The organism is Anabaena sp. EIM26 (assembly GCF_057568715.1).
This window is the reverse complement of sequence record NZ_CM172472.1, coordinates 2,931,886-2,989,556: the sequence shown is the minus strand read 5'-3', so window position 1 is coordinate 2,989,556 and position 57,671 is coordinate 2,931,886. Positions and strand designations below refer to the sequence as shown.

At 39.0% G+C, this 57,671-nt stretch carries 53 protein-coding genes and 1 pseudogene (1 of these 54 running past the window's edge); 21 read left to right on the top strand and 33 right to left on the bottom strand.

What is annotated here, in order from left to right; all coding sequences use genetic code 11:
- Nucleotides 1–2,487: the 3' portion of a diguanylate cyclase domain-containing protein gene (locus AC012T_RS13120; RefSeq protein WP_487066370.1), read on the top strand. It extends 2,301 nt beyond the left edge of the window; only the last 2,487 of its 4,788 coding nucleotides appear in the window; its start codon lies off the left edge, out of view; it ends in the stop codon at nt 2,485–2,487.
- A gap of 126 nt (nt 2,488–2,613) precedes the next feature.
- On the opposite strand, the gene AC012T_RS13115 is transcribed toward AC012T_RS13120, so the two are convergent.
- The 6 genes from AC012T_RS13115 to AC012T_RS13090 form a co-directional block, all read right to left on the bottom strand.
- Complete coding sequence (locus AC012T_RS13115) at nt 2,614–5,445, bottom strand: pentapeptide repeat-containing protein (RefSeq protein WP_487066368.1); 2,832 nt, start codon at nt 5,443–5,445, stop codon at nt 2,614–2,616.
- A gap of 108 nt (nt 5,446–5,553) precedes the next feature.
- Nucleotides 5,554–6,198: an HAD-IA family hydrolase gene (locus AC012T_RS13110; protein ID WP_487066366.1), complete on the bottom strand. Its 645-nt coding sequence runs from the start codon at nt 6,196–6,198 to the stop codon at nt 5,554–5,556.
- Between the two features lie 204 nt (nt 6,199–6,402).
- Nucleotides 6,403–7,596 (bottom strand): NAD(P)/FAD-dependent oxidoreductase, encoded by a 1,194-nt coding sequence (locus AC012T_RS13105; protein WP_487066364.1) that lies wholly within the window; start codon nt 7,594–7,596, stop codon nt 6,403–6,405.
- Between the two features lie 41 nt (nt 7,597–7,637).
- Nucleotides 7,638–8,210, bottom strand: a complete 573-nt coding sequence (locus tag AC012T_RS13100; RefSeq protein WP_487066362.1) for a GNAT family N-acetyltransferase — start codon at nt 8,208–8,210, stop codon at nt 7,638–7,640.
- Nucleotides 8,211–8,435: 225 nt separating this feature from the next.
- On the bottom strand, nt 8,436–8,681 hold the full coding sequence (locus AC012T_RS13095) for a ChaB family protein (RefSeq protein ID WP_487066360.1): 246 nt from the start codon (nt 8,679–8,681) through the stop codon (nt 8,436–8,438).
- Nucleotides 8,682–8,920: 239 nt separating this feature from the next.
- The gene (locus AC012T_RS13090; RefSeq protein WP_487066358.1) at nt 8,921–10,552 is read right to left on the bottom strand and encodes a DUF655 domain-containing protein; all 1,632 of its coding nucleotides are present in this window, start codon (nt 10,550–10,552) and stop codon (nt 8,921–8,923) included.
- Nucleotides 10,553–10,811: 259 nt separating this feature from the next.
- Between AC012T_RS13090 and AC012T_RS13085 the strand changes: the two genes are divergently transcribed.
- Nucleotides 10,812–11,996, top strand: coding sequence for a cysteine desulfurase family protein (locus AC012T_RS13085; RefSeq protein ID WP_487066356.1), 1,185 nt, complete (start codon nt 10,812–10,814; stop codon nt 11,994–11,996).
- Nucleotides 11,997–12,070: 74 nt separating this feature from the next.
- Here the strand turns inward: AC012T_RS13085 and AC012T_RS13080 are convergent, their stop codons facing one another.
- The 3 genes from AC012T_RS13080 to AC012T_RS13070 form a co-directional block, all read right to left on the bottom strand.
- Complete coding sequence (locus AC012T_RS13080; protein ID WP_487066354.1) at nt 12,071–12,310, bottom strand: hypothetical protein; 240 nt, start codon at nt 12,308–12,310, stop codon at nt 12,071–12,073.
- A 219-nt stretch (nt 12,311–12,529) separates the two neighbouring features.
- Nucleotides 12,530–13,039, bottom strand: coding sequence for a phosphate-starvation-inducible PsiE family protein (locus tag AC012T_RS13075; protein WP_487066352.1), 510 nt, complete (start codon nt 13,037–13,039; stop codon nt 12,530–12,532).
- An 87-nt stretch (nt 13,040–13,126) separates the two neighbouring features.
- Complete coding sequence (locus tag AC012T_RS13070; protein WP_487066350.1) at nt 13,127–14,089, bottom strand: tetratricopeptide repeat protein; 963 nt, start codon at nt 14,087–14,089, stop codon at nt 13,127–13,129.
- A gap of 263 nt (nt 14,090–14,352) precedes the next feature.
- On the opposite strand from AC012T_RS13070, the gene AC012T_RS13065 reads away from it, so the two are divergent.
- The gene (locus AC012T_RS13065; RefSeq protein WP_487066348.1) at nt 14,353–16,395 is read left to right on the top strand and encodes an elongation factor G; all 2,043 of its coding nucleotides are present in this window, start codon (nt 14,353–14,355) and stop codon (nt 16,393–16,395) included.
- 111 nt (nt 16,396–16,506) lie between these two features.
- On the opposite strand, the gene AC012T_RS13060 is transcribed toward AC012T_RS13065, so the two are convergent.
- On the bottom strand, nt 16,507–16,695 hold the full coding sequence (locus tag AC012T_RS13060) for a DUF29 family protein (RefSeq protein WP_487066346.1): 189 nt from the start codon (nt 16,693–16,695) through the stop codon (nt 16,507–16,509).
- A 536-nt stretch (nt 16,696–17,231) separates the two neighbouring features.
- Here AC012T_RS13060 and AC012T_RS13055 point away from each other — a divergent pair.
- Entirely contained in the window at nt 17,232–18,128 is an 897-nt protein-coding gene (locus tag AC012T_RS13055) for a prohibitin family protein (protein ID WP_487066344.1), read from the top strand.
- A 423-nt stretch (nt 18,129–18,551) separates the two neighbouring features.
- Nucleotides 18,552–18,743 (top strand): DDE transposase family protein, encoded by a 192-nt coding sequence (locus AC012T_RS13050; protein ID WP_487066342.1) that lies wholly within the window; start codon nt 18,552–18,554, stop codon nt 18,741–18,743.
- Between the two features lie 33 nt (nt 18,744–18,776).
- On the opposite strand, the gene ctpC is transcribed toward AC012T_RS13050, so the two are convergent.
- The 3 genes from ctpC to AC012T_RS13035 all read right to left on the bottom strand — a co-directional run bounded on the left by ctpC (nt 18,777) and on the right by AC012T_RS13035 (nt 21,966).
- Complete coding sequence (gene ctpC, locus AC012T_RS13045) at nt 18,777–20,060, bottom strand: carboxyl-terminal processing protease CtpC (protein WP_487066575.1); 1,284 nt, start codon at nt 20,058–20,060, stop codon at nt 18,777–18,779.
- A 137-nt stretch (nt 20,061–20,197) separates the two neighbouring features.
- Nucleotides 20,198–21,424, bottom strand: coding sequence for a (E)-4-hydroxy-3-methylbut-2-enyl-diphosphate synthase (ispG, locus tag AC012T_RS13040; RefSeq protein WP_487066340.1), 1,227 nt, complete (start codon nt 21,422–21,424; stop codon nt 20,198–20,200).
- A 134-nt stretch (nt 21,425–21,558) separates the two neighbouring features.
- Complete coding sequence (locus tag AC012T_RS13035; protein WP_487066338.1) at nt 21,559–21,966, bottom strand: hypothetical protein; 408 nt, start codon at nt 21,964–21,966, stop codon at nt 21,559–21,561.
- Between the two features lie 208 nt (nt 21,967–22,174).
- Here AC012T_RS13035 and AC012T_RS13030 point away from each other — a divergent pair, with 208 nt between their 5' ends.
- A complete protein-coding gene (locus AC012T_RS13030) occupies nt 22,175–22,465 on the top strand; it encodes a type II toxin-antitoxin system TacA family antitoxin (RefSeq protein ID WP_487066336.1) in 291 nt (96 codons plus the stop codon).
- On the top strand, nt 22,452–22,946 hold the full coding sequence (locus tag AC012T_RS13025; protein WP_487066334.1) for a GNAT family N-acetyltransferase: 495 nt from the start codon (nt 22,452–22,454) through the stop codon (nt 22,944–22,946). Before AC012T_RS13030 ends, AC012T_RS13025 begins: the two co-directional genes overlap by 14 nt.
- A 179-nt stretch (nt 22,947–23,125) precedes the next feature.
- On the opposite strand, the gene AC012T_RS13020 is transcribed toward AC012T_RS13025, so the two are convergent.
- The gene (locus AC012T_RS13020) at nt 23,126–23,536 is read right to left on the bottom strand and encodes a hypothetical protein (RefSeq protein WP_487066332.1); all 411 of its coding nucleotides are present in this window, start codon (nt 23,534–23,536) and stop codon (nt 23,126–23,128) included.
- Nucleotides 23,536–24,714, bottom strand: a complete 1,179-nt coding sequence (locus AC012T_RS13015) for a tetratricopeptide repeat protein (RefSeq protein WP_487066573.1) — start codon at nt 24,712–24,714, stop codon at nt 23,536–23,538. Before AC012T_RS13015 ends, AC012T_RS13020 begins: the two co-directional genes overlap by 1 nt.
- 244 nt (nt 24,715–24,958) lie before the next feature.
- Between AC012T_RS13015 and AC012T_RS13010 the strand changes: the two genes are divergently transcribed.
- Entirely contained in the window at nt 24,959–25,984 is a 1,026-nt protein-coding gene (locus AC012T_RS13010) for a cysteine hydrolase family protein (RefSeq protein WP_487066330.1), read from the top strand.
- A 96-nt stretch (nt 25,985–26,080) separates the two neighbouring features.
- On the opposite strand, the gene AC012T_RS13005 is transcribed toward AC012T_RS13010, so the two are convergent.
- Complete coding sequence (locus tag AC012T_RS13005; protein ID WP_487066328.1) at nt 26,081–26,962, bottom strand: LysM peptidoglycan-binding domain-containing M23 family metallopeptidase; 882 nt, start codon at nt 26,960–26,962, stop codon at nt 26,081–26,083.
- Nucleotides 26,963–27,164: 202 nt separating this feature from the next.
- Between AC012T_RS13005 and AC012T_RS13000 the strand changes: the two genes are divergently transcribed.
- On the top strand, nt 27,165–28,370 hold the full coding sequence (locus AC012T_RS13000; protein WP_487066326.1) for an HhoA/HhoB/HtrA family serine endopeptidase: 1,206 nt from the start codon (nt 27,165–27,167) through the stop codon (nt 28,368–28,370).
- 40 nt (nt 28,371–28,410) lie between these two features.
- Here AC012T_RS13000 and AC012T_RS12995 read toward each other — a convergent pair whose 3' ends face one another.
- Nucleotides 28,411–28,755, bottom strand: a complete 345-nt coding sequence (locus AC012T_RS12995) for a DUF760 domain-containing protein (RefSeq protein WP_015214169.1) — start codon at nt 28,753–28,755, stop codon at nt 28,411–28,413.
- Between AC012T_RS12995 and AC012T_RS12990 the strand changes: the two genes are divergently transcribed.
- Nucleotides 28,755–28,910: a hypothetical protein gene (locus tag AC012T_RS12990; protein ID WP_487066324.1), complete on the top strand. Its 156-nt coding sequence runs from the start codon at nt 28,755–28,757 to the stop codon at nt 28,908–28,910. The two genes, AC012T_RS12995 and AC012T_RS12990, sit on opposite strands and share 1 nt — an antisense overlap.
- A 95-nt stretch (nt 28,911–29,005) precedes the next feature.
- Here the strand turns inward: AC012T_RS12990 and scpB are convergent, their stop codons facing one another.
- Both scpB and ispD read right to left on the bottom strand, forming a co-directional pair.
- A complete protein-coding gene (gene scpB / locus AC012T_RS12985) occupies nt 29,006–29,551 on the bottom strand; it encodes an SMC-Scp complex subunit ScpB (RefSeq protein WP_487066322.1) in 546 nt (181 codons plus the stop codon).
- Between the two features lie 120 nt (nt 29,552–29,671).
- Nucleotides 29,672–30,349: a 2-C-methyl-D-erythritol 4-phosphate cytidylyltransferase gene (gene ispD / locus AC012T_RS12980; protein WP_487066320.1), complete on the bottom strand. Its 678-nt coding sequence runs from the start codon at nt 30,347–30,349 to the stop codon at nt 29,672–29,674.
- A 139-nt stretch (nt 30,350–30,488) separates the two neighbouring features.
- Here ispD and AC012T_RS12975 point away from each other — a divergent pair, with 139 nt between their 5' ends.
- Nucleotides 30,489–31,433 (top strand): glycosyltransferase family 9 protein, encoded by a 945-nt coding sequence (locus tag AC012T_RS12975; protein WP_487066318.1) that lies wholly within the window; start codon nt 30,489–30,491, stop codon nt 31,431–31,433.
- A 50-nt stretch (nt 31,434–31,483) separates the two neighbouring features.
- Here the strand turns inward: AC012T_RS12975 and AC012T_RS12970 are convergent, their stop codons facing one another.
- A complete protein-coding gene (locus tag AC012T_RS12970; protein ID WP_487066316.1) occupies nt 31,484–31,972 on the bottom strand; it encodes a CRR6 family NdhI maturation factor in 489 nt (162 codons plus the stop codon).
- Between the two features lie 487 nt (nt 31,973–32,459).
- Here AC012T_RS12970 and AC012T_RS12965 point away from each other — a divergent pair, with 487 nt between their 5' ends.
- The 4 genes from AC012T_RS12965 to AC012T_RS12950 all read left to right on the top strand — a co-directional run bounded on the left by AC012T_RS12965 (nt 32,460) and on the right by AC012T_RS12950 (nt 36,236).
- Nucleotides 32,460–32,924 (top strand): Fur family transcriptional regulator, encoded by a 465-nt coding sequence (locus AC012T_RS12965; protein ID WP_487066314.1) that lies wholly within the window; start codon nt 32,460–32,462, stop codon nt 32,922–32,924.
- 168 nt (nt 32,925–33,092) lie between these two features.
- The gene (locus tag AC012T_RS12960) at nt 33,093–34,847 is read left to right on the top strand and encodes a DUF3685 domain-containing protein (RefSeq protein ID WP_487066312.1); all 1,755 of its coding nucleotides are present in this window, start codon (nt 33,093–33,095) and stop codon (nt 34,845–34,847) included.
- 2 nt (nt 34,848–34,849) lie between these two features.
- On the top strand, nt 34,850–35,572 hold the full coding sequence (locus tag AC012T_RS12955; RefSeq protein ID WP_487066310.1) for a diacylglycerol/polyprenol kinase family protein: 723 nt from the start codon (nt 34,850–34,852) through the stop codon (nt 35,570–35,572).
- 61 nt (nt 35,573–35,633) lie between these two features.
- Nucleotides 35,634–36,236 (top strand): GNAT family N-acetyltransferase, encoded by a 603-nt coding sequence (locus AC012T_RS12950; protein ID WP_487066308.1) that lies wholly within the window; start codon nt 35,634–35,636, stop codon nt 36,234–36,236.
- Between the two features lie 167 nt (nt 36,237–36,403).
- Here the strand turns inward: AC012T_RS12950 and AC012T_RS12945 are convergent, their stop codons facing one another.
- The 3 genes from AC012T_RS12945 to AC012T_RS12935 all read right to left on the bottom strand — a co-directional run bounded on the left by AC012T_RS12945 (nt 36,404) and on the right by AC012T_RS12935 (nt 39,362).
- Nucleotides 36,404–37,903 carry a dihydrolipoyl dehydrogenase family protein gene (locus AC012T_RS12945; RefSeq protein ID WP_487066306.1) on the bottom strand — a complete coding sequence of 500 codons (1,500 nt, stop codon included), beginning with the start codon at nt 37,901–37,903 and terminating at the stop codon, nt 36,404–36,406.
- 68 nt (nt 37,904–37,971) lie between these two features.
- The gene (gene cobD, locus AC012T_RS12940) at nt 37,972–39,051 is read right to left on the bottom strand and encodes a threonine-phosphate decarboxylase CobD (RefSeq protein ID WP_487066304.1); all 1,080 of its coding nucleotides are present in this window, start codon (nt 39,049–39,051) and stop codon (nt 37,972–37,974) included.
- A gap of 26 nt (nt 39,052–39,077) precedes the next feature.
- Entirely contained in the window at nt 39,078–39,362 is a 285-nt protein-coding gene (locus AC012T_RS12935; RefSeq protein ID WP_015214180.1) for an HU family DNA-binding protein, read from the bottom strand.
- Nucleotides 39,363–39,743: 381 nt separating this feature from the next.
- Here AC012T_RS12935 and AC012T_RS12930 point away from each other — a divergent pair, with 381 nt between their 5' ends.
- Entirely contained in the window at nt 39,744–40,151 is a 408-nt protein-coding gene (locus tag AC012T_RS12930) for a XisH family protein (protein ID WP_487066302.1), read from the top strand.
- Nucleotides 40,142–40,474 (top strand): element excision factor XisI family protein, encoded by a 333-nt coding sequence (locus AC012T_RS12925; RefSeq protein ID WP_487066300.1) that lies wholly within the window; start codon nt 40,142–40,144, stop codon nt 40,472–40,474. Before AC012T_RS12930 ends, AC012T_RS12925 begins: the two co-directional genes overlap by 10 nt.
- Nucleotides 40,475–40,494: 20 nt before the next feature.
- Here the strand turns inward: AC012T_RS12925 and AC012T_RS12920 are convergent, their stop codons facing one another.
- From AC012T_RS12920 to pilM, 6 genes and pseudogenes are all read right to left on the bottom strand, one after another.
- The gene (locus tag AC012T_RS12920; protein WP_487066298.1) at nt 40,495–40,746 is read right to left on the bottom strand and encodes a CopG family antitoxin; all 252 of its coding nucleotides are present in this window, start codon (nt 40,744–40,746) and stop codon (nt 40,495–40,497) included.
- Nucleotides 40,712–41,026: a BrnT family toxin gene (locus AC012T_RS12915; RefSeq protein WP_487066296.1), complete on the bottom strand. Its 315-nt coding sequence runs from the start codon at nt 41,024–41,026 to the stop codon at nt 40,712–40,714. Before AC012T_RS12915 ends, AC012T_RS12920 begins: the two co-directional genes overlap by 35 nt.
- A gap of 158 nt (nt 41,027–41,184) precedes the next feature.
- Nucleotides 41,185–43,661 (bottom strand): annotated as a pseudogene (locus tag AC012T_RS12910) (AMIN domain-containing protein).
- 123 nt (nt 43,662–43,784) lie between these two features.
- Nucleotides 43,785–44,558, bottom strand: coding sequence for a pilus assembly protein PilO (locus AC012T_RS12905; protein ID WP_487066294.1), 774 nt, complete (start codon nt 44,556–44,558; stop codon nt 43,785–43,787).
- On the bottom strand, nt 44,555–45,331 hold the full coding sequence (locus tag AC012T_RS12900; protein WP_487066292.1) for a PilN domain-containing protein: 777 nt from the start codon (nt 45,329–45,331) through the stop codon (nt 44,555–44,557). The genes AC012T_RS12905 and AC012T_RS12900 overlap by 4 nt, the downstream gene beginning before the upstream one ends.
- A 4-nt stretch (nt 45,332–45,335) precedes the next feature.
- Entirely contained in the window at nt 45,336–46,451 is a 1,116-nt protein-coding gene (pilM, locus tag AC012T_RS12895) for a type IV pilus assembly protein PilM (RefSeq protein WP_438890026.1), read from the bottom strand.
- A 140-nt stretch (nt 46,452–46,591) separates the two neighbouring features.
- Here pilM and AC012T_RS12890 point away from each other — a divergent pair, with 140 nt between their 5' ends.
- A complete protein-coding gene (locus AC012T_RS12890) occupies nt 46,592–47,890 on the top strand; it encodes an ABC transporter substrate-binding protein (protein ID WP_487066290.1) in 1,299 nt (432 codons plus the stop codon).
- A gap of 187 nt (nt 47,891–48,077) precedes the next feature.
- Here AC012T_RS12890 and AC012T_RS12885 read toward each other — a convergent pair whose 3' ends face one another.
- The 3 genes from AC012T_RS12885 to AC012T_RS12875 all read right to left on the bottom strand — a co-directional run bounded on the left by AC012T_RS12885 (nt 48,078) and on the right by AC012T_RS12875 (nt 50,364).
- The gene (locus tag AC012T_RS12885; protein ID WP_487066288.1) at nt 48,078–49,394 is read right to left on the bottom strand and encodes a bifunctional folylpolyglutamate synthase/dihydrofolate synthase; all 1,317 of its coding nucleotides are present in this window, start codon (nt 49,392–49,394) and stop codon (nt 48,078–48,080) included.
- Between the two features lie 82 nt (nt 49,395–49,476).
- Complete coding sequence (locus tag AC012T_RS12880; protein ID WP_015214189.1) at nt 49,477–49,602, bottom strand: photosystem II protein Y; 126 nt, start codon at nt 49,600–49,602, stop codon at nt 49,477–49,479.
- Nucleotides 49,603–49,842: 240 nt separating this feature from the next.
- Entirely contained in the window at nt 49,843–50,364 is a 522-nt protein-coding gene (locus AC012T_RS12875) for a gamma carbonic anhydrase family protein (RefSeq protein WP_015214190.1), read from the bottom strand.
- Nucleotides 50,365–50,693: 329 nt separating this feature from the next.
- On the opposite strand from AC012T_RS12875, the gene AC012T_RS12870 reads away from it, so the two are divergent.
- The 3 genes from AC012T_RS12870 (at nt 50,694) to AC012T_RS12860 (ending at nt 54,828) form a co-directional block, all read left to right on the top strand.
- A complete protein-coding gene (locus AC012T_RS12870; RefSeq protein ID WP_015214191.1) occupies nt 50,694–51,206 on the top strand; it encodes a TIGR02652 family protein in 513 nt (170 codons plus the stop codon).
- Nucleotides 51,207–51,384: 178 nt separating this feature from the next.
- The gene (locus AC012T_RS12865; RefSeq protein ID WP_438890030.1) at nt 51,385–51,813 is read left to right on the top strand and encodes a VOC family protein; all 429 of its coding nucleotides are present in this window, start codon (nt 51,385–51,387) and stop codon (nt 51,811–51,813) included.
- A 213-nt stretch (nt 51,814–52,026) separates the two neighbouring features.
- Nucleotides 52,027–54,828, top strand: a complete 2,802-nt coding sequence (locus AC012T_RS12860) for a M16 family metallopeptidase (RefSeq protein WP_487066285.1) — start codon at nt 52,027–52,029, stop codon at nt 54,826–54,828.
- 379 nt (nt 54,829–55,207) lie between these two features.
- Here the strand turns inward: AC012T_RS12860 and AC012T_RS12855 are convergent, their stop codons facing one another.
- Nucleotides 55,208–56,524: an alkaline phosphatase PhoX gene (locus AC012T_RS12855; protein ID WP_487066283.1), complete on the bottom strand. Its 1,317-nt coding sequence runs from the start codon at nt 56,522–56,524 to the stop codon at nt 55,208–55,210.
- Nucleotides 56,525–57,671 lie beyond the last annotated feature (1,147 nt).

Genomic DNA, 57,671 nt, shown 5'->3' with positions numbered 1-57,671 from the left:
ACTGGTTATTCTTCTTTAAGTTTGCTGATGTATTTCCCACTCACTAGCTTAAAGATAGATCAATCATTCATCCGCAATTTAACTAAAAATTCCAGCAATGCGGCAATTATCACATCTGTGATTTCTCTGGGACATGGACTCAATTTAACCTTAGTAGCTGAGGGTGTAGAAACTTTAGAAGAATTAGAATTTCTCAGATTAGCTAACTGTGATACTGTCCAAGGCTATTTTTTAAGTAAACCCTTGAGTGGGAAAGCTGCGACCAAATTCCTGCTAGAAAAATTATCCCCAGCAGACCCACCGCATATTCTTCAGCCTAGTATTGAATCTATTCAACCTTGCCCTTTACCGGCCAGGGAATCGCAACGATTAGCCGCACTGAGGAAGTATCAAATTATTGATACACCTCCCGATGAAGCCTTGGATGATCTGACCCGTTTAGCGGCGCGGTTATGTCAAACACCTATTGCCTTTATCAGCTTGATAGATGCAGAGCGACAATGGTATAAATCCAAGATAGGGTTAAGTATTACCGAAACTCCCAGAGCGATCGCTTTCTGCTCCCACACTATCTGCCAAAATGATTTATTAATCGTCCCAGATACATTAGCTGATAGTCGGTTTGCCACTAATCCTCTAGTAACATCCCATCCGAAATTGCGATTTTATGCTGGTGCTTCCCTAATGACAGATGAGGGTTTGGCATTAGGAACTATCTGCGTTGCCGATTACGTACCCAGAGAGTTAAGTCCAGACCAACTAGAAATATTGAAAATTCTCGCAGGTCAGGTGTTAACTACACTAGAATTACGCCGTAACCAGATATCGCAACGACTTTTAAAAAAGAAACTACACCGCGCTCATGCCTTGGAAGAGTTACAACAACAACTCGAAAAAACCATCACAGCCTATAAAGACACAGAAAAATCATTAGTTGAACAAGTCAACTTGGCTCAGTTAGCATCTCATATCGCTAGTCTTCTCTGTCAGCAGGAAAAGTTACCTGTGGTACTGCAAAAATGTACAGAAGCCTTGGCTAAACATTTGCATATTGCCTTTGTTGGCATCTGGACGCTTAATCAAACTAGCGAAAACATGGATTTACAAGCGGTATTTGCAGAGCGTGTACCTTGTACTCTATCCTCCGGAGGCATTGCTACTACGCCCATTCCAGACATCGCTATCAGCGCATTTAAAGTTGATTGGATTACTCAAAACTGTCAGCCATTCCAGACGAATGCAGTCAGTAAAGAACTTGATTTAAGTGATCAAGAATGGGCAAAGCAAGAACAATTACAGGTTTTCGTTGGCTACCCATTGGTAATAGAACATTCGGTAGTCGGAGTGATGACACTATTTACCCGTCAACCACTAACTCAAGGTACTTTGACTCAATTAGCTGTTATTGCTGAGGATATTGCCCGTTGTGTAGGACAAAAACAAACAGAAGATTTACTGCGGTTGCAAAATCAACGGGAAAAATTGGTGGCGAAGATCACTCAACGTATCTTGCAATCCTTGGATCTTGATGAAATCATGGATACCACTGTGCAGGAAGTACGGCAATTTCTGCAAACAGACCGAGTAATTGTTTACCGCTTTAAGTCAAATTGGACTGGTGTAGTCGCAATGGAATCCGTCGCTAATGGCTTTAACCCCATTCTCAAAACAGTGATTGATGAACCATGTTTTAAAGATATCTATGTTCCCCAATACCGTGAGGGAAGAGTGCGAGCTATTGAAGATATCTATACTGCGGGGATTAGTCAGTGTCACTTAGATTTACTCGTTGGGTGTCAAGTCCGAGCTAATTTAGTAGTACCGATTATTCAAGGAGAAGAATTGTGGGGTTTACTAATTGCCCATCAATGTAGTGGGCCGCGCCATTGGCGACAATTGGAAATTAGTCTGTTGAGTCAATTAGCAACTCAAGTAGCGATCGCTATTAAACAATCTGAATTATATCAACAAGTACAACGTCAAGCCAGAGTAGACGGCTTAACCCAAATTGCCAACCGTCGTCGATTTGACGAATACTGGACTCAAATGTGGGAAAAGATGTCACAGACACAAACACCGTTATCAATTATTTTGTGCGATATCGACTTTTTCAAGCTTTACAATGATACCTATGGCCATCCCGCTGGGGATGATTGTTTGCGCCAAGTAGCGGCTGCTATCAGCAAAGCCGGAAATCGGCCAGATGATTTAGTAGCTCGTTATGGCGGTGAAGAATTTGTAATTGTACTACCAAACACCTCTGCACAAGGGGCTGTGCAAGTAGCAGAACGCATTCGCGCCGCAGTAAAAGCATTAAAAATTATCCACGCAAAGTCTGCTGTTAGCGATTACGTCACTCTCAGTATGGGGGTTACTAGTATCATTCCTAATCAGATGACTTCCCCTGTGGCTATAATTGCAGAGGTAGATCAGGCACTTTATCAAGCTAAAATGGAAGGACGCGATCGCTTACGAACCAGTATTTAGTTTTATTCGTAATTACTCATACCAATCCTGTGTGAAGTTGCTCCAAATAAATACCGTAGAGACGTTCCATGGAACGTCTCTACATCCGTGAATAAAGCGCATCCTCATAAAGAAATGGTATCAGCACTAAAATATCTTCAACTGCTGCTTTAACTCTACTGGCAGATTTTTCGCTATTTCTAAACCTTCCACATTTTTCCAACTTGTCTTTTCATCCCAACAAATATCACCTAATAAGCCATTACTCAACTTAGCACCACTGAAATTAGCATCTTCCAGATTAGTACCTCTGAGATTAGCACCACTCAGATCTGCAAGGCTCAAGTCTGCGTAATTGAGGTCAGCACTACTCAAATCAGCACCAGTTAAATTAGCACGAATAAAGTTTGCTTCATGCAAATTTGCATGGGTAAATAATGCTTCACTGAAATTAGCACTAATCATGTATGCACCACTACAGTTAGTCCGGCTGAAATTAGCACAATTGAGGTTAGCACGACTGAGGTCTGCATGAGAAAGATTAGCACCACTGAAGTCAACCTCAGAAAGGTCAGCACCCCTCAAATTAGTACCACTCAGAAATGACCCAACTATTTGATTAAAATTCTCCCCTGACAAGCAATTACTGTAGTTAATAATATCCCGTAATTGGGTAGTATCAACATCATTCTGCGGTTGACCAGATGGATAAAAAATAATGTCTTCCTTGAGTACATCATGCTCTTGAGCATAGCGGTGTAACTCCAACAAAAAAATCATCAAATTCAAACCAGTATAGACATCTACCTGATTTTGGTCTAAGTGATGAATTCCATACCTTTGTAATTGTTGCAGTTTGATTTGAGGTAAGTTATTTTCTGAATCATTGATGAATTGCTTTTGACACCAGTTATTATAAAAATTCTCTAAACGTTTAAACAGCATCACCCAATCAAAATTGGGAACTTCTATCAGCAATTGCACCAAAAATTCAATAATTTCATTTGTGATTTTACCAAAACCTAGCAAATCATAAATTTGCCAATTCATCTCGTTTTCACTAACAACAGGTTCCTGATTATCTTCTATTTTCTGCGTCCAAGCTACCAGTATCTCTTTGAACCTTTCCGCAAACAGAAAATCTCTAAAACTGCCATGAAAAAATTCAAACCGACTATCATTTGCAAAAACACCACAAGCAACTAAACTTGTTTTCAGGAATTGACGATCCTGTTGGGCAATTAGATCTTGAGTTTTTTGATCCTCTTGTAAATAGGTTTCTAACATTAACATTGAGGTAAAATTACCTCCTGACTGCACAACACAATTTGCCGCTGCTGTGAGAATAGCTTTAAAAGCTATGGCTTTTTGCGAATTTAAATCATCACGATGTAAATATGGAGTAATCAACCAATTAATAGCTTCATGATAAATAAAAGTTTTAGCTGTTTTTTGTTTTGCTCGCTCTAATTGATCAACAGTTAACTGAGCATCTCTATACATCGCTGCTAATAAATGCAGTAAAAGCGGTTCATGGGCTAATGTTTGTAATGAAGATGGGAGTTTTTTGGGTTGTAAAAATTGCTGAAAATCTGTATTTTTACCTTGATTTACTGGTAATGCTGCCCATTTTTGTAGCCATTTCTCTTGTAGGGTTTCATTCAAAGCAATTATTTCTACCTGCTCTAAATTTTCAGGTAGCTGAGAAATAGCTTTTAAAGCATTATTGTGACTAGTAATTAACACCCGATGACCCATTAAAGCACTACTTTGACATTTCTGCTGAAATGCGCCAAGTTGTTGCATGAATTGTGATAAATTGATTTGAGTGACTATATCAGAATTTAACTCATCTAAGCCATCTAGAATAAAGAAAAAGCGGTGATTTTTATTCTGTAACCAATTATTAGCTTGACTAACATTCAATGGCAAAGCTGATTTCAAGGTATCCTCTAATTCCATAGAAATGGAATTAATATTTTTTAAATCAATCAAGATTGGTGTCCAAAGAGGATGAAGATGTGTTTTTACCCAATTGGCAAATATTCGAGCGAATATACTTTTGCCTCTTCCTGTTTGTCCTTGAATTAAAATTAATTGTGCTGCTTTATTGGGATTGAGAAGCATTCCTTTAGTCCATGTTTCTAAATCAAAAATGTCAGAACTTATATTTTGAGATTTAGCCTGGAGAGGAATATAAATATCTTGAATAGAGTAGCCTTGTTGAAAAACTGTTTCTAAAGATGGGGAGGTAATATATTTATCTAAATATTCATCAATACTGTGAATATTTGCTTGTGATTGCTGCCAATAGATCAAATCTATGGGAATTATATTTTCAATTACATCACCTAAATTAATCAAAGCTTGAATTATGTAACGCTGAGTATTAACAGCAATTCTCTTGGTCAAAAGATTAGCTAAATACTTGGTAACATCTGGTGTTATTAATCGTGCTGATAATATTTGATTGAATGCTGTTGCTAATTGGGACTCATGAAAACATAAAATTGTATCTGTAGCAATTTGAGTATCTAATTGAATATGATGAATATTTTGGATCTTTTTACTAACTTCTAACAAATTATCAGTATTAGTATCCCCAGTTATTGCCGGATATAAAGATAAAATTTCTTTGGTACTTTCTAAATAAGCTGCTTGACTGACTATAGATACACAGTCTTCTAAAGTAAGATTTCCTGGAGATATGTCACCGTAAAATTTCAGTAAAGCAATACCCAAAGACAGAAAAGAAAATTCCGAATCTATGATTTGTGCTAAAGGTAAATCAAGCACATCTAATAATGAAGATGAATTTTGCAGTACAGATTTTAAGGTTTCTAAACTAGCACCTTGCCTTTGCATGGTTTGTGTTGCTTCTATAACTGCTAGACCAGTTTTTATTGTTGTATTGAGATTTTCTTCTACCGAAAAAGATTGCTGAAACTGATGCCAAATTTGTGATAGTTTTTTTTTCATGAGTATTATTTGGGATTTTGCAGCTTGAATTTTTAACTTAGTTTGGAAAAAGTAGGGGCTGATTGCAATACGCCCCTAATTTATCGTATCCGACAAAGATTCCAGAATTTAATGGCGGTTAATCCAAATACCTCTCATACCAGCGCTTCTAGCACCATGATAGTCATCTATAATACTATCGCCAATGTGCCATGCCTCCTCTGGGGAACAGTTATGGTTTTGCAAGGCGATATCAAAAATTTGCGGGTCTGGTTTAGCTGTACGGACTTGGGTAGAAATGGTAATAGATTGGAAATAGTCTTTTAGTCCCAAGCTTTGCAATACAGAGTACAGACGGGAATCGAAATTAGACAACACACCCAATTCAACTCCTAACCGTCGCCAGTTTACTAAAGCTAGAGGCACATCTGGATAAACAAACCAAGGTTCAGCAGTACCAAAGTGGATATAGAGTTCGCTAAAAAAAGCTGAAAAATCGGTAAATTCTTGGAGAACACCTGCACCTTCAAAGGTATTGAGGGCAATTACCCGCCACCAATCAAATTCTCGTTGGGGAATATCTTTAATATCTGTATCGAGAAATATGGGTGGTGGTGAGGCTTTGAAGCTTTTAAAAAATTGTTTATTCAAGGTTTCGGGGGAAACCACAACGCCAAAGTCTTGGGCTATTTGACTATAAATTATGCCTACACTGCCTTTGACACCAAAGAGTGTACCTACAGCATCTAAAAAAATAACTTTCGGTTTTTTCATAATTCCTAATGCCATTTACCCCTACACCAGCGTCATACAGGAATTTTACCTTTGAGAAGGTGTGATTTTTGGTCAAAACAGATTTGTTATTATTTTTAGTTTGCCATTGTCAGGTAATTTGATTCCAGAGTTTTGATGATTTTGGGCATGAGGAATTAGGAAACAGATAACAAAATCACAGTCTATCTGTCATCTGTTACCTTTTTACTGAGAAAGAGTTTCGATAATTGGACGCATTAGCCAGTTTAAGCCAACTTTGAGTTGATGATCTAAAGTTGGTAAACGATATAGATAAGCTAGACGACGGGCTACGTATGCGAGAGAACCATCTAGTTTAATACCTAGACCGGTGAGGGTGGCGTTGTCTATTCCTAATGCCATCATTTCTCCTAACTGTTGATAGCGGAAGGGAAGTAAAGGGCGATTTGTTAAGGATGCCCAGATGTTCCAAGCGGTATAATCAGCTTGTTGGAAGGCAACTTGCGCGGTTGCGGGGACTTGCTTTCCTTCGGCATCAATACAGTCTGCTAAGTCTCCTAAGGCGAAAATTTCTGGATGTTCTAGGGCTTGTAGGGTTGGGGTGGTGGTGATTTGTCCACGCTGGTTTTGCTTGAGGGGCAGGGTTTTTACGACTGGGGCGGATCTTGTACCTACTGTCCAAATTACCAAATCTACGGGAATTTCGTCTATTTGATTTTTATACTCTAGGGAGATGGTTTTTTCTCCAATTGATACTACTTTGGTTTCTAAATCTATGAAGATGCTTCTGGCTTCTAGGGCTTTTTTGGCGGCTTCGCGGTTAAATTCTGGGGAAGTTCGCAAAATTTGATCGCTGATTTCAATGAGGCGAAAACGTCCTTTTTTTCCAATTCTATCTGCGAGTTTACAAGCTAATTCTACGCCACTGTAACCAGCACCGACTATGGCAACACGAATTTTGTCGGTATCTAATTCTTCTAAGATTCTGAGGTTTTCTTCTAGGTGATAAGCATCTGTGATGGTGCGGAAGGGGTAAGCGTGGGTTGCTGCACCGGGAACTAGGTCTAGGGGGGTTTCGCCACCTAATGCTAGGACTAAGCGGTCATAGGAAATTCCTGGGCTATCTTGTAACTGTACCCTTTGTTTGTCGATGTCAATTTCGGAAACGGTTGCTTGATGAAAACGTACACCTGTGTTTTGTAAAAGTTCTTGGTATGGTGGGGCAATTTCCCAAGTTTGTAGTTCGCCGGTGAGGAGTTCGTAAAGGAAGGGGGAGAAGAGAAAGCGATCGCTCTGATCGACTAAAATAATCTCAGGTTTGGGTGTAGACTCCCACGGTAACTGGCTTAAACGCAGGGCGGTGTACAGTCCACCAAAGCCACCACCTAGTATACAAATTCTTGTAGTTGGTTCATTCATGGTTTTTATAAGCAGCTAAATCCCAGCAAGGCATTATAGTATTAGTGTAATGATTTATTGCGGTCTATTGCCATCAGCCAGCAATCCTGATATTTACCTTCATGCAAATCATGACCGGGTAATAGCTTAATCTTCACAAACCCACATTTTTCATAGCAGCGAATAGCACGGGGATTTTTGACGTTGGGATCAATGACAATTTTAACAGCTTCTAGTTCATTAAAAATATAGTCTCTCGCAGCTGAAAGCACTTTTGTCCCAATTCCCTGATTCCAATATTTAGTTTCACCTATAAATAAGTCAATTCCATACACCTGATTTGTATCTTCCAGAGAATACATTTGTTTAATGTGTTCTGGTAGATTATTAAGTGAATAATATTGTAAATAGCCAATGTCTATATTTTGATAAGAAAAAATACAGGGAATTAGAGGGTCTTTCCCCAAAATCCTTGGTTTATAAATGGCTATAACTTTTTCTAAAAAATAAGGATAATCTCGTCCCCCATAAAATTTTAATACTTCTTCATCTGTACGCCATTTTTCTATTAACAGATAGTCTTGTTTCTCATCTCGCATGGGACGAATTTGAATTTCGTCTTCGATCATCAGCATATTCAATATTTCTATAGAAAAAACGGTCTACGTAAATTATAAACCGTCGGCAATAAAATATTGATTTAAAAAAGTAAGAATTCAGGAGTCAGGAGTCAGGAGTCAGGAGAAAGAAGGAAGAAGAATATTTTTCTATTCCCTGTTCCCTCTCTCAACGCGTGAATTTAATTTTGTCTGACTACTTATATCAAACATTATGTATCCTGAATCTTTACTAAAAAACGATTAATTACCTCCAGACATTACTGCTTTATGATGTATGGCAGGATCTTCTGGTTTTCTATGCCAGTTACCTTCTCTGTCTGGTTCATATTCATTATGAACACTATTCCAAGCTACTTCTAAAGCACCGTCTTCACTCATGCCATTACTTTGAGAAGCATTGAAAGCAGCTACAAAAATCTGTTGTGCGTGTTCTGGTAGTCGTGATTGGATGTCTTGAGGTAATTCATCTATTTTGTTATAAGGCATAAACCTAACTCCGATGTTCTAAGTTGGGCTTATGTTAGTAATTTAGTGATGATTTTGCCTCATTCTAGAAGTAGATATTTATATTGTTAAACCCAGTTGCTGGTAGTGCTTAATTGCTGAAATTCCTGATGAATCTCTATTTTTTCCTGTCAATCTTTCTTGAACTAGAAACTTGGATGACTATACTTTAGATAGAGTTTTATGAGTAATACACAGAGTCTGTGGAATTAAAAATTAGATTACCAAGTTACACGTTCTTGCCATTTTTCTAAGGTTTTAGCACTAATGCCGGGTATTTTTTCTAAATCTTGTAAGGATGTAAATTTTTGTTTTTGACGGGCAATAATGATCCTTTGGGCTAATTTCTTACCTACTCCTGGCAGGGTTTCTAATTCTTGCTGGGTTGCTGTGTTGAGATTGACTGTTGTAGTTCCTAAGTTTTCCAGAGATGAAGGAGTTTGAATTTGAGGACAATTTTTTACTTGTGCATCAATTTTAGCTTGAATATTTGGTGGTAAACCTGGTTTAACTTTGGTGTAAAGACGGTCAAATTCACGTTGATAATGCTCTGCAACTGTGGGATTTTCAATTACTACTAAAGTTTCATCATTACCATTATTAGCAGCTTCTGACCAATTGTGTGAACCTGTAATTACGGTTTTGTTATCAATTACGGCAAATTTATGATGTAATAAATCGCCTTTGGCTAAAATTGGCACTCCAACTGTAGAAATAGAATTTTTCCAAGGACGGTTATCAAGTTCATATTTACAGTTATCACTTAAAGATAAACCCATCATATCTAAAGCTTCACTATAGGGACGATAGGCAAATTGGGGTTCAATTAAAGCACGAATTTCTACATTTTCTGCATGGCGCTTTTCTAGGATATTGGCAAGTTTTTGATCAGAAAATACAAATAATGCCATGTCAACAGATTTTGTGGCTGTATCTAATGTTTTAGCAATCAACCCATTGCTAGTGTTACTCCAAATTTCCCTTGAGGATGTAGGGGAAAAATGTACGGTAATTTTAGTATTAGTTAAAGTAATTTCTTTGGGTAAACGGACAAGCTTTTTAACTCCAAATTTACTATCTGGTTTTCCTCCTACCCCATCACCCCACATGATGTTAAACTCTTGGGTAAATAAGGTTGCTAATTCAGGACTATCAATTTTTAATAAATTATTGGTATTACCTAAACTAGTAAAATTTGTTAAATCCCCAGAAGTATCGCTAAAGGTAAAATTAGCTGAAGTAATCACGACAAAGCGATTATCGACAATTACAAATTTATGATGCATTAAACTGCTGCCATTAGAACCATCAGCGGTATCATCTATCCAAGGAATTTGAGCATTTTGGATAATTGCTAAGGCATCACGTTGATTAATTTCTGCTGGTGTGATTTGATGATCTTGGTTGATATCAACAAATTTACTAAATTCGTTATATCGTTCTTGTTGCCTTTTATCTAGTTTCTGTACTTCATTTGCTGTTAAACTACTCCAAGGACGAGAATAGTTATTTTCTAAAATTATCCTCACTTTCACTCCAGCTTTTTGTTTTTCTGCTAGTGCTTGGGCAATTTTAGGTAAACGCAATTCTTGTACTGCTACATCTATTGTAGATTTTGCTTGGGATATAACATCTACAATCTGTTTTTCTAAATCATCACCTAAGCGGGTTTGTTGTCGATAGGTTTCTCGATATTGGGAGGATTGAGAATGATTGAAGTAAACTTGAATTAAGGGATCTTGGGGTAATGGTGCTAAAAGCTGATTTGAGGACTGGACTTTTTGACAACCAATGAGGGTAAATAGTAATAAAAAGATATAAGATAAATATCTTGGGTGAGGGAAAATAGACACGGTAATCTGCTAAAAGTGAATTGAGGTTTAATGTATTTATTATTCACCAAAAGGTGTATGTCAAAGGTAATAATTCAGGAGTCAGGATTGATGTCTGGTTCTGAATAGAGATTTTGTAAATTATTGATCTGCAATCTGCTGTGTGTAGAAACCTGACTGCATCAAAAAAGCCAAAATTCTCTATACACATAAAAATACTCGCACTTGACAATTTCGGCAATATTTTACCAGTGTGTTATCTTATTCAACTATTGATTTTATGCAAATATATTTAGATTACAGTGCTACTACCCCTACTCGTCCAGAAGCGATCGCTAAAATGCAAGCAGTCTTAACTCAAGAATGGGGTAATCCTTCTAGTTTACACGAATGGGGCAACCGTGCAGCTTTGGTTGTGGAAACAGCGAGAATGCAAGTTGCAGGTTTAATTAACGCTGTCCCCGAATCAATTATTTTCACTTCTGGGGGAACAGAAGCAGACAACTTAGCAATTATGGGTATTGTGCGGAATTATGCGGTTCCCCAACATATAATTATTTCTAGCGTGGAACATTCGGCTATTTCTGAAACGGTACCAATGCTAAAAATGTGGGGTTGGAAAGTTACCCACTTGGGGGTAGATAGCAAAGGAAGAGTTAACCCCGAAGATTTAAAAGCAGCTTTGCGACGGAACACCGTTTTGGTATCTGTGATTTATGGACAAAGCGAAGTGGGGACTGTTCAACCTATTGAGGAATTGGGGAAAATCACCAAATTACATGGTGCTTTGTTCCATACAGACGCGGTTCAAGTTGCGGGACGTTTACCTTTAGATGTGGAAACGTTACCTGTTGATTTATTGAGTTTATCTAGCCATAAATTATATGGGCCTTTGGGTGCAGGTGCTTTATATGTGCGTCCAGGGGTGAATATCAGACCAGTCTTGGGTGGTGGTGGCCAGGAAAACGGACTGCGTTCGGGAACACAAGCGACACCAGCTATTGCAGGGTTTGGAGTGGCTGCGGAATTAGCGGCAAAAGAGTTAGAGACAGAAAGGGTAAGATTGATAGAATTGCGCGATCGCTTGTTCACTAATTTAGCAGATGTTCCCGGTTTAATTCCCACAGGTGACAAAATTAACCGTTTACCCCATCATGTCAGTTTTTCTCTAGAATATGCAGATGGTGAAAAACTCAGCGGTAAAACTTTGGTACGTCAGTTAAATTTAGCAGGAATTGGGATTAGTGCAGGTTCTGCTTGTCATAGTGGAAAATTAAGTCCCAGTCCGATTTTATTAGCAATGGGTTATTCTCAAACAGCAGCTTTGGGAGGAATTAGATTAACTTTAGGAAAACAGACAACAGCAGCAGATATTGATTGGACTGCGATGGTTTTGAAACAGGTTTTACAAAGACTAACACAGGATTTATACCCGTCTAAATCCCTGTTTTCTAGAAGAGATTAAAAAATATATTCAATATATTCAAAAATGTGTATGGTGCATTAGCGACAGCATAACGCACCATACACATTTCAACTTTACATTTTTCCGTGTGTCATCACTTGTTGTAGATGATGACGAATTTCTTGTGCTTCTGCAATTTCTGACTGACGCAATTTTTGGAACAGTTCTACACAAGGCTGAGAATTAGCTGCTTGTGCATCTTGGATATAACGTTCGTAAGCTTGCACCGCTTCGGCTTTATTGTGAAGTACGGTAATGAAATCGTACTCTAAATTACTAATTGGTAGTTGAGATTGCCCGTTACCAGTAGTCATAAATTTACCCTTTTTAAACTTTATAATTAATTTATACTCATTCTAAAATAGTCATTCATCTACCTAAAAGCTGAGGGAAAAGTATCAAGGCTGCTAGTGCAGCCTCAAGCATTTATAATTCCCACTTGCTACTTTTATGGCTTGGTTTATCTAGCCAGAGAATGATGTCTGTCGGCTTATTTATGCAGGAGGTTGGTTTTCGTCACAGGTTCGTGAATATCAAAATTCTAGTTCATTTTCCTGTTCCCTAGGTCCTTGATGCACGATTGGACAAAATTTTGTGTTAGCACTCATACAGTCCATGTGGGGCGTTTTGGCACACACTAATAGTAGTCCACCTAGAATAAGTAATAAACCACAAATTGCTGCTGTTTGTACTCCTGAAATATCTAGCGCACCGTGGACTACTACTTCGCGGAGTACAGAAACAATTGCTACTTCGACTGCTACACCAACAGAAATACTATGCTCTTGTAAGTAAACCATGAGTAGTCGAAATAATTCAACTAGAATTAACACAAATAGCATTTTGGATGTCAATTCTTTGTAGTCTAGCGACTGTGTGATGGCAATAAATATACCCCACAACTGTATCAACATAACAGCAAATAATGATAAACAGAGGACAATCACAATTAGGTCTTGGAAAGCCTCCATGTTACGAACTATTGAATGTCGATCTAGCCAGCGATCGCAAAATAGAAATCGACTCTTGAAGCGTTTTTGCATGACTATTTACATTCCAATGGGAGTTTAGACTACACCAGCCAGTTAACTCCATTTTCTTATTATTACTTAATACTCATGCTTTACGCCTCAGCGTGGTTTGTTATTTAAATTTTGTGCTTGTGTTAACAATTTTTCGGCATTTATTGCCCATTGGGAGTTATTCTGAGTTTTATACAAATCTCTGGCATATTGGAATACTTTTACAGCTTCTGTATATTGTTTTAATTGTATAAATACTAATCCTGCACCATAGTAGGGGTCTGCATAGTTGGAATTAATTTCGGCTGATTTTCTAAAAGCAGCTAATGCTTCGTTAAATTTGCCCTGATTAAACCAAATTGAGCCAAGATTATAATGAGCCTCTGCATATCTGGGATTTATGGCTATTGCTTTGCTAAAGGCTTCCTTTGCTAATTGAACTTTACCCTGTTGCAAATAAGACATCCCTAAATGATAGGCTGGTTCAGGGGAATTCTGACTATATGCGATCGCTTTTTGAAAAGATGCGATCGCACTCTCCCAGTCCTTTTGCAGTTCTTTCACCAATCCCAAGTTATAATGGGCAAAGCCCAGTTGCGGATCTAGCTGTAGCGCCCTTTGTAAATAATCAGCCGCTAACTGTAAATTATTCCCTTCTAACAACGCACCTCCTAAATTAGCAAAAGCCGGAGCAAATTGCGGATCTGCTTGCGTCGCTTGATAAAAAGCATCTGCTGCTGGTTGCAGTTGTCCCGCTTGTCGCAGTGCTAAACCTAAATTATAATGCGCCGGCGCTAACGTCGAATCTAGTTGAATTGCTTGACGAAAAGCGGTAATTGCATCTTGCATATTTCCCGCCTGAATCGCTTGTAAGCCTTGATTTAACAACTCTGTTGCTGCTGGGCGGTTAGAGGCTTGCGAAAGAATGTATTGTAGAGATGTTTGCTCAAATTCCTCTACATTATTGATAGGAAGATCAGACAATTTTGCATTGACAGAGGCACAATCAAAACCCAGTAGTAAAAAACAGGAAAATCCCCAAATTTGATATTTATTTACGAAATATTTCATGAATTTTCTCCAATTTCGGTTTAGCAATGCTAAATTCCTAACGCTTAATTATTATCGTTACAAAAATTTTAAATTCACAATAAAACTTAGTACTAATTAAATCTTCTTAAAGTAAATCTTACAACAAGCAACGATTTTATTATCTTCAGATGAAAAGGAGCATAATAAAAAATTAAAGCAGGAATAATTCTCCTGAACGAAAAATGAATTACTCCTGAAAAAAAACAAAATGCGGTTGAGGGAATCACCGTCAAGGAGGGTTTATGAACGAAAAAGTAAAATCCGGTTCGCGGAATGTAGCCATTGTTGGCCCTTATTTAAGCGGAAAAACCACTTTACTCGAAAGTTTGTTATTTGTCACCGGAGCGATTTCTCGCAAAGGTAACGTTAAAGATGGTAACACAGTCGGAGATAGCGCCAACGAAGCCCGCGACCGACGCATGAGTGTTGAAGTATCCGCAGCTAATACCGAATATGAAAATACCCGCTTCACATTTATAGACTGTCCCGGTTCAGTAGAATTTGCCCAAGAAACATATAATGCTTTAATGGGAGTCGATGCCGCAATAGTTATTTGCGAACCAATACGGGAACGTGTACTTACACTCGCACCATTATTTAAATTCCTTGATCATTGGGAAATTCCTCATATCGTTTTTGTGAATAAAATGGATAGGGCAAATATTCACGTTTTAGAAACATTACACGCCCTCAAAGCCGTTTCTAGTCGTCCTTTAGTTGCTCACCAATACCCCATTATGCAAGGGGAACAACTCACAGGATTTATTGATATGGTGACTGAACAAGCATATCAATATCATCCCGGCGCACCTGCTGATTCTATACCTTTTCCCGAAGAATTAAAAGTAGAAGAACATATAGCCAGAGCCGAAATGTTAGAAGCTTTGGCCAATTTTGATGATCATTTACTCGAAGAAATTTTAGAAGATATCGAACCTCCCCAAGAAGAAATTCTCAAAGATTTAAAATTTGAATTAAGTGCAGATTTAGTTGTACCAGTTTTCTTTGGTGTCGCAGAACAAGATTATGGTGTCAGACCTTTATTAGAAGCACTTTTGAGAGAAGCACCAGAACCAGAAATAACAATAGAACGACGTTTAGGAAAAATCAGCGATACTCCCTTAGCCCAAGTTCTCAAAACCTTCTATACTCCCCAAGGTGGTAAACTTTCCTTAGTGCGAGTTTGGCAAGGTACATTAACTGATGGTATTGTTTTAAATGGTGTTCGTGCTGGTGGTCTTTACCGTTTAATGGGACAACAACAACAGCAAATTAATCAAGCTGTTGCAGGTGAAATTATTGCTGTAAGTCGGTTGGAAGGAATTAAAACTGGAGATACAGTTTCTACCGATTCCCAAATGATGGACTTACCAAAAGCTGAACAATTAGAACCAGTTTTTGCACTAGCAATTACACCAGAGAAACGCAATGATGAAGTCAAACTTAGTGCTGCTATTACTAAGTTATTAGAAGAAGATCCGGCTTTAAATTGGGAACAGCATGGAGACACCCACGAAGTCATTCTTTGGGGACAAGGTGAAATACATTTGCAAGTTGCTTTAGATAGATTGCGTCGCAAATATAATTTGCCTATGTCTACTCATTTACCCCAAGTTCCTTACAAAGAAACTATTCGTAAATCTGTAAACTCAGTTCATGGACGTTATAAACATCAAAGCGGTGGACATGGACAATTTGGAGATGTTTTTCTGGATATTCAACCTTTAGCAAGAGGGGAAGGTTTCAATTTTAATGAAAAAATTGTCGGTGGTGTGGTTCCTAGACAGTACATTCCTGGTGTAGAAATGGGAGTGCGGGAATTTCTCACCCACGGGCCTTTGGGTTTTCCTATCGTAGATGTTGCAGTGACATTAACCAATGGTTCTTATCACAGCGTTGATAGTTCGGAACAGGCTTTTAAACAAGCTGCGCGTCTGGCAATGCAGACGGGGATACCCCAAGCCCAACCGACCCTGTTAGAGCCGATTTTAAAGGTAGATGTGACTACTCCCAATGAGTTTACCTCTAAGGTTTTGCAGCTTTTGAGTGGTAGACGGGGACAGATTTTGGGTTATGAAGGTAGACATGATTGGCCTGGTTGGGATAACGTGGCTGCATATTTACCCCAAGCGGAAATGCAGAATTTTATTGTAGAATTGCGATCGCTCACATTAGGCGTTGGTTCTTTCCATTGGCAACAAGATCATCTCCAAGAAGTCCCAGAAAAACTGGCTGAACGCATTCTCACTAATGGTAATAATAACGGGAATGGTAACGGTAAATAGTTAAACCTCGTTCCCAGTCTCTGACTGGGAATGCTATCAGGAAGGTTCTACCTTCCGTTTTTTTGTCTCACGCAAAGGCGCAAAGACGCAAAGAAAGAAGATAAAGAAAGATCAATGTTGTTTTGGTAAATAATCTTGATTTAAACATTCATCTGTAGTAAACGGAGAATCTACAGGAAAAATATCAAGTGATAAACCAGTTTCTAATGAAGCTTGTTTTCTAGCATCTTGATAACATTCGTTAAATACCTCAGAAAAGTATTTTTTTAAACTTGGACTTTCGGTTAATTCTTCTTTCAATCTACGTCTATGTTCAAACGCTTACTTTAGGCGTTGGTTCTTTCCATTGGGAACAAGATCATCTCCAAGAAGTCCCAGAAAAACTGGCTGAACGCATTCTCACTAATGGTAATAATAACGGAAATGGTAACAGTAAATAGTTAAACCTCCTGCCTCGTTCCCAGTCTCTGACTGGGAATGCTATCAGGAAGGTTCTACCTTCCGTTTTTTTGTCTCACGCAAAGGCGCAAAGATGCAAAGAAAGAAGATAAAGAAAGATCAATGTTGTTTTGGTAAATAATCTTGATTTAAACTTTCATCTTTATTTGCCGCGTATCGGAAAATAAATTAATAAAAATGAAATAATGCCTAATGCCGTTCCAACAGCACTTATACTTTGTGTGACTACACTATTAGTCCCAAGCATCAAATTTGCTGCTAGTGTCAAGGCTACAAATAACACTAATTTTAAGCACCTATTGATGACCAAACCTTAAACCCAAGATTATACTTGTGTGTTAAGTATATATAACATCTTAACAACACAGGATAATCTTATGGGCTTTATATTCTCCCTCCTCACCAGTCTCATAGCAAGTCTCATATATCTCCAAACAGGCAAAATCACCAGCGCCAAGACTCAGATTGCAATACGCGGAATTACCATATTGATTGGTAGTATTGCCTTACTGGCTTCAATTTCCAGACTTTTGGTGATTGTTCCACCGGGAAATGTCGGCATTGTCAACTTCTTTGGTAAAGTTTCTGATAATACCCTTGATTCCGGTGTCCACTTAGTTAACCCTTTTACTAAAGTTTTGAATTTTTCTACTCGTCTTAAAGATATCAAGGAAAACATAGACACAACATCTCAAGAAGGTTTGAGTTTAAATATTGATGTTAGTCTTCAATATAGACTTGACCCCCAGAAAGCAGCGATAGTATATAAAACAATTGGAACTGACGAAAAAGAATTGATTATTTCCAGATTTCGCTCTACAGTCCGTGGTATCACAGCAAATTATCCAGCTAGTGCAATTTACTCAACACAACGCCAAGAAATAGTTCAAAAAATTGATCAACAACTCACCCCCCAGATAACATCTTTAGGTTTTATTGTTGACCAAGCACTTTTGAGAAATATCAAAATGCCGGATACTCTGCAAACAGCAATTCAAGAAAAACTCAAAGCAGAACAACAAAATGAGCAAATGAAATTTGTCTTAGAAAAAGAGCGTCAAGAAGCTGAAAGGAAACGTATTGAAGCCAAAGGTGTAGCTGATTCTCAAAAAATTATTGCTGGTGGACTCACCAATCAAATTCTGCAATTACGCGCAATTGAAGCTACAGAAAAACTTGCTCAATCTAATAATTCTAAAATTGTCGTTCTTGGTTCAGAAAAGGGGGGAATGCCTATTTTAATCCAGCCAGATTCAGGAACAACAAAACCATAAATCTTTTCAGATTTCTGCGTTTGTGCGCGAAACTTAATTAATATTAATCATCATTACCGAAAGTCACACAAGGACTGTCAATTTCTACCGCTGGAGTAAAGGAATTACAGAAAATGATAGTAGCGCAATTAACCCCAAATTCATCAGGGTGAGTGCATTCCGTCTGCATAAAAAAAGCACAGTCTTTACAAATACTCTGACATGACATTGGTTGTGAATGAATGGAGTCTGGCATCAATCAAAATCCTGAAGGAAAGGAAAGATAAAACCCACTACTTTGTGTGTTCTGTAGTGGGTGATAGCAGTAACAAACAATGTCGTTCCTATCATCTGTTATTTATGTAACCAATTCAATTGATTAATGTAATAATTGCATTATTATCTTGCATTTATAGTAAGTCAACTACAAATCAAAATTTTCAGATGACTGAACAAAATACACAAACTTGGTATCCTGTCAAGCACAAATCTGAAAAATGTGAAATAGTCCCCAGCCCACAATTTGAAGACAATAACCAAGAAATAATCGAAAAATGGGGGCCTTTTAATTCAGAAGAAGAATCTCTGTCCCGGCGTGTAGGATTAATTAGGGCTGGAAAATGCCAACCCGTTTAATTTTAGATTTCTTTGAGATTTGAGATTTTGGATTTAATTATTTTTTGTTGTCGTAGTATTTTGAGCAGCTTTTTTACCCAAAATTTCCACCGCTTTGGCAAATTGAGGATCTTCTAAAGTAGCTAATTTATCCCGTTCCCGTAACCATAAATTTTCTTTTTGGGCATCGGTCAAATCTACTACTATATCTGGATCAATACCATGCTTGTTAATATCTTTACCGCTAGGGGTGTGATATTTAGCAATTGTTACTGCTAATCCTGAACCATCTTCTAAAGGCCGCACAGACTGCACTAAACCCTTACCAAAGGTTTGCGAACCTACAATAACAGCACGTTTATTATCCTGCAACGCACCTGAAAGAATTTCACTGGCACTAGCCGAACCTTTATCTACCAAAACCACCAACGGTTTAGTTGTCAAAGCACGTCCCCTAGCTATTTCCCGTTCTTGCTCACCTTGACGGTCAATAGTAGAAACAATTATTCCCCTATCTAACCACATTCGGGCAATGTCTACACTGGAGAACAATAAACCGCCAGGGTTGCCACGGAGGTCTAAAACGTAACCAGATACTTTTTTAGCTTCTAGCTTAGAAATCGCCTCTTTCATTTCCTTACCAGCATTGGCACTGAATTGATTCAGGCGAATGTAGCCAAGATTGCCAGCGGGGGTTGCCTTCTCAGAAAACTTAACTGGATGAATTTCAATTCGCGCTCGTGTGATATTAAACTGTTTTTTCTGTCCATTACGCTGAATTGTTAGCCTAACGGGCTTTCCTGGTTCACCACGAATCAAGGATACAGCCTGGTTAGTATCCATTCCTTTAGTACTTTTGCCATCAATTTCCAGAATCAAATCTTTAGCCAGAATCCCTGCTTTGAAAGCAGGTGTGTCTTCAATTGGGGCAATCACAACCAATTGTTTAGTTTTTTCGTCTTGGCTGATAGTAATACCAATACCTGTGAGTTCTCCAGAAGTATCAACTTGCATACTCTTGAACTCTTCTGGGTTCATAAACCGGGTGTAAGGGTCTTCTAGCTTTTTAAGCATTTCCCGGATGGACTTATAAGCTTCCTCTTGATTAGTGTAGGACTTGCTTAAATATTCCTTACGAACAGCCTGCCAATCTACCTGATTAAAAGTGCCGTCTACATATTGGCGATGAACAATCTGCCAAACTTCATCTATCAATTCCTTGGGACTTGCTTTAAATAAAGCCTGACCACGAGAATGAATACCAAGACCAGTAACCGCAATTGTAGAAAGCGTCACTGCCGTAGCACCTAAAACAAGCCTACTCTTTGTAATCACCATAATGACAGCTGTGTCAGAGGGAAAATTTATAGTCAGTATGCCCAATCTAACACAGGGATTGATAATTGGTGATTGCTGATTGGTAATGGGTGATGGGTAATGGTGATTATCCCCAGATCCCCATCTCATCAGTCCCTTTAAGGCTCAACCCAACGTCCATCTGCTTTAATGAGGTTGATTAACTCTTCTACACCTTGGGCTTCTGGGACTTTTTTAATTTCTTCTCTGCCTCGATATAAAGAAATGTAACCGGGAGTTTTGCCGACATAACCATAGTCAGCATCTGCCATTTCTCCAGGGCCATTGACAATACAACCCATTACGGCAATGTCTAAACCTGTTAAATGTTTGGTGGCTTCTCTGACTGTATGTAGCACTTCTTCTAGGTTAAATAAAGTCCGTCCACAAGAGGGACAAGCGACATATTCAACCATTGTTTTCCGCAAACCTAAAGCTTGCAAAATGCTGTAACAGACAGGAATTTCTTTTTCAGGTGCTTCTGTTAAGGAAACACGAATTGTATCACCGATACCATCAGCTAATAGTGTGGCAATGCCAGCGGTAGATTTAATTCTGCCATATTCCCCGTCACCGGCTTCTGTTACGCCCAGATGTAGGGGATAATCCATTCCCAAATCATCCATGCGCTTGGCCATTAAGCGGTAAGCAGCTACCATCACAGGCACCCGTGAGGCTTTCATGGAAATTACCAAGTTGTGAAAGTCCAAAGATTCACAAATGCGAATAAATTCTATGGCTGATTCCACCATGCCTTCTGGGGTGTCACCGTAGGTAAATAGCATTCTTTCGGCTAGAGAACCGTGATTTACGCCAATTCGCATTGATTTACCTTGATCTCGTAAGGAAATTACGAGAGGTGCTAAGGTTTCACGGATTTTTTCGCCAATTTCGTCAAATTCGTTTTTAGTATATTCGGTGCGGGTAGTATTTGGCTTTTCAAATACATATAACCCTGGATTAATTCGCACTTTTTCGATATGTTTGGCGACTTCCAAGGCTATTTTCATACCGTTGTGATGTACGTCGGCAACAATTGGCACATCACGGTAAGTTTTAATTAATTTCTGTTTAATTTCCGCCAACGCTTTCGCGTGTCCGAGGCTGGGTACTGTGACGCGGACAATTTCGCAGCCTATTTCATGGAGACGACGAATACCAGCAACGGAACCGTCAATATCCAGGGTGTCTTCATTAATCATGGATTGCACCACGACGGGGTAGCCTCCCCCAATGGTGACATCTCCTACTTTGACAGGACGGGTTTTGCGGCGTTTGATGGTTGTATCAAAGGCGGGTTCAGTGGCTGTAGTGTTGATAGTTTCTAGAGTTGGCAGAGTTTGCATAATCTAAACAGGTAGATTGTCTGTAGTTAAAATATCAAATTGCAAGGGGTTCTGCTTCTCAGATTGCCACAGTTGGGGCGTTTTTGGGTGATGGATTCAAAAAGTTAGGAAACCAGCAATATCTACGGTGAGTGTCAAATTCCTGCCTCAGCTGATAACTGTTGTAGGCATTCTGCTGTCTGGTGAGGATATCCTAATGCCAGTAACCGATTGATTGAATAGGGGTTAAGAATATAGGCTTGCACTTGATTACCATCAATTAAAATAGCCATTGGTGTCGCTGTACCTTTGGATTTATTAAACCAATCGGCCATACCGTAGCGACCAATTACGACGAGATTATAAGCTCCCGTCTGCCCTTGGGCATTAAATTTTTTGTTAATTTTAGAACGAACCTTCTGGTCTTGGCGAGATGGTAACGAAGCCTCTTCCAAGGTAGGACAATCGGATCTGGGGCTTTGAGCTAAAGTTGAAGGTTGGTAGCAAATTGTCAGCATTCCAGCACTAAGAAGCAATGATGACATGACATAGTGTATTTTCATAAATTGATTTTGAACCGTGTATTAATTTAATTAAATAACACAATTTACTACGGAGAGATAAATCATGAAGCAAGATTGTAATTATTCTCAGTCAAGTCTGTTGAATTGCGATCCAACACTTTTCTAAACTACATCTTTGCTATTCCTTATGGTGACAAAATGACACCTTAGCGTTAAAATGAAATTCCATACACATCCAAAATCAGCTATGTCTTCCACTTCTTCTGTCAATGATGCAAGGGTGACAGCAAGGATTTCCTCTCAGGTAAAGGAAACTTTGGAACAAGCAGCAGCCCTATCTGGAGCAACTTTAAACCAGTTTTTGGTTCAGTCAGCCCTCAAAGAAGCTCACAAGATTTTAGAAGCAGAACGGATCATTAATTTATCCCAACAAGATGCTGATATAGTTTTTAGCCTAATTGAAAATCCTCCTGAACCTAATTTAGCTTTAAAAGCTGCGGCTGTTAAACATCAAGAATTTTTCCGTGAAAATCATTGAACTGCTCAATAAATCCCATAACCGCGAAAGTTTTAATTGTGGAAATGAGATACTAAATCAATTTTTGACACGCACCGCACGTCAGCATATTCAAAAAGGGATTTCTCGCACTTTTGTTTTAGTTGAAACGGAACAACCTAAAACTATTATTGGCTTTTTTACTTTATCTATTTGTGAAGTGCAAGCCGAAAAATTACCGCTACAGCTTGCTAAAAAATATCCTACAAAAGTTCCTGGTGTCAAACTTGCACGTTTGGCTGTTTCTCAAGACTTGCAAAGGCAAGGAATAGGAGAAATTCTGATGATTGAAGCTATGAAACGGGCTTTAGTAATTGCTGATAATGCGGGAGTAATTGGTCTATTTGTTGATGCTAAAGATGAAAAAGCTCAAGCTTATTATCAACGTTATGGTTTTGCTAGTCTTCTGGATATTCCTTTAGAAATGTTTTTACCTCTAGAAACTATTAAACAACTATTTTGAGGTAAATGAATAAAGCAGTAAAAACACAATCTATTAGACATCTCCAGAAATTAAATATGCGTATCCTAGAAGCCTTGTAGAGACGTTCCATGGAACGTCTCTACTTTTTCGGAGATGTCTATTGAATAAATTGGGTATGTTATTCACAGCATGGTTTTTAACTATCTAAAATTTGACTGCTATAATTCCATAATTTTCTGGTTCAAAAAATTAACTGTTTCTTCATCTTCTATTTGAGCAAAGTTTTTTGCAGCATTTTCTAATAAAGTTTTAGCTTCTTCTAGTTTTTCTTGTTCTAACTTAATTTCTGCTAATTCCCACTGCCTTCTTCCTATGTTTAAAATTAGCTCATTTTCTCTTTTTTTGTTACTTTGAGGAGGGTTACAAAAATGTCTTAGAGCATATTTACCATCTTTACTTTCCTTTATTACTTTATCAGGATTTGCATCACAAGTGACTTGTACACTTCCACCTTGGATAATTAATAATTCACCAAAGTTTAATTTTCTAGGTGCAATAAATTTGACAGGAGTTTGTCCTGGCTTTTTAATTTTTACATTACCTGTAAAACTAATAATTTTAGCAGACATTATTTTGCTCCTTTTTCTGAGGTTTGTGAATATTTTTTAGCAATTTCTACCCACTTGTCTATTTCTGGTAAACGAATGTTGCCTTCAGCATGACAAGATTCATATTCTATGATTATTTTTTGTTGATTAATATCTGAAATTTTTTTCCCTTTAGACTCTGCGAGCAAAACTTCAGCTAATAAACAATGAACAGCACCATCTTTGTATTTTTCATCATTAGATAGTTTATTATAAAATACAATTGAATCCTCTAATCTTCTTTTTGTTGTTTCATAATCTCCTTGTTTAAATCTTGCCCAAGCAAAATTTTTATATAATTGATATTTTAATAAATTATCTTCCATCTTTTCATTTTGATTTATTCCTTTGGTTAGAGATTCTAATATGTGAAGCAGCGAAATAGCTTCATCTGGTTTATTATCTAATAAATATAATCTTGCCAAATGATTATATGCCATTAATATTTTTCCCTGAATGGCTAACCGATATTCACTTTTGGCTTTTTCTAAATCTTGCAATTGTTCATAAATAAATCCCAATTGATTATGAGATTCAGCATTTTTTGGATCAATACTAATAGCTTGTTGATATTTAACAATTGCTTTATCCCATTCTTCTTTTTCATAGTTACGATATGCTGGCATGATGTAAAACAATTTAGATATTAAAGGTAATGAAGATTGAAAAGATATTAAAAATATAAGTAGTGATAATGAAATTCCCAATTTAGATTCTGCCCAAAAATAAGGTTTGATTTTTGCTTTCAACAATAATTTTTCAATAACTGTTTTTCCAGTTTCTGTTAAAACTCCCCCCGCAGTTAATAGAGTTAAAACGCTAGGAAAAATTGTTGCAAACACGCTACCAACTGCTATTCCTCCACCTAAAAATCGAGTAGAGATATCTACTACTAAACTCATGGAACCAGTCAAAAAAGTAACGGTTAAGGAGTTCCATAACCAATCATATTGATCTAAATGATGACTTTCTGGTTTTAAAAACCACCACCAATGATTGACAGGTATGTCTAAACTACTCCGCCATTCTGCTATTTCTACGGTTCGATTAATTTTATCCGCTTGTTTTTTTAAGCGACTATCCAATTCAAATAATTTCAACAGAATGTCTGCTGGAACATCTATTTTGTCATTTAATAATTTCTGAATGCGATCGCGCACCAAAAAAACTTGTAAAATTTCTTTAGGTAATATTTTGCTAGATTCTTCTAAAATCTGAAGTTCTTTTTCATACTGGTCAATAAGTAGCGTTAACACAGCAAAAGCATTAAACTATACTAAATCAAGGTTTCATCAGAATACCTGACAGAATTAAAATTATCAAGTATCAGGTTACTTTTCTTAACATTGGCTACTGCGGTTTTCCACTATCTCAATCTATCTGTTCCCAAGTTTTAATACACTTATGACGACCCAAACCCAACTCCCCATTCCTACACACTTTAACCCTGCAAAAGTCGGAGAAGTATGGCGTGTACCTTACCAACAACGCGCAGCCGAAGCTGAAGCATTTGCAAAACAACAAAATATCCAACCAGCAGCCTTAGATAAAACTCGCATTTGTCTATTATTAATAGATGTCCAAAATACCTTTTGTATCCCTGATTTTGAATTATATGTAGGTGGACAAACCGGAACTGGTGCAGTTGATGATAATAAAAGATTGTGTGAATTTATTTATCGCAATTTGGGAGTAATTACAAAAATTGTTTCTACGCTGGATACTCACTTAGCAATGCAAATATTTCATCCTATTTTTTGGATAAATGCAGATGGAGAACACCCCACACCAGCAGCAACCAACATTACACCCGCAGATATTGAAGAAGGGATTTGGCAAGTTAACCCGGTAGTTGCTAATAGTGTAACTAATGGTGATTGTGAATTATTAAAAAAACAGGCTTTTCATTATGTAAAACAACTTAGCCAAAACGGGAAATACCCATTAACAGTTTGGCCTTATCATTCCATGTTAGGGGGAATTGGTCATGCTTTGGTTTCATCGGTAGAAGAAGCGATATTTTTTCATGGTATCGCTCGTCAAAGTCAAACCCAATTTGAATTAAAAGGAGAAAATCCTTTAACTGAAAATTATTCTATTTTACGTCCAGAAGTATTGGTAGGATTTGATGAAAAGCCAATTGCTCAAAAAAATACAAATTTAATCAAACAACTTTTAGAATTTGATGCAGTGATTATTGGTGGACAAGCTAAAAGTCATTGTGTTGCTTGGACAATTGATGATTTATTAACAGAAATAAAGCAGGTAGATAGCACCCTAACAAATAAAATCTATCTGCTTGAAGATTGCACTTCTCCTGTTGTGGTTCCGGGAGTAGTAGACTATACTGAATCAGCTAATGCGACATTTGCTAGATTTGCAAAAGCAGGAATGCACATCATTAAATCAACTGAACATAATTTTATTTAACGCAAAGGAACGCAAAGGTTTCGCAGAGGATCACAGAGATTTACCCTGCGAACCTCTGCGCTAACCTCAGCGACCCTCTGCGTTTTAAAAAAATCCTCATTTTGTGAAATAAGCTTTGGGATCTTTTGCTTCCCAACCCAGGGAACCATTAAAACGCATTTCAAAATGTAGATGGGGTTCTCTAGCAGTTGGTGTTCCTGTAGTGCCGACAGTTCCAATTGTTTCGCCTGCTTTAATCATTTGACCCAAAGTGACATTTATTGTCTCAAGTTGGGCGTAACGGCTCTGATAGCCGCCAACGTGGTTAATTATTACTAACTTGCCATAACTACCCTGATCTTTAGCAAATACTACAATGCCTGGTGCGATCGCTTCCACGGTCGTACCCACTGGTGCTACTAAATCGACACCACTATGAAAAAAAACTTTCCCTGATGTCGGTTCTATTTGCCAACCATAAGCTAAGGCTACAGTTGTCCCATTCGGTAAGGGATAACCTGCTATTGTTGCAGATGGTGCAGTTTGTGTAGGAGAAGCAGCAATAATACGATTAGGTGATGCTATGACTCCAGGAACAACTGGCACAAAAACAACTCTAGGGTTTTGTTGGCAACCATTAATCTCAAACAATGTATCTGGACGGACTTTATACCTAGCGGCAACTTGTCGCCAACTTTGCTCACGAGGTACTTCTACAACAGTTCCATTGAAGGGAGGAATCTGAAGTTGAGTACCAGCTGTGACTATACCGTTGTTTACTGATGGATTCATGTTGATGATTGTGGCTGGCATTAGCTTGTAGCTCTGCGCTATGCTCTCCACAGTTTCGCCACGAGTAACTTGATGGCGTTGGATACGAGATAGGGCAGGAGTTTGACAACTGGCTGCATTGGCACTTTCCGGTTGTAGGAATGTGGAGATTAGTCCGAAAGTGCTAACTAAGCTACAGAGAAACATGGAACGAAAGGGAAAACTCATGTCAACAAGTCCAGAGATCGCTAATTCTAGATTTTAGTTGGGTAATTGTAAAGATGGGGTAATTTTTTTGCTTGACGGGAGGTGATCCCCAATTGTGTAGTCAAAATGATATAAATTCATCTTTTCAGTTATCAATTGCTTGACTACACTTAGAAATTAGTAACTGTCTTTCTGTCAGCTTAATTATTCTTAATTAATTAATATGAAGTTATCTGTGAAGCAACTGGCCATTTATCTGAGTTTGGTGGTTATTAGCGGTGGTGCAGGTGTTTTTGGTAGTCGATATTTCCTACGATACAATCACTCTTTTCGAGAGTTAAAAAATATCACTGTGGCTTTACCTCCAGAATCTATTACTCCTGATCCTATTCAAGGTTTAGAGAATTCTGCTGGAGGTGATAATGTAAATTTTATTGCTGCTGCTGTACAGAAAGTAGGACCTGCAGTTGTACGAATTAATGCGACTCGCAAAGTGGCAAATCCGATTTCTGAAGCTTTAAAAAATCCTCTGTTTCGTCGTTTTTTCGGGGAGGATGAAGAACCAATTCCCCAAGAAAGAATTGAACGTGGTACAGGTTCAGGTTTTATTTTGAGCGAGAATGGGGAATTATTGACTAATGCTCACGTAGTAGCAGATACAGATACAGTACTAGTTACCCTTAAAGATGGTCGGACTTTTGAGGGCAAGGTGGTGGGAGTTGACACTGTGACAGATGTAGCAGTGGTCAAAATACCGGCTGATAAGCTGCCTATAGTTAAGTTAGGCAATTCTCAAAACTTAATTCCTGGTCAATGGGCGATCGCTATTGGCAATCCTTTAGGTTTAGATAATACTGTCACTATTGGCATTATCAGTGCGACAGATCGCACCAGCGCTCAAGTTGGTGTTCCCGATAAACGCGTTAGCTTTATCCAAACTGATGCAGCCATCAACCCTGGTAATTCCGGCGGACCCCTCTTAAATGCTCAAGGTGAGGTAATCGGCGTTAATACGGCTATTCGCGCTGATGCCCAAGGACTCGGTTTTGCTATCCCCATTGAAACTGCTGCTCGTATCGCTAAAGAGCTATTTACCAAAGGACGAGCAGACCACCCTTTTTTAGGCATTGAAATGGTAGACCTTTCCCCTACCAAAAAACAGCAGTTAAATAAGGAAGATAAACTTAACATTCAGCCAGATGTTGGGATTGCGATTAAGAAAGTTCTGGAAAATTCACCAGCACAGCAAGGAGGACTACTCCCCGGAGATGTGATTCAAAAAATCAACGGTAAACCAGTGAAAATTGCAGCCCAAGTCCAGAAGATAGTTGATTCTAGTACAGTCGGTGACGTTCTCGAAATTGAAGTTAACCGCAAGGGCAAAACTCAAATCTTCAAAGTCATATCAGGAACTTATCCTCAAAAATAGTGAACAGTACAGGCGCGTTTTATAACGTCTGTACCATTGACTATTGATTAGACAAATGCTCTAGTTGCATCCTTTGTTCCATCTGACGCAAAAAATACCCCGTCATCATTGCTGATGCTAACAACCCCGCTAAGTTATCCCGGTCTGTAGTAATTTGGACGTTAAAACTTTCTGCTGGGAGCATTCCAACTAGCCCTTGGACGTTTTGGGAAATGATTTGTTTAATTTCCGGGCTAACAGACTGGGCTACACGGGCTAAGACTTCGGGAGATTGATGCTGTAAATATTTTAGTAACTGATTAGGGTTTTCCCCGAAGTGATCGTTCAAAAGCTGATTAGGGTGTTGCTCAGAGTTGTCATTCAAAAAGTCAGGATCAAACACCATTGGCAATTTCTTTTAGCTTAGTTGCTAATTCTACTTTAAACCATAGTACAAGCCTAACGCATTTTTCGCAGGGATTAGGAGTTCGGAGTTCGGAGTTCGGAGTTCGGAGTTCGGAGTTTGGAGTCAGAAGTCAGAAGTCAGAAGTCAGGAGTTAGGAGTTCGGAGATGGTTTGCTGAAAAACCTATTGAGTTGTCAAGTTAGGGAAACTTGGTACTCAGTAAGCAGTACTCGTTACTCAGTACTCAGTACTCAGTACTCAGTACTCGTTACTTCTAACTCTAGTTCTAGCTGTTGTTCTTTTGCGGTTGTGGGGAAGATTTGGGGGAGCTGATCGATTTGAAAATATTGGTGAAATTTCGGTGTGATTTGTAATGAATACGAACGAGAATCGCTGTCTCGGCGTTTGCGAACAAAACCTAATTCCACTAGTTCGGGAACGTGTTGATATACTCCTGAACCTCTGAGTTCAATCAAGTCACTTTGGAGAATGGGACTGTTAAGAGCGATCGCAGCTAAAGTCCGCAATGCTCCTACACCTAATTCTACAGGTATCAAAGTTTGTACTAAATCATGAAAATCTGACCGGACTTGCAAACTGTAACCATTTGGGTTTTCTACGACTTCTAAGGCGCTATCTCGACGGGCATAATCATCCATGAGTTCAATTATCCCTTCTTCGGCTGTAGCGCGATCGCACCCGGCATACTCGGCAATTTCAGTCAAAGATAAGGGTTTACCCTTTAAATAAAGAATTGCTTCTATTTTGATCGCTACAGGTATATTTTTTTTGGACATTATGAAGCAGGAGTTCGGAGTTCGGAGTTCGGAGTTCGGAGTTCGGAGTTCGGAGTTCGGAGTCAGAAGGAAGAACAACACTCTCCGCTATCTTTCCAATCACCAATCACCAATTACCAATCACCTATTACTAAGGATAAATTCTGCGATCGCTAAATCTTGGGGAGTAGTAATTTTTAAATTTGTCTCCTCTCCTGGAACTATATGTACTTCAATACCGCATTTTTCAAATAAAGCCGCATCATCAGTGACTTCCCACCCTTGACGCACACCCTCGGCATGGCATTGTTTTAATAACTCCACATCAAAACCTTGGGGAGTTTGAGCCGCCCAGAGTTGTCTTCTGTCGGGTGTACTTTGAATTATGCCACTTTCATCTACAATTTTAATTGTGTCTTTCACAGGTACAGCGGCAATTAACCCACGATAATGGCGTATAGCTTCAGCACAAGTATTAAGTAAATCAGGTGTAGCTAAACACCTCGCACCATCATGAATTAATACTTGTTGAGCATCTGCGGGTAATGCCTGCAAGCCATTGTAAACTGACTCTTGTCGGGTTGAGCCACCAGCAATTAATTCTATTGGTTTAGTTAACTTTAAATCAGCCATAATTGCTTTAAACTGTTCCCAGTCATGAGGTTGGGAAATAATACCGATCCAACTAATAGAACTTGCAGCTTCTGCGGCCAGCAGAGTCCAGGCTATAATTGATTGCGATCGCACCTGTAGAAAAAGTTTATTCTGGTCAGCACCCATTCTTTTGCCACTACCTGCGGCAGGAATTAATAAATACACAATATTCCTCGATGTTTAACTTAGGTATTGGGCATTGGGGAAAATTTAATTACAATTACGAATTATGAATTACGAATTACCAATTACCCATTACCTATATTCGCCTAAAATAAGGAGCGAGTAAGCGTCAATAAATATTATGCGTGTAGTAGCCCTTGTACCTGGTGGAATTGGCGATCAAATTCTCTTCTTTGCCACCTTAGATGATCTAAAGCGTAATTATCCCCACGCTCAAATAGATGTCATTGTCGAACCCCGGTCAAAGGCTGCCTACCGAGTGAGCAAATCAGTTCACGAGGTATTAACCTTTGATTACAAAGATCGCAACAGTCTAGCAGATTGGGGTAACTTGGTAGGCATGATGCGCGATCGCGAGTATGATGTCGCCATTACTGTTGAACCAAGCTGGTTTGTGGGTTTGTTACTTTGGCTGACGGGAATTCCCACACGCATTGGCTACAAAGGCAAAGGTGCAGGTTTTCTCACTAATGCTGTACCTGTAAACACATCCCAATATGTGGCAGCAATGTATCATGACCTATTGCAACCTTTGAGTATTAACACACCTTGCCCAGATTTAGCAGTAAATGTACCCAAGTCAGATATTGAATGGGCGCAACAAGAACAAAAACGCTTAGGGGTACATGAAACAGGTTACATCCTCATATCTGGTGGTTCTGGCAATCATTCAGACACAAGTTATCCTGTAGCCAGTTGGCAACAAATTATTCAAGATTGTCAAAATAAACAACCTAATTTACCAGTGATGGTAATTAAAGAGGCTAGTGATGAGCAATTTGTGCGCTCACTTCAAGAATCTTGTCCAGATATCAAAATAACTTCCCCTGATGATATTGGCAAATTAACTGCCATAATTGGCGGTGCAAGTTTAATGCTTTCTATTGAGAGTGCGCCACTACAACTAAGTGTAGCTGTCCAAACCTATACTATCATCCTACTTGGCTCAACAGATCCAGGAAAATTGCTACCAAAAAGTGATAAATTCCTAGCTATTAAATCCCCCACTGGCAAAACTGCGGATATAGCACCTGCGATCGTTTTAGAAAAAATTTGGGGTGGTTGAAAAAGCGTAGGGACAATTCATAAATTGTTCCTACAGAAAATTTCGGACTATTACAACCTACTCTTTTCAACCATGTCAAAAAAAGTATCTTCTAACTCATAACCCAGGATTTGCGCTAAAGACTTGAGTCGGAATTGAGTGGGGATACTTTGCTGTTTTAGCCAATCACTCAAAATAAATATTTTGTGCATCAAAAAAATTTCTAAGGCTTCAGGATTATACTGTATCCCTTCTTTAGAACTAAACTGATGGGGTACTAGCATGGCAGTGTAACGGACAAATTCTCCCGCTTTCCAGTCCAGTAAAAATGGCAACCAAGGATACTTGGCATCAAGACGCACAAACCACAACCGTACCTCTGGTATTTCTGAAAGCTCCCTTGGATCATTTGCATCCCGTATGTAATTAATCTCAAAGCATAACTGCTGTTCCTGAGATGTAATGGATTCCTCTTGCAGCAGTGGTTCAATTACCGTTAATGCAGGTGACAAATCCAGATTATTAATGAAGTCGTTATTGAGGGCGATTGTGATTGTCATTGACTGATTGCTGCTTTCTTTATTGTTCAACAGTGGAATCGAGAATCCACTGTACCAGTTTTTAGCACTTGACCGAAAAAAGAGACGCAAGCCCTTAAAATCAAGGGTTTTCAGCCTACTTTCCTATAAGTCGGCTGCGACTAAAGTCGCCGTCAAAGATATTCTTGCACCATCATAACTTTTTGTTCTACTAATTGTTACTTGTAAACAATTGACCATTCCATTTACCAGTACAAAAAATACACCTGCCCTCACCTGGACATTTACGGCATTTATAAGCTAAAGTTGTAATGACTTTGTTTTAGAGTTAGGATTTGACATCGCAACTGTCAATCAACAGCTAAAACTTGCTCAAACCTATGTTTACTTAGGCTCTTAACAGCAAAAACACAGGTATAAGCGAATAATGTTGTGTGTCCTATCCTGGCAGAAAAAATCAACAATCGTCATTGAAAAGGAAAACTATCCCGATAGTTAAAACTGAAATATGCAAAAACAAGCTATTTCTACACGACCAATTCGTTCATTAGAAGATGCTATAGATCGGTGTCAATTGCTAGGTATGCGTGTCAGCCGTCAGCGCCGTTTTATACTAGAGTTATTATGGCAAGCAAATGAACATCTTTCTGCTAGAGAGATTTACGATCGCTTGAACCAACAAGGTAAAGAGATCGGACATACTTCGGTTTATCAAAATTTAGAAGCGCTATCCAGTCAGGGTATTATTGAGTGTATTGAACATTGCGATGGGCGTTTATACGGTAATATTAGTGATGCTCACAGTCACGTCAACTGTATAGATACAAATCAAATTCTCGATGTGTATATAGAACTACCAGCAGAGTTGATCCACCAAGTTGAGCTACGAACAGGAGTGAAGATTACTAGCTACACTATTAATTTTTTTGGCCACCGCAACCCAGAAGAAACACAGGTGACGGATGATAAATGATAGGTAACAAGGGGAGAAATAAATTGAAAATTAAATGATTAATGATAAATGATCAAAGGAGTATGGCTTAAGTCACGCTACGCTAACAGCAAAAATTCTTGTCTTCTGCCTCCTGCCTTTTCCACTGACAAATGATGGCTGGAAAGTCTATGTGTATTTGACTCGACTATGAGCGATCGCCCTTTAAGATTGTTGTTGATTGACCCAGATCCCATATTTCGTCTAGGATTAAGGGTAGCGCTAGAAACAATTTCCCACCTCCAAATAGTAGCAGATGTTCCCACAGATACCGCAGCCTTACAGGTTTTAGCGGAAATTACTGCTTCAGACCTCAGCCCAGTAGATTTAATAATTTTAGAATTAGGGAATGGAATTTCTCCCGACTCTCAGCAGATAGGTTTACAATTTTGTAGACAACTCAAAGCTTTATATCCCCATACACCTATTTTGTTGCTGAGTTCTATTTCTACATCAGAAATGCTATTAGCCGCAAAAAATACAGGTGTCAACGGCTATTCTCATAAAGGTATATCCATTTCGGAATTAGTTCCCATCATCCAAGAAATAGCAAATGGTGGTTACTATTGGTTAGAAAAAACAGAAATAATAAATTCCTCATCACCTCGTTTACCTTTTGCTAGGCTGCGAAATAATATCCGTTTATCAGGAGTTAGCCACATTAACACAACTCTTACCGCAGTCACAGCACAACTAAAAATACCCGGACTACCACTATTAGATAAAGCTATTCTCGCTGGACATCGCCGAGAACTTTTAGCTGCTCGCTGGCTGGTTAATAACTTATTATCTGCACCGCAAGAAATGCAACCAATACCAGCACCTCAAGCACCGCCAATTCAATTTCTGAGCAGTGCTATTAGTAAACCAGAATCACAACAAATGCAAACTTTTGTACCACTTTTACTGAGTCCAAAAGCACTACAATCTACATTATTTGCATCTTGTATTAATAAACTTCAGTTTTCTTTACAAAATATCACAGATATACCTTTAGAAATTGATATTTTTCGGGAAGATAAAAAAAGAGAATTACTTTATCTAATTTTACAAAAAGTATCGCAACAGTTAGATGAGCTAAATAATTCGCAAATAAAAGTTAAGCAATTCCCTGATTTAAAAAATAAGATCTTAAATAATTTATGGCAATCAGCAGTTACCGATTTTTATGGTAAATATTCACAAATACTTGTAGGCGACACAAATATAGAGATAGCCAGTTTTTTATTGAATAATGCAGCAGGTGTAGAAACTGAAATTCTGAATAAAATTCCCTTGGTTGAAGAGTTGTTTTCTTATCTACTATGGCAAACTGATTTGTATGTCGATAACACATCTTATACAGCAGGCAGTGAACAAGCAAATTCCCAAGCATCTATCATTTTAGAGAATTTATTAATTCAGATTGCTAATGGTGTAGTCCAACCATTGCTAAATTTTTTAGCTGACGTAGAAATAATTAAACAAAATTTTTATGATCGTCAATTGATTTCTACACGAGAAATTGAACGCTTTAGAAACAATTTATCTTGGAAATACAGATTAAATAATTATGTGAATGAGCCACAAGCAATATTTGAAAGTCGTTATGAACTATTTATATTTGCATCTCGTGGCATTGCTAAAATATCAACTTATGCACCTCGTAACCAAGAGTTAGAAAAGCTTTCTGGTGTTCCCTTAGTAATGACATTGCTGCTAGAATTTCGTGATGCGATCGCACCTCGAATACAATCTCTAGTTAGCTTTGCAGGTAGTGGTATTGTGTTTGTACTTACCAAAATAGTTGGTCGTGGTTTAGGTTTAATTGGACGTGGTATTCTCCAAGGTGTGGGTAGCGTTTCTTTAACAGAAAAAGGTATAAAACGCAATAGTGAAAAACAAAATAACAACTCAAAATTCTAATAATGAACTATGAATTTATCACAAACCAAGACTTAATAGGATTATTTACTTCCTATATCTACGCCATTAGTCTGCTTCTCTTTGGTGAAGGATTACATAGATTTTTTGGTATCAAACAGAATATCACCCGCAAAATCATTCATATCGGTGGAGGAATGTGGGTTTTTGCTATTTTACTTTTATTCAAAAACTGGCAAATAGGAATAATTCCCTTTGCTACCTTTATCGGTATCAATTATCTTTTGTACCGTTACCGATTCATTAGTGCAATGGATAGAGAAGATAGTTCACCAGGTACTGTATATTTTGCCATTTCTATTACCTTGCTATTTGCCTTACTATGGCGACCAAATGGCCTCATTGACAACGTTCCTATTGCTGTAGCTGGGGCGATGTCTATGACTTGGGGAGATGCACTAGCAGCGTTAATTGGTAAGCGTTTTGGAAAACATCAGTACCAAGTAGGAAATTCTATCCGTTCTTGGGAAGGTTCAGCAGCAATGTTTTTGGTGAGTACAACTGTAATATTTTTGGTGCTGCGGCTACTCCCTGGTTCATTATTTAGCCCTTTAGCAACTCTGGTAAGTATGAATAGGACAATTTTAGCGGCTATTCTTAGTGGTGCTTGTGCCACTTTAGTAGAAGGAATTTCTCCTAGTGGTACTGATAACTTGAGCGTGCCTTTAGTAGTAGCGGGGCTTGTATGGGGTGTGATGCAGGTGTAAACTATGCGACGTATTGAAATTGGCTCGGAGGTTGGCATAATGACAAGTAGAGACTATAAAAATGACTAGAGCTTCATCTTTACCACCAGATTATACTATTCGCCAAGCCCGTAATATAGACCTTCCTGCAATATATCAAATTATTCTCTTGAGGTTTAATGATTTTAAAATTCTAATTATTTTTACTCTATTTCTGACCTTAACGGGTATTTTTTTAATTTTTTCTGCTATGTGTATTATTATCGGAAATTGTTCTATTAGTTTTCAAGACTTTTGGATAACCCTAGTATTAATACCACTTATAGTAAGCGGTTCAATATTAATAATTTCCTTTTTACAAATAGCAAGTATTTTTAATAGACAAGATAGCTCAATAGTTTTGCTAATAGAACATAGTAATCGTTTAGTAGCTTATGCTATGCAGTCTAACAAAGGTAGTTATTCGTTGTTGATTTCTTTATATGTTAAGCCGGATTATCGCCGCCTCGGGTTGGGGTCTTGTTTAGTGCAAAACCTTGCACGCAGAGGAGTTAGACCAATTTATGTAGTTCCTACTCCTGAATCATTCAGATTTTATATACGTCATGGTTTTACTTTATTCCCAGAGCAAAATCTTCCACGTGAACTTCGCAGAACTAGCAGATATTTAGGGCTTGCTGAATAAACCAAAAACCTATATATATCAACAGTTTCAGGCTGAAAAAGTAAAAGAAGGTGCAAGAAATAAAGGAGAAACTCCGAACACCGAACTCCGAACACCTAACTCACGTTAATTTTTGGTAACTTTCTCCTGCTTCTCTCACTGGTTGCAAATTATTTTAAATTTACACGTTACAAATTCCAATCACGACGAAAATGAAAGAAACTTTGTAAAAATTCTTGTAAAGCATGGTTTTTATTTAACCGTTGCTTACCCCATTGCTGTGCCGTTTCTACTAAAATTTCTGAGAAACTAGGATAAAAAGGAGCTAAATTTCCTAAATGCTTAACTTTGATATTTTGTGACATTGCCAAAGCAATTAAGTTAATTAACTCTCCTGCTTCTTCTCCTAATATAGAAGCACCTAAAATTTCCCCATTTTCGCGGACAATTAATTTACAAATACCTGTTATTTCTCCCCGGAATTGGGCGGCTGTTAATGTTTTAAAATATTGCTTGAAAACTAAAACCTGATTTCGACCATATCGGCGTTGAGCTTGCTCTTGTGTTAAACCTATTTGTGCTACCATTGGTTGCGAAGATATTACCCAAGGAATACAACGATAATTAACTGAGTTTTTAGGAAAAAATAGAGCATTCTTCAGAGCAAGATTAGCTTCATAATTGGCAATGTTGGCAATATCATAACCACCGATAACATCACCACAAGCGAAAATGCGTGGGTTAGTAGTTTGTAATTTTTGATTGACGATTAAACGGTGTTGATTCCATTTCACACCTACTGCTGCTAAATTAAGAGATTCTAAATTTGGCTGTTGTCCAGTTGCAACTAAGATTTCATCAGTTTCAATAGCTTTATCTCCTGCCTGAATCCATTTTTTATCTTCAATTTGCCGAATTTGAGCTACTACGGTTTCGGTGAGGATGCGTACTCCATCACTTTCTAATTTTGCTATCAATAATTGGGCTATTTCTGGGTCGAGAATAGAAAAAATATAGGGATGATTTAGTATCAGTGTAGTGCGGCAACCCAACCGTTTTAAAGTTTGGGCAATTTCAAAGCTTTGAGGTAAACCACCAAGAATTACCCAATTTTTTGGTGGGTTTGGTTTTTCTAATGATTGCCAAATATTAGCTAAGGTTAGATAACCTGTAGTTTGCAATCCTTCTATGTTGGGAATTTTTGGATGTGAGCCGCAAGCGATTAAATAGGTACGAGCGCGTAACAGTCTCTCATTAACTGCAAAACTTAGTTGGGGAGCAGATTGGAATTGACCATTACCAAGGATGACATCAACTCCTTGGGCGGCTAAATTAGTCACAGAATTAATTTGTGTGAGGTTTGCTGCGATCGCATGGGCATATAATATTTTTTCTTTATAAGCTTGTGTGTGGTTGGACTGAAGCATCCCTAGCTGTAATTTTTTGGCTAGTACTGCAGTACCGTTCGTGCCGTCTGAGTAAATATCTGGTGTTGTATTCACCTGTGAGTTAAGAATGCCAAGATTCGCTGCTTTACCCAATTCACTAAGTGCGTAATGATAATTTAACTCATAGTTGATTTGAGGCTGTATCAAGGCAACTTTGGCGTGTAGTTGGGTTGCGGCTAAAGCAGCTTTGTATCCGGCAATAGTACCGCCAATAATTACAAGATCATAATCAATATTCATAGGGAATAGGGAATAGGGGTTTTTAAATTGATTTCTCTCCACACTCATTACTCATTACTCATTACTCATTACTCGGTACTCAGTACTGATTCCAGGGCTGTTAGTAAGCGTTGGTTATCAGCTTCAGAACGGATAGATACGCGGAAATAGCGATCGCCTAATTCTTTAAAACTAAGACAATCACGAATTAAAATCTGGTACTGCTGGAGTAATTTTTTTTGTAACTGAGAGGTAGATTGTTGAGACTCCACCAATAAGTAGTTAACAGCACCTTCTAGGGGTTGTAATCCGGTCATTGAGGCTAGACCTTGAAAGAGTTTATTTCGTGCCTGTGGCAGCCATTTCCAGGCGTGTTGTTGAAATTCTGTATCTTGGAGTGCGGCGATCGCAGCAGCTGCGGCTAAAGTATTGACAGGCCAGGGATCTCGCCATGATTGCCATTTAGCGAGACGGTGAGGGTGAGCGATCGCATATCCTAACCTGAGTCCAGGCAAACTATAAAATTTTGTGAGCGATCGTAAAATCACCAAATTTTCATATTCCTGCACCAACCCAATCAGGCTTTGTTCCTCATCAGGAGGCAGAAAATCCATAAATGCCTCATCCACCACCACCAAAGCAAACTCTTCCAGGTAAGGCAAAATGGAATCCCGTGAAAATAGCTTTCCCGTTGGATTATGCGGGTTATTCAGCAATAAACCGCAATTGGGAGATGGAGGGAATAACATTCTTGATTCTGCCTTTTCCCTCCTGTTCCCTATTTTCAAATCAACAGGAAACTCCAGAACTTTAGCGTTATAAGCCGTCAGAGTGCGGTAATAATCACCAAAGGCTGGAGTAATTAACATCGTTGCGGCTAATTGCGCTAGTTCCCTACCTATTAACGTAAGTAATTCCGCAGACCCGTTACCAGGCAGAATCCACTCAGAAGGAACTTGATGGAAATGACCCAGAGCTAGTCTCAATTCGCTATATTCTGGGTCTGGATAGTGCCTCAGATTACCAAGTTGGGACACAATGGCAGCAAGAACGCTGTCTGGTGGTCCCAACGGGCTAATACTGGCAGAAAAATCCACAATAGCATCAGGGGGACAGCCAGCTAGTGCTGCTGCCCAAGCTAAATTCCCCCCGTGTGCTTGTTGTGGCATAAAAAAAAGATTTCCTAGAACAGAACCTACTCTTTTGGGGGTGCTACTCTTTCTCTAAACATCTTCCCAGCGGAGAAAGCAGGAACCTTGGTAGCAGGAATTTCCATTTTCTCATTGGTTTTGGGGTTACGACCTTCACGAGCTTTACGTTCCCGTGATTCAAAAGAACCAAATCCTACCAATGTCACCTTATCACCAGAGGAAACAGCCTCAATAATTGTTTCCAAAGCGGCGCTTAAAACAGCATCCGCTTGTTTTTTGGTAACACTTGCCTTTTCAGCCACTGCATCAACTAATTCGCCCTTGTTCATATCAAACTCCTTAATGTTTACTGAGATTTTTTCCAGATGTAATTTGTCGCATCTTTACAGTAATCTCTGTTTGCAGAATTACAAAAATCGTCCCTTAAGAGTATTTACACTCAAAACCGCTGTAAATCAGATTGGCTCGACTTTTCAATGAATCATTCTAAGCCGTTGTAGCCCGAAGTGAACACATGAAAGCATTAATTTATATAGATTTCAGGATTTTTTGTGTTTTTTGCCTCATTGTTGCCCTGGAAACACACCATTTTTAGGAATATATACTTAGTGGCAACTGGGTACTGGGGAATGGGAATAAATAAAAGTTATTTTTTTCCTTAGAGTTAAAATGGTACTAATGTTTTAAGGTTAAGAGTCAGGAAATTTTACATGGCGAAGGATCGCTTTCACAATGCAGTCAGAACTGCTCTGGAGAAAGAAGGATGGATAATCACTGCTGACCCTTATGAAGTAAGCGTTGGGGATGTAGACTTTGAAATTGACTTAGCAGCACAGATGTTAGCTGCTGAAAGAGCAGATGAAAAGATCGCTGTCGAAATCAAAAGCTTTATTGGTGCTTCCAATGTTTCCGAATTTCATACTGCTCTTGGGCAGTTTCTTAACTACGAGTTTGCTCTTGAAGAATTTGATCCGCAACGAAAACTATATCTAGCAATACCCGAATCAGTTTATAAATCATTCTTTCAGCGTCGTTTTACACGGTCAGTAATTGCGAGAAATCGAATTAATCTACTCGTTTATGAGCCAAAACAGGAGAGAATTGTGCAATGGCAGTAGAAGAGTATCGCCAAATAATTCAGAATTTAATTTTAGAAAGAGCGAAAAAGCGATTTTCGCCAGAAGAAATTGAAGCACAAGCGGTTATAGATACCCAACACGACCACTATCTTCTACTTCATACCGGTTGGCGTGGAAATAATCGCACTCATGGATGTAGTATGCATATTGATATCAAAGACGGCAAAATCTGGATACAGCATGATGGCACTGAAGTAGGAATTGCTACACTACTACTTGAACAAGGTGTACCCAAAGAAAGTATAGTCTTAGCATTTCACTCTCCTGATATGCGGGAATTTACAGAATTTGCTGCACATTAATGTTGTATGAAATACAGAAATTATTCAGCACCTAATGATCTTTCTATTGCTCGTCTAATGTAGCGTTGATAGGGGATACCCTCTTTTTTTGAAACCTTCTTAACCGCTTCTAGCATTTCCTCAGAAATTCTCACATTGACACTTTTGTTTTTAGGCTGAAATTCAAAAGTTACAGGTTGAAAATTTCCAGGATGAAGGTATTCTGATAAATCCTCTTCTAAGAGTGATTCTATTTCTTCATCCGTTTTGACTCTTGGGAAAGTTTTCTTCATAGGAACGTACCTCTTTTTCGTGCATATATCTGGCACTGATTGGTCTAATTAGTGTTTGTTCTTGGTGATTACGGAAGGTAAAGGCTACAAAAATGTGCTTTTCTTTATAGAAAATTCCTATCGCAAGATATCTATCTTCATCTTCAGAATGCCTGATATCTGGTGTAATCAGAATATCGTTTTGATGAAATAAATACTCAATTTCTTCTTGAGAAACTCGATTCCAACATTTTGCAGAGTTCCCTTCATCCCAATCAAAGCCATTTACGCTTTCGATCATAACAACAAAAATGACATTTGTATATACAAATGTGAAAATTTTTTATAATCTCTTGTAGAGACGTTCCATGGAACGTCTCTACAATCTTTTTCACTTCTATGTCTATTCATATTATCTGCGATACCCAACTTTTTATATAAGCAGGGTATCTGCACAGCCTACTGTCTACCAGGAACCTGCAAACCACGACGTTCCAGGATTTGCCGTACCTGTGGACTAGGAGTGTAGTTATAACCGTAAGCAGAACGCTCAGAGTCATCCATAACTTGCGGTGTGAGCAACACAATCACCTCTCTGCGTTCATTGATTCTGTTTGTTCTTCTAAACAGTGAACCAATGAGGGGAATATCACCTAAAATAGGAAGCTTGGTGATAGTTGTCCGATCTTGGTCTTGAATAATACCGGAGAGAATCAGGGTTTGACCATCTCGTAGACGAATTGTGCCAGAATTTAGAGAACGTTCAGATACCAGGAAGATAGTTTGGCTATTACCCCCAACATTGATCACAGCAGAAGATTGAGGTGCTTTAACAACAGGAGCTACTGATAGAGAAACAAAACCATTGTCATCAATTCTATCAATCTTGACAGCAAGGGTTAAACCTACGTCTGTTTTCTCTGCCGTCACCGTTTGGGTAGAAATATTATTACCACTAGTTGTTGTGTTCGTGATGTTACCTACAACTTCCTGCGTTAGTTTGACGTTAGCCGTCGAACCTTCTTGGACAATTAGGCTTGGATCAGTCAAAATTTTGGCGTTACCGCTTGTCACCTGAGCTTGCAAACTAGCAAGAAGTCTTTTGGGGAACTGGTATAGAGAAGTGAGAGCATTTGTTACCGTACCTGTAGTACCTTGAGATACGCTTGTAGTTCCATCAGCGTTTATAGTGATAATGTTATCCGTCGGTTGGGTAATATCTGTTATGCCCGTTGATAATGCGTTTGAGGATGCTGGCGAAATAGCCTGAGGTGTTGTTAAACCAGATCCAGCTAAGGTGATAATGCCACCTGGAGGAACTGTTTGCCCTTGTATAATTCGTGTTTGTGCAGATTGGTTAATTATTGTTGTGTTTTGTCTAACACTAGTTATTGTTGTAGCCTCAGTGGGGCTTAAAAAAGGCGTTCCTGTAATTGGATTAGTGATGGTTGGTGTACTAGTCACACTATTTGCAACTTCAGTACTAGTAGCTGGTCTAGAACCGCCAAAATTGAAACTGGCTGCACCACCATCAACTGAAAAATAGTTATTACCAATGCCAAAAGAAAAACTAGTATTGTAGTCTTGAGCGCCCGATAGGTTAACATCAATGATCTTGACATTAACCACTGCTTGACGACGGCGGATATCAAGTTGAGTCAATTGAGTTGTCGCCATCTCAACTAGTTTTGGAGAACCAGTCAAGGTGATAGAATTTGTACGTGTATCACCCAAAGCCTGCAAACCTCTAAGCAAAGGGGTTGAATCTTCAAATTTAGCTCTCAGAGTCTCTATTTTTAGTTCTGTAGTTGTTTGAGTTTGCTTAACTGCCTCAGCAGATCCACCACCTACAGCTACAGCATCAACAGTAGTCACCTGTCTTTCTTTACCAATAGCCGCTTCTGCTCCCATTCCTACCAAAAAACTCAAAGCAGTGTCTACAGGCACCTGATTTAGTCGCAGACTCCGCATCACAATATCACGGGTGGTATTAGGCAGTTTAGTACCGACAAAAATTGTTCTACCACTGCGGTTTGCGTCTAAACCACTTAAGCGCAAAACGTAGTTAAATACATCTTGCACAGGCTCGTTTTCTATGTCTAGGGAAATAGATTGGCTACTTGCTGTAGCACCTGGCTGACCTCCCGCAGGTGGCGCTGCTGCGCCTTCGCTACCGACAAAAGCTAGGTTAAGACCAGCAGCACGAGCTAGCAGTGATAAAACTTCCCTAACTGGTGCATCTCGCAACACTAGACGCGGAACCCGTTCTTGAGAGCCTAAATCAATCACGGTAGGAGAAGTATCAGTGTTAGATTGAGTAATATCTCCAACTGGTGGGGCAACTGCTCTAGGTAAGAAAGGAGGAGCTTGGTTATAAGGTTGATTAGGACCGGCTGCTTTGCCGGTTGTCCGTCAATAGATACTTCTGGATTGGGTACTAGCACCTCTATCTTTTTACCAGGTTCAGATGGAGTTGCTGCTGATGATATTTCTGTATTTGGTGTTGTGGGTACTGATGCAGTTGCGTCTGTGCTGGGTGTAAAGCTAAGAGTAAGACCGTTATTTTGTCGGACTACAGGCTTACCAGTGGGGGCATTATCACTACCTGTCACTGTCACCCGCACACTATTAGCATCTAACTGATTAACCTCAACTGAGACAATTCCCGGTGCTGGGTTTTCTTGTCGGAAACTTTTACCCTGAGGTAAACGCAATTGGGTATTAATAATATCTGCGACTAGGGCTTTATCCCTCTTGGTGGTAAAAACCTGAGGCTTGTCACCAGAGGAAGTCTTTAAAATAACACTAATTCCCCCATCAGCAGGATTTAGTTGCACTTCAGTAATTTGAGTTGTCTGAGCCAAAACTGGCTGCGCTGCTAAGATTACACAAGCAGTCACACTTGAAATTAAAGCATTACTATGAACCTGTTTCACAGTTCATTCCTCACATTAAATAAAAACCAGTCTGTATGTCTACTTGTTAACTAACCATCTAGAAGTAACCTTTCGTGCATTAAATTTGCATTTATACAAATCAGCACTCAGTCATTTGGATGGTTAGGGTTTAGGTGGAGCCGCTTTTGCTGTTGCTTCTGCGGCTTCTTCTGCTGTTAATGGCATTAATGCCTCTAATTCAAAGGAAGTACCCAGTTTAGCTGGGCCAGTCTGAACTATTTTCTGTTTTCCATTTACAGTTTCTGCTTCTGGTAGCACTAATTTAGAGTTATAGTTTTTGACTAGCAATAAAGGCTGTAAACGTTCAATATTACGCATAATTGATTGCGTTTGCTCAAAAGTGCCTTCAATATCAACTTTGATAATGCTGCTTTTGAGTTTATTGTTGACTTTTTCTCCAAGACTGCTATCAGTAACTATTTGTGCTTCTTCTCCAGATGGTACAAACTTTTTGAGTTTGGCTCTGACGTTATTTCCAGTGCCTTGACCATTGCTAGACTCGACCAAGCGATTGGTATCCATCAACAATGTGCCTAAACTTTTCTCATTAGCAAATAACGCTAAGACTTGGATTTGTTGCTCCTTGGCTTGGGCTAACTCTGCTAATACATTGTCAATTTGTTTGGCTTGAAGTCTCTTTTGGTCAACTTGTCCTTGGAGTGTGTTACTTTCTGTTTGTTTCTGCTGATAGGTATCCCATGCAGGCATAACCATGTTCAGTATCATATAACCAGCCGCGAGAACCCCCATGACTCCAACTACTCCACCAATAATTGGTGGTGTGAAAGTAATACCAAAAGCAATGGGATAGGATGATGGGGCATCATCAAAATTGTTAGCGTGTTGTGAAAAACTTAAATCATCACTCAGTGTCATTTGGTAATGGCTCCTGTTTTTTGGATGCTACGAAGCCTAGTCACTAGTCCGACTGTGCCTTTTTGCTCTAATTCACGAATTAATTCAGATGCTGGTACATTACTTAGACCAGCTTTAATGGTGTATTTCACCACTTGAATTGGTTTGACTTTCTCCTCACCTTGCCCTTCAGGTTGAATAGCACCTGTTTGTGAAGGTGCATCAATTAACTCTGCTGTACTAATTTTGCTGTTTGAAGCATCCAAGAATTTGGATTGTCCAAGACTCAATACAAAATCGTTGACATCGTTAAAAGAGCGAGCAAAACCGCTAATTTCTAGGCTGCCAGAGGGATTGCTAGGTGTTTTACCCTGTGCTTGGATAACACCGGGAGTTTGCTTGATATTTTCAATCTGCACATTCGCGGGAATGCGATCGCGCAAATCTTGTAACATGGCAGACCAAGGACGAATTTGATCAAACACAGTCACTAAAGCTTGTGTTTGCACTTTAATATTTGTGGTTTCATCCTGGACTTTCTTAATGTTGGCTATTCTACCGTCTAACTCCTTATTTTCCAGATCTAGTTTTTGGATTGCCTGGGTTAATTCATCTGTTTTGGCTTGTAAAAACAACAAACCACCAAATACCAAAGCTGGGAAACATAAACCCACACCGACTCCCAAATACACGGGCATCAAATCACCCAGATTAATTGGCTGTCTGACGGGTTTTTCTGTATTGATTTCAACAGGCGATCGGTCTTTAAGAAAGTTAATATCTAAACTGTACACGTTGTTATGCCTCCCGCATTCCTAAACCCAGTACTATCCCCAAACCAGGGCGTTGTACCAATGGATATTTTTCAGCTTCTACTTCCAAAGACAAATCTCTGATTGGATCTATTTGGGTAGTTGGAAAACCTAATCGTTGAGTAAAAAACTCATCTAGCTGTTGGAGTCCTCCTCCTGTACCTGCTAGGAGAATCTGCGCCACTTCTAAACCTTCACTCTGATTGATATAAAAATCTATAGATCGGCGCAATTCATCCGATAATTCTCCCAATACTTTCAACATCGGACCCATACCAGGATTAACACCTGTAGTCCCAGTTCTGCCCAAATCCATAGGATTAGCAGGAATAGTCATACCCATCAACATATCCATATCTCGTGATGTGGGTAAATTCATTGCCCTTGATAAAGCAGCTTGCAATTGATATGTACCTATAGGGACGGTACGCGAAAATTGCGGTACGCCATTGATAATAATGGCAATTTCAGTACTATCAAACTCAATATCAACTAATACTGCTGCTTCTTGGGGTCCGAATAGCCTCAACTGATCACGAATAGTCCGAATGAGTGCAAAGCTGTTAATTTCTAAAACATCAATCTTTAATCCTGCTTCAGCAAAAGTATTAATATAGGTATTTGTTACTTCCTTGCGAGTAGCTACCAAAAGTACCTGTACTTTTTCAATTCCATCCTCATCTACAAAGTACCCCAGTTTCTGATAATCTACATCAGCTTCCTCTCGTGGATAGGGCAGATACAATGCGGCTTCATGGTTCAGCACCATCTCCCGCAATTCTTTATCATCCAACTCTGCTGGCACAGGAATGACACGCACAATAGCGTCTCTTCCTGGGATGCAAGTAGCAACGCGGGAAGCTTTAATTTTGCTTTCAGCCAATGCCTCCTGGATCAGTTCTGCCATCCTTGGAGAATCGTTAATTTGTCCGTCGCTAATTAACCCCTCTGGTACTGGTATCGTTGTCAAGGATTCTAGTTTTAAGCCTTGGCGTTGCTTACGTAACTGAACTATGTTCATTCGTTCTGGTGCAAGCTCAATGCCAATTCCTTTATTAGATTTACCAAGGAGATTACTGAGTTTACTGAAAACGTTCACCACAGTTTTACCCACTAGACTACTAAATGAAAAATTTAAATCTGGTTCCAAGCAAACTTAGTACCAAGTAATCTATATAGCCTATAATCTCGACATTTCTGCATAAGTTTTGCACACCTTTCAAACGTAAAAATATTACCACGATGATTCAATCACGAAAATTCAAACAACTAACTGTTTGGGCGCTGCTGGGCTTACTTACCAGTTGGGTTGTAAGTTGCAGCACAGGTAACTTTAGCTCAAGTACAAAACCAGTTGCTTCAGAAGCCGCAACCATTGAGTTTTGGACGATGCAACTCCAACCCCAATTTACAGACTACTTTCAAAACCTAATTGCGAGCTTTGAATCGCAAAACCCTAGTATCAAAGTAAAATGGGTGGATGTACCTTGGTCGGCGATGGAGAACAAGATTTTAACAGCTGTCTCCGCAAAAACGCCACCTGATGTTGTCAACCTTAATCCAGATTTTGCTTCCCAACTTGCAGGACGAAATGCCTGGTTAGATTTGGATGCAAAAGTGTCAAGTGAAGTTCGTTCCTCCTATTTGCCTAATATTTGGCAAGCTAGTACCCTCAATGGCAAGAGTTTTGGGATTCCTTGGTATCTCACCACAAGGTTAACTATTTATAACACTGATTTATTAAAACAAGCAGGTATCAACAAAGCTCCGGCAACTTATGCAGAATTAGCGCAAACGGCGCAACAAATTAAAGATAAAACGGGTAAATACGCATTTTTTGCAACTTTTGTACCCCAAGATTCTGGTGAAGTGTTGGAATCATTTGTACAAATGGGTGTCACTTTAGTAAATGCTGAGGGTAAAGCAGGTTTTAATTCCCCACAAGGAAAAGCAGCGTTTCAATATTGGGTAGATTTATATAAAAAAGGATTACTACCTAAAGAGTCATTGACACAGGGACACCGTCATGCTGTTGATTTATACCAATCTGGAGAAACAGCGCTGTTAGCTTCTGGACCTGAGTTTCTGAAGACGATATCTAATAATGCACCAAAAATTGCTCAAGCTTCTGCGATCGCACCACAAATTACTGGTGATACAGGCAAAAAAAATGTAGCTGTTATGAATATAGTCATTCCCCGCGCTACAAAAAATCCAGATGCAGCGGTTAAATTTGCCTTATTTGTGACTAATGATGAAAATCAACTAGTATTTGCTAAATCCGCTAATGTCTTACCATCAACCGTTAAGGCGCTTGGTGATAGTTATTTTAAGAATGTTCCAGCTAATGCTTCAACTGTAGAAAAGGGGCGCTTTCTCAGCGCCCAACAGATGGAAAAAGCTGAGGTGCTAACCCCGAAAATGAAAGATTTTAAATTCTTGCAAAAAACTATTTACGAAAATTTACAAGCGGCGATGTTAGGGGAGAAAACAGTAGATAAAGCTGTAGAAGATGCAGCGCAACAGTGGGATAATCGGTGATTGGTAATGGGTAATACAGCAGAATGCAGATACATAAGACAAGGAATCTAAATTCAAAACCAGATACCAAGCCAGTTTTACTCCTGACTCCTGACTTCTGACTCCTGACTCCTGACTCCTGACTCCTGACTCCTGACTCCGAACTCCGAACTCCGAACTCCGAACTCCTGACTCCTGAATTCTGCTGTTATGATGAATTACCTAAAAAATGACCAATTAGATAGAGGGAACCACAGAGAACTACTAGGTTATCTGTAGATGTGAAAGCAGCATCTAAGGCAGAAAATACATCTGGATAGGTGCTGCAATAACTTAATTCTGGGCAAATTTCATGAGCTAAATTTGTTAATTTCTCAAGATTTGCTGAATTACTATCTGGGACTGGCACTAAATATAATTTATCTTCTGTTTTGAGTAGTGCTTGAAAAATATCAGCATGATCTTTAGTCGCTAACATTCCCATTACCCAGGTTATGTTCTGGGCATTAAAAGTATCTACATAATTGCGTAAAACCTCTGCTGCGGCTGGGTTATGTGCGCCATCAACTAATAGTTGATAATTCTGATGAGCGTTTTTCCAGGTTATCCATTGCATTCGGCCTGGCCATTTAGTTTTTCCCATGCCGTTGACTATGGCTGTTTCCGAAATTTGCCACCCTTTTTGTTGCAAAATTTCCAAGGCGGCTAAAGCCAAAGCTGAATTAGTTAATTGAATTTGTCCCTGTAGCGGTAAGGGATATTTTATTAATCCTGGAGTGAGAATTTTTTGATATTCTGCCCAATCTGTTGTTATGGGAAATCCGGGCTGAGGTGTGATGATAGGGCATTGTAATTCTATATTAAGCGATGGCCTTTGCGTCAGTGTGTCTCCTTGAGACTCAGCGCTGCTGCAAGCAGTTCGCACCATTTTTTGAGCGTCCGGTGGCAATGGCCCAACTACTACAGGACATCCAGGTTTAATGATACCAGCTTTTTCTCTAGCAATATCAGCAACAGTGGGGCCTAATTGCTGCCAGTGTTCCCGACTTATAGAAGTAATTATTGTCACCAATGGCTGAGAACAGACGTTAGTTGCATCCAAACGCCCTCCTAGTCCTACTTCTATTACTGCTATATCAACTTTTTGTTGTGCAAAATATAACCAAGCTGCTGCGGTAATTACTTCAAACTGAGTTGGTGATTCTTCTTCCGAGTCAATAGCAGCTTTGACTTCTAGAATTAATTGATAAAGATAATCTGTGTCAATTGGCTGTTCATTTATACAAATGCGTTCAGTCCAATCTACTAAATGGGGTGAAGTATAACGTCCTGTCCGATAACCAGCTTCAGTAAGTACAGAGGAAAGATAAGCACAAACAGAACCTTTGCCATTAGTCCCAGCAACATGAATTATAGGGACTTGGTGATGAGGATTACCGAGATTATCTAATAATTTGACAATGCGCGAAAGTCCCAGATTGACACCAAAGTGTTGAAAGGGTTGGAGTAAAGAGTCGATATTCACAGGAATTGGTGACAGGTGACAGGTGACAGTATATATTTTTTCTGTTCCCTGTTCCCTGTTTCCTGTTCCCTAAATTAACTAATTATGCTTCTTTGTTCAAGAAGTTTTGTACTTGTCTTAAAGCCGCAGCACCGATGTTAAACACAGCCCAACCAGCAGCAATAGCGATTGGTGCCAAAACGATTACTACACGCATATCCATGTCCATATCTAGAATCCTTCTGTTAAGTAGAAATTAAAGTTTTATCAACAGCTCTCAATTTTTATTTTTAGCCGAAGTGGGGTATTTTTCCAAGCTTAATTGTAAAGAATGATTAAGTTGGTCGTTGGTCATTGGTCATTGGGAAAAGGTTATAGATAATTCTCCCCTTCGACTACGCGGTAGTTGAGCGTTCACGTAGTGTGTCGAAGACAAGTCGAAACTCAGGGCAAGCTTGCCCCCTCTTCCCTACCTAAAACCAATATCCGTGCCTTTACCGGCGTGAACTAGGGCTAACTTGTGGTATTTTTCGGCGTGTTCGATGAGGTCTGCGGCTTCAGTTTCTGTGAGTTGACGTGCTACTTTAGCTGGAATGCCTACTACTAGAGAAAATGGAGGTATATCTTTGGTGACTACTGCACCAGCGCCAATGATGCTACCTGTACCGACTCTGACTCCACCTAAAATTATTGCGCCAATGCCAATTAAACTCCCACGTTCAATGTGGGCAGAATGTACCACAGCACGATGTCCTACGGTAACATGATCTTCTAGGATTGTCGGACAACCAGGATCACCATGTAGGATGGCTCCATCCTGAATGTTTGTGCATTCGCCAATTTCAATGCGTTCTACATCTCCTCTAACCACTGCTCCATACCAAATGCTTACCCCTGCTGCGATGTTGACTGAGCCGACAACAACGGCGTTGGTTGCGATAAAGGCAGCTTGAGAAAAATCGGGAGATGTCCAGTAGGAAACAGTAGACACGATAGAATATTGATATGGTACCCAGGAACACTGGAAAAACTCCAACCTTTGAGGCTGGTTGCACAACCAGGATATCACAGCCGTTTGCTCTGTACGCTCAGGAAGGCACTAGTACTGCAAGGCGGAAGTTAAAAGTCAAAAGTCAAAAGTCAGAAATCTCATATGCTTGACTGAGAGTTTTATTTCTGCCGTGTTGTAATATTGAAAATTGCTCTGGTTGCAACCTTTTTGGTATGCAGTGACGAGCAAGTAACTCAAAGTGGTGAACCAAGCTGTAAAATCAAACCCACTGGTGCTGGTGAAGACAAAATTATGATTGTATGCACTTCATGATGAATCCAGGCTTGCAGTACCCGATATTTGGCCCTGAAATACAGTGTCCTCACTGTCGCCAGTCTATTCCCGCGCTGACGCTAACTGATACCTATCTGTGTACGCGTCATGGTGCTTTTGAAGCGAATCCAAAAACAGGTGAGTTGGTTCATCTCCAATCTGGTCGTCATTGGCGCAGGTGGGATGGTGAATGGTATCGACAACATACTCATCCTGATGGGATTCGCTTTGAAATTCACGAAGCGTTAGATAAGCTATATACTCAAGGATATAGAGCTACAAGGGTGATTATTGCCCAACGCTATCAGGAGTTAATGAGTGGATATTTGGAACGCAGTAGTCCTTGGCGTTCTGGACAACCAGAAGCTACTCCGGCTCGTTTGTATGGCTTACCAGTAGAGTTTGGCCCCGATCCGGCTAAGGAACCTTGCTGGGAAGTGATTAATTTTGATTTAGACAAGGAGCCTGGTGTGCCTGTGCGTTATCCTTACTTTAGACTGTTTGAGTAGGGCGTACTGAGTATTGAGTACTGAGTACCGAGTGTGAAGTTCTGAATGATAATAATTAGTAGTTGCTCTTAGTAAAAGGTTTTCATTGACTTGTTTACAAAGAGTATTACTTGGTTCAAGACTTTAGTAAGGTAATTTTTATTACTCATTACTCATTACTCATTACTCATTACTCGTTATGCATCATGCTTCTATTCGGACTGCTAATATTCATCTAGCGATCGCTTTTTATGAGCAGTTAGGATTTACGGTTGGCGATCGCTTCACTACAGGTTATACTTTAGCTTGTTGGCTGGAAGGATTGGATAGCCGCATTGAATTAATCCAAATTCCCCAGCCCAAACCAGCCCCTGATGCTTTTGCAGATGAGCATTATGTGGGCTATTATCATCTTTCCTTTGATCTAACTGAGATTGCACCAGATTTACACAGTTGGTTGGAAAGTTTAAAATCACGAATAGCTATGGTAAGTGAGTTGCAACCCCTGCAAATCCTGTTAGAACCAACTCAGCAGCAAATAGGCGATCGCATTTTGGAAGTTGCTTTTATCGCTGATGCTGATGGCTTACCTTTAGAGTTTATTCGGTTTTTGGACAAACTTGGTTAGTCTGGTAATGGGTAATGGGTAATGGGTAATGGGTAATGGGTAATTAGAATTATCTCTCTTACTCAGTACTCGGTATCCGTGTTAGCGCAGTGTGGACTAAGCCATGCTCCTTTTTTTCATCTTTTTTTGTTCTGAAAATTTTCCAGAAAGATTAAACGAAAGATGTATAGGTAAAAAGAATGTAGTCTTATTTACTTATGGCTAAATAAATATATGTTTGTGATTTCTGGATTTTATCGTTATCGTATTCCCTTAATACTGTTCATTTTATCGCTAATTGCCACATTTTCGTTGAAGCATACTGTTTCAGATAGCCAAAAATTAGTGAGTGCCAGCTGGGAACATTCTCAGCAAATATTCGTAGACACAAAAACAAATAATCTGACATTGACAAAAAATGTCATGCAGACAGTGCTAGAAAATGGTTTAACTGTATTGACTAAAGAAGTACATAATGCACCAGTTGTAACTGTGCAGATGTGGTATAAAGTTGGTTCAGTTAATGAAGCACCGGGAATGAATGGTATTGCTCACCAGTTAGAGCATATGATGTTTAAAGGCACAAAAATTCGTCCTTTGCAATTTGGACAGTTGTTTAGTGCTTTGGGTAGTGATTCCAATGCTTTTACCAGTTACGAACAAACTGCATATTACAATACAGCCGAAAGTGATCAACTCCAAGCGCTGCTAGAACTGGAAGCAGACAGGATGCAAAATTTGCTTATTGATAACCAGCAATTAGCCAGTGAAAAGCGGGTAGTAATTTCTGAGTTGCAAGGCTATGAAAATAGTCCAAAATACCGTCTTAAGCGTGCTGTCATGAAGTCGGTGTTTCCTAATCATGCTTATGGTTTAGCTACAGGTGGGACTGAAGCTGATGTAGAAAAATTAACGGTTGAGCAGCTGCGAGAATACTATCAGCAATTTTACAATCCTGATAGTGCTATACTGGTGATAGTCGGAGATTTCCCAACTGCACCAACCCTAGAAGTAGTAAAAAGTATTTTTGGCAAAATTCCCCAAAGTCAAAAATCTCCCCAAATCCCCAAATCTCCGACTCTCCAAATTTCTGCTTCTCCAATTTGGTTACAAGAACCAGGTGTTGAGAAGCTTTTACAAGTAATTTATCCGCTTCCAAATTTAAATCACCCAGATGTGCCAGTTTTAGGGGTGATGGATTATATTTTAACATCGGGAAAAAATTCTTATTTATATGAAGTTTTAGTTAAATCAGGTTTAGCTATTAATGTTTCGGCTCATGTAGCTAGTCTGCGGCAGTCAGGATGGTATGATTTATCGGTGACTGCTGCACCAAATCAGGATTTACAAAAAATTAATGCGGTTTTGAAGAGTTCGCTAGAGAAACTGGTAAAAACTGGCGTAACATCAGAGCAGGTTAAACGGGCAAAAACTCAATTAGCAGCTTCTGTAATTTTGAATGGTCGGGATATCAATAGCCAAGCTATGCAGTTTGCTAATGATCAGCTAGTTGGTGGTGATTATCGCTATACAGAACGGTATTTAGAAAATGTTCGCCAGGTAAAGCCGGCTGATATTATATCTGTAATCAATAAATATCTTAAACCAGAAGCGCAGGTAGTTGGTTTTTTTGAACCAACCCAAAAAGAAGTGAATAGGGATACTCAATCATCTCCAGTAGCAACTTCAGAAAATTTTTCTGCGGGGGTTTCTGTCGCTGCATCTGAGGTGATGAAATATTTACCAAATACGATCGCTGTTGCTAATAATTCAAACCGAAATTTACCACAAAAGGTAACATTGACCAATGGTTTGCGGGTGTTACTTTTACCTGATCAAAGTAGTCCCACAGTGAGTTTGAGTGGTTACATTAAAGCTGGTAAAGAATTTGATGCCGATGATAAAGCGGGTTTAGCTTCTTTGGTGGCAGATAATTTGATGAATGGGACTACAACCAAGGATACATTGACTATTGCCAAAACTTTAGAAGCACGGGGTGCGAGTTTGAATTTTGCAGCGCAGCGTGAAGGTGTGCGTATCCAGGGTAAGAGTTTAAGGGAAGATTTGCCTGTTTTACTGGAGACGATGACGGATGTTGTCAAAAATAGTACTTTTCCTGTAAATGAGTTGGAACGAAGTCGTCAACAGGCTTTAAATGGGTTAAATGCAGATTTGAATGATGCTGACGAGGTTGCTAATAGAAAATTAATTCAATCTATTTATCCGTATAATCATCCATTGCATAATTTTCCGACAGAAAAAAGTATACAGAATATTAATAGAGGTGATGTGATTGCTTTTAAGCAAAAACATTATCGTCCAGATACTACAGTATTAACATTGGTGGGTGATTTTGATGTAGAGAAAGTGCGATCGCTTTTAGAAACTCAAATGGGTGATTGGCACGTTAAAGGCAAACCGCCAATATTAAAATATCCGACAGTGGTGATGACAGATAAGGGGGTAAATTTTAATTCTGTTCTGCCTGGTAAATCCCAAGCTGTGACTTATATGGGTTATACAGGTATTAAACGCCAAGATCCACGCTTTTATCAAGCTTTAGTGTTGAACCAAATTTTGGGAGGGGATACATTATCTAGTAGACTGGGAGCAGAAGTGCGCGATCGCTTGGGTTTAACTTACGGGATTTATAGCAACTTCCAAGCGGGAAGGAATATTGGGACGTTTTTGATTGAAATGCAAACCAGTCCAGAATATACTCATAAAGCGATCGCAAGTACCCGCAAACTATTAAAACAACTGCATCAGCAAGGTGTTACAGAACTAGAAGTAGAAACTGCCAAACGCACCCTGATTAGTAACTATAATATTTCCCTAGCAAAACCAGAGGAATTAACAGATAGAATTCTGATGAATGAGGTTTATGGACTAGATGAGATAGAATTGCGTTCTTTTGTCCAAAAAATCCAGAAAGTCAATCTTACTGAAGTTAATCAAGCAGCGCGTGAGTTACTCAATCCTGATAAAATTGTTGTTGTCACAGCTGGCCCCGCAATAATGGCAGAGCATAGATAGGTTACTCCGGGCTAAAGCTATTAATATAGTTAGGGCTTCGCACAAGTTGCTAAAGCTATTAATATAGTTAGGGCTTCGCACAAGTTACGGAACAACTAACCGCAGAGGACGCAGAGGACACGGAGGAATAAGGGTTCGGGAGATTTTTTGCGTAAGTTCTAATAGTTAGTTTACCCTTCGGAAAGCAAGCTACATAAGTAATGGGACAGAATTAATTACACAACTGATTTTTCTGTTCCCTGTTCCCTCCCTCAACGAGTGAATTTAATTTTGTCCGACTACATATCCAATTTCAAAGACATTAAACCCTAAAAACATTTTTAGGGTTTAATTCCGGGGTTTTCAACTTATTTTCTGATGAGATAAATCGAGAAATTTCTTAGATTCTAGTTTCCCAAGGACCCCAAATTGCAAAAGTAATACCAGGACTTTGCATATTGACAAACATAGTCTTACCATCGGGAGAGAAGCAAGCCCCAGCCCACTCACTACCATTGAAGGTATTACGGACTAAATTATAGAGTTTTCCATCGGGAGTTACACCTCTTATGGAATTAGGAGAAGCTCCATCTTCGCAAAGAATAAGATCGCCATTCAAAGGTGCCACACAAATGTTATCAGGCGCACGAAGATCAGACGCACTTGGAGAATCTACAAATAGCTGAAGTGTATTAGTAGCAGGAATATAACGGAAGACTTGACCACGGCTGCCAGGACCACCACTGGTACAACAGAAATAAATTTCACCGTTACCATACCAAATACCTTCCCCACGGGCAAATCTGGCTGCACCTAAATTACGACCTTGCACACGGACATTATCTGTGGTTGGATCTGGATTAGGAATGTCTACCCAGCTGATATTAGTCCATATTTGTCCCACATTGAAACCAGTAGCAGTGTTAACACTACCAGCACTGCTGCTTGTGTAACCTATTCTGAGAGCTTGGAGTCTGCCACCTTCTATTAACTTACCTGGTACATTAGGGATAAAACGATACAAGAGACTATCTCCGGTATCTTCAGTTTGGTAAACAATGCCAGTTGCGGGGTCTACAGCGATAGCTTCGTGATTAAAGCGTCCCATAGCCTTGAGAGGTATAGCTTTTACAGGCCCGGTGGCATTAGCAGGAACCTCAAAGTTATAACCGTGATACTGTAATCGGCCACTACCAGGTATGTCTACATTTTCTTCAGAGGTAATCCATGAACCCCAAGGAGTTGGACCACCTGCACAGTTACGAATCGTGCCACCAAGAGAAGCAAACTGTTTAACTAGCTGACGATTGGAATCTATAACCAGTGTTGTAGTACCACCTCTGCAAGCAGGATCATAGGCTAAATCACTGGGTACTTGTACTTTTCCAGTAGTGCCAGTACCGCCAATTTCGTGGTTGCAAATGAGGATGGTTGTACCTCTGGGGCCTTGGAAGGCTGCCATTCCATCATGATTACTAGGCACTGGAAAGCCATCAGCCATAAGATTACCCGTGCGAGATATCTCCCGATATTGGAATCCAGCGGGTAATGCTAAAGGCGCACCAGGAACAGTAATCAGGGAACCATATCCTGTGGTCGTAGGTGTTGTTTGACCGAAAGCTGCTCTAGCCAGAAGACCTTCTAAAGGAGAAGCCGCTAAAGTGGTAGCCGCAGTTGCACCTGCTATGGAAAAGAACTTACGTCTTGATAATGTCATGGGGAAATTTTTGGTTATGTAAAATGTTAACTAAACGTCTAAAGCGTTTAATTTTCTCATGTGAATTAATTCTTAGATGTAGAGACTATTGTGATTTAGTTAATGTCTCTAAAACTATTATTCTGTTCAATTTGACAACCTTTCTGCGATGACACGATGTTTTAATTCACGGCAGATGTCATTAGTAAAATATGTGATATTGATTAAGCTTTGGTAATGATTAATTTAATAAAAGATTTTTCTCGGTTGTCAGTAGATTTTTTTTGAAAATTTTTCTTAGCAAAAATAAACTTTTGAGTATTTAAAGCTTAATGCAAATTAGTCAAATGTAGAGAATACAGGGGATATTATTAGTTAATCAATTGTCATACGTTGATGAAAATAATTTCATGATATTGAGAAAATTATTCAATAGATTATGTTCATAATTTAATTTATTTAATTTTGTAATAGCGATCGCTATATTTTATTAAGCAAACAAATATTCAATAAATATCTAGAAATGGTGATTGGATGAATTTTCAAATTTGTCAGGTTTTTTTGATCTAAACCTACATATGAAAATCCGGTTTGATTGTTGCTGGCATAGCATAAAGCTATGTGTTTAAAGCCCAGTATGCCTTGCTTTCCATACATTTACGAGTGTTTATGGCTATGCCACACAAGCTATCAAGAATCAGGTCTGATTATTATATGACTTTATTCACTGTACAAATTTATTATATTATGCACTAACACAAATACTGTTTAATTAGGACGGGATTAATGCCTATAAAGTGTTGAACAATCAATGTTAAATGTCTAAAAATATGGCAAATACTCTAAATGATTTTGCGGCTGAATAAAATAACAATATTAAGTTAAGGATAGATAAAGATTTATTTAATTAATGCAGAAGATAACTTTCATCCAAAACATCTACTTTATTTTTTTGAAATATCAAAAAATCCAGTTCAATTTATATTGATGAAATTGAATCTAATGATAGAATCTCCCCAAGGGCATTTTTTTGGAAATAAATTAGGTCACATCAGACCACTATTGCTATGACCCAAAATTCAAGCATTTGAGATTATAGAAGGTAATCTACCGGATTGGTTATAGCCTCTTTTGTCGTGCTTAATCGGGCATAGAGATTTGATTTCTA

Bases quoted from the DNA above. Each gene is read 5' to 3' on its own strand.
- AC012T_RS12975 (WP_487066318.1), top strand. From the start codon at position 30,489: ATGCGTGTAGTAGCCCTTGTACCTGGTGGAATTGGCGATCAAATTCTC.
- AC012T_RS13055 (WP_487066344.1), top strand. From the start codon at position 17,232: ATGGGCTTTATATTCTCCCTCCTCACCAGTCTCATAGCAAGTCTCATA.
- AC012T_RS12905 (WP_487066294.1), bottom strand. From the start codon at position 44,558: ATGACACTGAGTGATGATTTAAGTTTTTCACAACACGCTAACAATTTT.
- AC012T_RS13000 (WP_487066326.1), top strand. From the start codon at position 27,165: ATGAAGTTATCTGTGAAGCAACTGGCCATTTATCTGAGTTTGGTGGTT.
- AC012T_RS13115 (WP_487066368.1), bottom strand. From the start codon at position 5,445: ATGAAAAAAAAACTATCACAAATTTGGCATCAGTTTCAGCAATCTTTT.
- AC012T_RS12890 (WP_487066290.1), top strand. From the start codon at position 46,592: ATGATTCAATCACGAAAATTCAAACAACTAACTGTTTGGGCGCTGCTG.
- scpB (WP_487066322.1), bottom strand. From the start codon at position 29,551: ATGTCCAAAAAAAATATACCTGTAGCGATCAAAATAGAAGCAATTCTT.
- AC012T_RS13005 (WP_487066328.1), bottom strand. From the start codon at position 26,962: ATGAGTTTTCCCTTTCGTTCCATGTTTCTCTGTAGCTTAGTTAGCACT.
- cobD (WP_487066304.1), bottom strand. From the start codon at position 39,051: ATGCCACAACAAGCACACGGGGGGAATTTAGCTTGGGCAGCAGCACTA.
- AC012T_RS12855 (WP_487066283.1), bottom strand. From the start codon at position 56,524: ATGACATTATCAAGACGTAAGTTCTTTTCCATAGCAGGTGCAACTGCG.
- AC012T_RS12960 (WP_487066312.1), top strand. From the start codon at position 33,093: ATGAGCGATCGCCCTTTAAGATTGTTGTTGATTGACCCAGATCCCATA.
- AC012T_RS12930 (WP_487066302.1), top strand. From the start codon at position 39,744: ATGGCGAAGGATCGCTTTCACAATGCAGTCAGAACTGCTCTGGAGAAA.
- AC012T_RS13065 (WP_487066348.1), top strand. From the start codon at position 14,353: ATGAACGAAAAAGTAAAATCCGGTTCGCGGAATGTAGCCATTGTTGGC.
- AC012T_RS13105 (WP_487066364.1), bottom strand. From the start codon at position 7,596: ATGAATGAACCAACTACAAGAATTTGTATACTAGGTGGTGGCTTTGGT.
- AC012T_RS13095 (WP_487066360.1), bottom strand. From the start codon at position 8,681: ATGCCTTATAACAAAATAGATGAATTACCTCAAGACATCCAATCACGA.
- AC012T_RS13035 (WP_487066338.1), bottom strand. From the start codon at position 21,966: ATGAAAATACACTATGTCATGTCATCATTGCTTCTTAGTGCTGGAATG.
- AC012T_RS12880 (WP_015214189.1), bottom strand. From the start codon at position 49,602: ATGGACATGGATATGCGTGTAGTAATCGTTTTGGCACCAATCGCTATT.
- AC012T_RS12955 (WP_487066310.1), top strand. From the start codon at position 34,850: ATGAACTATGAATTTATCACAAACCAAGACTTAATAGGATTATTTACT.
- AC012T_RS12935 (WP_015214180.1), bottom strand. From the start codon at position 39,362: ATGAACAAGGGCGAATTAGTTGATGCAGTGGCTGAAAAGGCAAGTGTT.
- AC012T_RS13080 (WP_487066354.1), bottom strand. From the start codon at position 12,310: ATGACTACTGGTAACGGGCAATCTCAACTACCAATTAGTAATTTAGAG.
- AC012T_RS12860 (WP_487066285.1), top strand. From the start codon at position 52,027: ATGTTTGTGATTTCTGGATTTTATCGTTATCGTATTCCCTTAATACTG.
- AC012T_RS13100 (WP_487066362.1), bottom strand. From the start codon at position 8,210: ATGCTGATGATCGAAGACGAAATTCAAATTCGTCCCATGCGAGATGAG.
- AC012T_RS13085 (WP_487066356.1), top strand. From the start codon at position 10,812: ATGCAAATATATTTAGATTACAGTGCTACTACCCCTACTCGTCCAGAA.
- AC012T_RS13030 (WP_487066336.1), top strand. From the start codon at position 22,175: ATGTCTTCCACTTCTTCTGTCAATGATGCAAGGGTGACAGCAAGGATT.
- ispG (WP_487066340.1), bottom strand. From the start codon at position 21,424: ATGCAAACTCTGCCAACTCTAGAAACTATCAACACTACAGCCACTGAA.
- AC012T_RS12970 (WP_487066316.1), bottom strand. From the start codon at position 31,972: ATGACAATCACAATCGCCCTCAATAACGACTTCATTAATAATCTGGAT.
- AC012T_RS12920 (WP_487066298.1), bottom strand. From the start codon at position 40,746: ATGAAGAAAACTTTCCCAAGAGTCAAAACGGATGAAGAAATAGAATCA.
- AC012T_RS12870 (WP_015214191.1), top strand. From the start codon at position 50,694: ATGATGAATCCAGGCTTGCAGTACCCGATATTTGGCCCTGAAATACAG.
- ctpC (WP_487066575.1), bottom strand. From the start codon at position 20,060: ATGGTGATTACAAAGAGTAGGCTTGTTTTAGGTGCTACGGCAGTGACG.
- AC012T_RS12950 (WP_487066308.1), top strand. From the start codon at position 35,634: ATGACTAGAGCTTCATCTTTACCACCAGATTATACTATTCGCCAAGCC.
- AC012T_RS13050 (WP_487066342.1), top strand. From the start codon at position 18,552: ATGACTGAACAAAATACACAAACTTGGTATCCTGTCAAGCACAAATCT.
- AC012T_RS12915 (WP_487066296.1), bottom strand. From the start codon at position 41,026: ATGATCGAAAGCGTAAATGGCTTTGATTGGGATGAAGGGAACTCTGCA.
- AC012T_RS13010 (WP_487066330.1), top strand. From the start codon at position 24,959: ATGACGACCCAAACCCAACTCCCCATTCCTACACACTTTAACCCTGCA.
- AC012T_RS13110 (WP_487066366.1), bottom strand. From the start codon at position 6,198: ATGAAAAAACCGAAAGTTATTTTTTTAGATGCTGTAGGTACACTCTTT.
- AC012T_RS12865 (WP_438890030.1), top strand. From the start codon at position 51,385: ATGCATCATGCTTCTATTCGGACTGCTAATATTCATCTAGCGATCGCT.
- AC012T_RS12965 (WP_487066314.1), top strand. From the start codon at position 32,460: ATGCAAAAACAAGCTATTTCTACACGACCAATTCGTTCATTAGAAGAT.
- AC012T_RS13070 (WP_487066350.1), bottom strand. From the start codon at position 14,089: ATGAAATATTTCGTAAATAAATATCAAATTTGGGGATTTTCCTGTTTT.
- AC012T_RS12995 (WP_015214169.1), bottom strand. From the start codon at position 28,755: ATGGTGTTTGATCCTGACTTTTTGAATGACAACTCTGAGCAACACCCT.
- AC012T_RS12925 (WP_487066300.1), top strand. From the start codon at position 40,142: ATGGCAGTAGAAGAGTATCGCCAAATAATTCAGAATTTAATTTTAGAA.
- AC012T_RS12945 (WP_487066306.1), bottom strand. From the start codon at position 37,903: ATGAATATTGATTATGATCTTGTAATTATTGGCGGTACTATTGCCGGA.
- AC012T_RS13075 (WP_487066352.1), bottom strand. From the start codon at position 13,039: ATGCAAAAACGCTTCAAGAGTCGATTTCTATTTTGCGATCGCTGGCTA.
- AC012T_RS13020 (WP_487066332.1), bottom strand. From the start codon at position 23,536: ATGTCTGCTAAAATTATTAGTTTTACAGGTAATGTAAAAATTAAAAAG.